Annotated in this window: 53 protein-coding genes (1 of these 53 cut by a window edge); 17 read left to right on the top strand and 36 right to left on the bottom strand. The window is 71.9% G+C overall.

The features are described from left to right. On the bottom strand, positions 1 to 869 hold the 5' portion of the coding sequence (locus ABD259_RS18600; protein WP_344164191.1) for a threonine ammonia-lyase. 169 nt of this gene lie to the left of the window's left edge; only the first 869 of its 1,038 coding nucleotides appear in the window; it begins with the start codon at positions 867 to 869; its stop codon lies off the left edge, out of view. 62 nt (positions 870 to 931) lie between these two features. Between ABD259_RS18600 and ABD259_RS18595 the strand changes: the two genes are divergently transcribed. Beyond that, on the top strand, positions 932 to 1,537 hold the full coding sequence (locus ABD259_RS18595) for a flavin reductase family protein (RefSeq protein WP_344106031.1): 606 nt from the start codon (positions 932 to 934) through the stop codon (positions 1,535 to 1,537). Positions 1,538 to 1,858: 321 nt separating this feature from the next. Here ABD259_RS18595 and amaB read toward each other — a convergent pair whose 3' ends face one another. Together amaB and ABD259_RS18585 are read right to left on the bottom strand one after the other, a co-directional pair. Beyond that, positions 1,859 to 3,397, bottom strand: a complete 1,539-nt coding sequence (gene amaB, locus ABD259_RS18590; protein ID WP_344106033.1) for an L-piperidine-6-carboxylate dehydrogenase — start codon at positions 3,395 to 3,397, stop codon at positions 1,859 to 1,861. Between the two features lie 89 nt (positions 3,398 to 3,486). After that, the gene (locus tag ABD259_RS18585; protein ID WP_344106035.1) at positions 3,487 to 4,308 is read right to left on the bottom strand and encodes a DUF4184 family protein; all 822 of its coding nucleotides are present in this window, start codon (positions 4,306 to 4,308) and stop codon (positions 3,487 to 3,489) included. 254 nt (positions 4,309 to 4,562) lie between these two features. Between ABD259_RS18585 and ABD259_RS18580 the strand changes: the two genes are divergently transcribed. Beyond that, on the top strand, positions 4,563 to 5,732 hold the full coding sequence (locus tag ABD259_RS18580; RefSeq protein ID WP_344106036.1) for a pyroglutamyl peptidase: 1,170 nt from the start codon (positions 4,563 to 4,565) through the stop codon (positions 5,730 to 5,732). Between the two features lie 35 nt (positions 5,733 to 5,767). Here ABD259_RS18580 and ABD259_RS18575 read toward each other — a convergent pair whose 3' ends face one another. The 9 genes from ABD259_RS18575 to ABD259_RS18535 form a co-directional block, all read right to left on the bottom strand. Further along, positions 5,768 to 6,466 (bottom strand): response regulator, encoded by a 699-nt coding sequence (locus tag ABD259_RS18575; protein ID WP_344106040.1) that lies wholly within the window; start codon positions 6,464 to 6,466, stop codon positions 5,768 to 5,770. Beyond that, a complete protein-coding gene (locus tag ABD259_RS18570; RefSeq protein ID WP_344106042.1) occupies positions 6,463 to 7,758 on the bottom strand; it encodes a sensor histidine kinase in 1,296 nt (431 codons plus the stop codon). Before ABD259_RS18570 ends, ABD259_RS18575 begins: the two co-directional genes overlap by 4 nt. A 124-nt stretch (positions 7,759 to 7,882) precedes the next feature. Beyond that, positions 7,883 to 8,161, bottom strand: coding sequence for a hypothetical protein (locus ABD259_RS18565; protein WP_344106044.1), 279 nt, complete (start codon positions 8,159 to 8,161; stop codon positions 7,883 to 7,885). A gap of 198 nt (positions 8,162 to 8,359) precedes the next feature. Next, positions 8,360 to 9,043, bottom strand: a complete 684-nt coding sequence (locus tag ABD259_RS18560) for a CatB-related O-acetyltransferase (protein ID WP_344106046.1) — start codon at positions 9,041 to 9,043, stop codon at positions 8,360 to 8,362. An 80-nt stretch (positions 9,044 to 9,123) separates the two neighbouring features. Then, on the bottom strand, positions 9,124 to 10,797 hold the full coding sequence (locus tag ABD259_RS18555; protein WP_344106048.1) for an ABC-F family ATP-binding cassette domain-containing protein: 1,674 nt from the start codon (positions 10,795 to 10,797) through the stop codon (positions 9,124 to 9,126). A gap of 357 nt (positions 10,798 to 11,154) precedes the next feature. Then, on the bottom strand, positions 11,155 to 11,970 hold the full coding sequence (locus tag ABD259_RS18550) for an energy-coupling factor ABC transporter ATP-binding protein (RefSeq protein ID WP_344106051.1): 816 nt from the start codon (positions 11,968 to 11,970) through the stop codon (positions 11,155 to 11,157). Then, positions 11,967 to 12,824 (bottom strand): energy-coupling factor ABC transporter ATP-binding protein, encoded by an 858-nt coding sequence (locus tag ABD259_RS18545; RefSeq protein ID WP_344164188.1) that lies wholly within the window; start codon positions 12,822 to 12,824, stop codon positions 11,967 to 11,969. Before ABD259_RS18545 ends, ABD259_RS18550 begins: the two co-directional genes overlap by 4 nt. Before the next feature lie 4 nt (positions 12,825 to 12,828). After that, on the bottom strand, positions 12,829 to 13,611 hold the full coding sequence (locus ABD259_RS18540; RefSeq protein ID WP_344164185.1) for an energy-coupling factor transporter transmembrane component T family protein: 783 nt from the start codon (positions 13,609 to 13,611) through the stop codon (positions 12,829 to 12,831). Then, the gene (locus ABD259_RS18535) at positions 13,608 to 14,579 is read right to left on the bottom strand and encodes a histidine kinase (protein ID WP_344164182.1); all 972 of its coding nucleotides are present in this window, start codon (positions 14,577 to 14,579) and stop codon (positions 13,608 to 13,610) included. Before ABD259_RS18535 ends, ABD259_RS18540 begins: the two co-directional genes overlap by 4 nt. Before the next feature lie 334 nt (positions 14,580 to 14,913). Here ABD259_RS18535 and ABD259_RS18530 point away from each other — a divergent pair, with 334 nt between their 5' ends. The 3 genes from ABD259_RS18530 (at position 14,914) to ABD259_RS18520 (ending at position 18,605) form a co-directional block, all read left to right on the top strand. Continuing rightward, positions 14,914 to 16,416 carry a polysaccharide deacetylase family protein gene (locus tag ABD259_RS18530; protein ID WP_344164179.1) on the top strand — a complete coding sequence of 501 codons (1,503 nt, stop codon included), beginning with the start codon at positions 14,914 to 14,916 and terminating at the stop codon, positions 16,414 to 16,416. 150 nt (positions 16,417 to 16,566) lie between these two features. Then, positions 16,567 to 17,325, top strand: coding sequence for an alpha/beta fold hydrolase (locus ABD259_RS18525; RefSeq protein WP_344164176.1), 759 nt, complete (start codon positions 16,567 to 16,569; stop codon positions 17,323 to 17,325). Beyond that, the gene (locus ABD259_RS18520; protein WP_344164173.1) at positions 17,322 to 18,605 is read left to right on the top strand and encodes a cytochrome P450; all 1,284 of its coding nucleotides are present in this window, start codon (positions 17,322 to 17,324) and stop codon (positions 18,603 to 18,605) included. The genes ABD259_RS18525 and ABD259_RS18520 overlap by 4 nt, the downstream gene beginning before the upstream one ends. 68 nt (positions 18,606 to 18,673) lie before the next feature. Here the strand turns inward: ABD259_RS18520 and ABD259_RS18515 are convergent, their stop codons facing one another. The 5 genes from ABD259_RS18515 to ABD259_RS18495 form a co-directional block, all read right to left on the bottom strand. Then, positions 18,674 to 19,489, bottom strand: a complete 816-nt coding sequence (locus tag ABD259_RS18515; RefSeq protein ID WP_344106067.1) for a GvpL/GvpF family gas vesicle protein — start codon at positions 19,487 to 19,489, stop codon at positions 18,674 to 18,676. A gap of 241 nt (positions 19,490 to 19,730) precedes the next feature. After that, on the bottom strand, positions 19,731 to 20,147 hold the full coding sequence (locus tag ABD259_RS18510; RefSeq protein WP_344106069.1) for an ABATE domain-containing protein: 417 nt from the start codon (positions 20,145 to 20,147) through the stop codon (positions 19,731 to 19,733). Between the two features lie 252 nt (positions 20,148 to 20,399). After that, entirely contained in the window at positions 20,400 to 21,629 is a 1,230-nt protein-coding gene (gene mshC, locus ABD259_RS18505; RefSeq protein WP_344106071.1) for a cysteine--1-D-myo-inosityl 2-amino-2-deoxy-alpha-D-glucopyranoside ligase, read from the bottom strand. 176 nt (positions 21,630 to 21,805) lie between these two features. Continuing rightward, on the bottom strand, positions 21,806 to 22,048 hold the full coding sequence (locus ABD259_RS18500) for a hypothetical protein (protein WP_344106146.1): 243 nt from the start codon (positions 22,046 to 22,048) through the stop codon (positions 21,806 to 21,808). A 190-nt stretch (positions 22,049 to 22,238) separates the two neighbouring features. After that, the gene (locus ABD259_RS18495) at positions 22,239 to 23,060 is read right to left on the bottom strand and encodes an NRDE family protein (RefSeq protein ID WP_344106074.1); all 822 of its coding nucleotides are present in this window, start codon (positions 23,058 to 23,060) and stop codon (positions 22,239 to 22,241) included. A 242-nt stretch (positions 23,061 to 23,302) separates the two neighbouring features. On the opposite strand from ABD259_RS18495, the gene ABD259_RS18490 reads away from it, so the two are divergent. After that, complete coding sequence (locus tag ABD259_RS18490) at positions 23,303 to 25,795, top strand: HAD-IC family P-type ATPase (protein WP_344164170.1); 2,493 nt, start codon at positions 23,303 to 23,305, stop codon at positions 25,793 to 25,795. Between the two features lie 24 nt (positions 25,796 to 25,819). Here the strand turns inward: ABD259_RS18490 and ABD259_RS18485 are convergent, their stop codons facing one another. The 4 genes from ABD259_RS18485 to ABD259_RS18470 are packed head-to-tail and all read right to left on the bottom strand — an operon-like array spanning position 25,820 to position 29,171. Next, positions 25,820 to 26,563 (bottom strand): SCO1664 family protein, encoded by a 744-nt coding sequence (locus tag ABD259_RS18485; RefSeq protein ID WP_344106079.1) that lies wholly within the window; start codon positions 26,561 to 26,563, stop codon positions 25,820 to 25,822. Positions 26,564 to 26,581: 18 nt separating this feature from the next. Then, the gene (locus ABD259_RS18480) at positions 26,582 to 27,166 is read right to left on the bottom strand and encodes a DUF3090 domain-containing protein (RefSeq protein WP_344106082.1); all 585 of its coding nucleotides are present in this window, start codon (positions 27,164 to 27,166) and stop codon (positions 26,582 to 26,584) included. A 25-nt stretch (positions 27,167 to 27,191) separates the two neighbouring features. Next, positions 27,192 to 27,950, bottom strand: a complete 759-nt coding sequence (locus ABD259_RS18475) for a histidine phosphatase family protein (RefSeq protein ID WP_344106084.1) — start codon at positions 27,948 to 27,950, stop codon at positions 27,192 to 27,194. Positions 27,951 to 28,007: 57 nt separating this feature from the next. Then, entirely contained in the window at positions 28,008 to 29,171 is a 1,164-nt protein-coding gene (locus ABD259_RS18470) for an undecaprenyl-diphosphate phosphatase (RefSeq protein ID WP_344164167.1), read from the bottom strand. A 609-nt stretch (positions 29,172 to 29,780) separates the two neighbouring features. Between ABD259_RS18470 and ABD259_RS18465 the strand changes: the two genes are divergently transcribed. Further along, on the top strand, positions 29,781 to 30,740 hold the full coding sequence (locus tag ABD259_RS18465) for an aldo/keto reductase (RefSeq protein WP_344106088.1): 960 nt from the start codon (positions 29,781 to 29,783) through the stop codon (positions 30,738 to 30,740). A gap of 291 nt (positions 30,741 to 31,031) precedes the next feature. After that, on the top strand, positions 31,032 to 32,837 hold the full coding sequence (locus ABD259_RS18460) for a helix-hairpin-helix domain-containing protein (RefSeq protein WP_344164164.1): 1,806 nt from the start codon (positions 31,032 to 31,034) through the stop codon (positions 32,835 to 32,837). Positions 32,838 to 32,859: 22 nt separating this feature from the next. Here the strand turns inward: ABD259_RS18460 and ABD259_RS18455 are convergent, their stop codons facing one another. After that, entirely contained in the window at positions 32,860 to 33,615 is a 756-nt protein-coding gene (locus tag ABD259_RS18455) for a DUF4389 domain-containing protein (protein ID WP_344106092.1), read from the bottom strand. Between the two features lie 176 nt (positions 33,616 to 33,791). Beyond that, the gene (locus tag ABD259_RS18450) at positions 33,792 to 34,655 is read right to left on the bottom strand and encodes a helix-turn-helix transcriptional regulator (RefSeq protein WP_344164161.1); all 864 of its coding nucleotides are present in this window, start codon (positions 34,653 to 34,655) and stop codon (positions 33,792 to 33,794) included. A gap of 137 nt (positions 34,656 to 34,792) precedes the next feature. Here ABD259_RS18450 and ABD259_RS18445 point away from each other — a divergent pair, with 137 nt between their 5' ends. Then, positions 34,793 to 36,424, top strand: coding sequence for an AMP-binding protein (locus ABD259_RS18445; protein ID WP_344164158.1), 1,632 nt, complete (start codon positions 34,793 to 34,795; stop codon positions 36,422 to 36,424). Positions 36,425 to 36,541: 117 nt separating this feature from the next. Here the strand turns inward: ABD259_RS18445 and ABD259_RS18440 are convergent, their stop codons facing one another. The 3 genes from ABD259_RS18440 to fabG form a co-directional block, all read right to left on the bottom strand. After that, entirely contained in the window at positions 36,542 to 37,303 is a 762-nt protein-coding gene (locus ABD259_RS18440) for an SDR family NAD(P)-dependent oxidoreductase (protein ID WP_344106098.1), read from the bottom strand. A 112-nt stretch (positions 37,304 to 37,415) separates the two neighbouring features. Continuing rightward, the gene (gene fabI / locus ABD259_RS18435) at positions 37,416 to 38,180 is read right to left on the bottom strand and encodes an enoyl-ACP reductase FabI (protein WP_344106100.1); all 765 of its coding nucleotides are present in this window, start codon (positions 38,178 to 38,180) and stop codon (positions 37,416 to 37,418) included. Between the two features lie 97 nt (positions 38,181 to 38,277). Continuing rightward, the gene (gene fabG / locus ABD259_RS18430) at positions 38,278 to 38,982 is read right to left on the bottom strand and encodes a 3-oxoacyl-[acyl-carrier-protein] reductase (protein WP_344106102.1); all 705 of its coding nucleotides are present in this window, start codon (positions 38,980 to 38,982) and stop codon (positions 38,278 to 38,280) included. Positions 38,983 to 39,254: 272 nt separating this feature from the next. Here fabG and ABD259_RS18425 point away from each other — a divergent pair, with 272 nt between their 5' ends. Next, entirely contained in the window at positions 39,255 to 40,292 is a 1,038-nt protein-coding gene (locus ABD259_RS18425) for a glutathione S-transferase family protein (RefSeq protein WP_344106104.1), read from the top strand. On the opposite strand, the gene ABD259_RS18420 is transcribed toward ABD259_RS18425, so the two are convergent. Next, positions 40,270 to 41,298, bottom strand: a complete 1,029-nt coding sequence (locus ABD259_RS18420) for a phosphotransferase family protein (protein ID WP_344106106.1) — start codon at positions 41,296 to 41,298, stop codon at positions 40,270 to 40,272. The two genes, ABD259_RS18425 and ABD259_RS18420, sit on opposite strands and share 23 nt — an antisense overlap. Positions 41,299 to 41,590: 292 nt before the next feature. Here ABD259_RS18420 and ABD259_RS18415 point away from each other — a divergent pair, with 292 nt between their 5' ends. Next, the gene (locus ABD259_RS18415) at positions 41,591 to 42,007 is read left to right on the top strand and encodes a hypothetical protein (RefSeq protein WP_344164155.1); all 417 of its coding nucleotides are present in this window, start codon (positions 41,591 to 41,593) and stop codon (positions 42,005 to 42,007) included. 75 nt (positions 42,008 to 42,082) lie between these two features. Here ABD259_RS18415 and ABD259_RS18410 read toward each other — a convergent pair whose 3' ends face one another. From ABD259_RS18410 to ABD259_RS18390, 5 genes are all read right to left on the bottom strand, one after another. Continuing rightward, positions 42,083 to 42,295 (bottom strand): hypothetical protein, encoded by a 213-nt coding sequence (locus tag ABD259_RS18410; RefSeq protein ID WP_344106110.1) that lies wholly within the window; start codon positions 42,293 to 42,295, stop codon positions 42,083 to 42,085. A gap of 231 nt (positions 42,296 to 42,526) precedes the next feature. Beyond that, on the bottom strand, positions 42,527 to 43,066 hold the full coding sequence (locus tag ABD259_RS18405) for an NUDIX hydrolase family protein (RefSeq protein ID WP_344106112.1): 540 nt from the start codon (positions 43,064 to 43,066) through the stop codon (positions 42,527 to 42,529). A 79-nt stretch (positions 43,067 to 43,145) separates the two neighbouring features. Further along, a complete protein-coding gene (locus ABD259_RS18400; RefSeq protein ID WP_344106114.1) occupies positions 43,146 to 43,976 on the bottom strand; it encodes an SAM-dependent methyltransferase in 831 nt (276 codons plus the stop codon). Between the two features lie 128 nt (positions 43,977 to 44,104). Then, the gene (locus ABD259_RS18395; protein WP_344106144.1) at positions 44,105 to 44,668 is read right to left on the bottom strand and encodes a TetR/AcrR family transcriptional regulator; all 564 of its coding nucleotides are present in this window, start codon (positions 44,666 to 44,668) and stop codon (positions 44,105 to 44,107) included. A 258-nt stretch (positions 44,669 to 44,926) separates the two neighbouring features. Further along, positions 44,927 to 45,406 carry an Lrp/AsnC family transcriptional regulator gene (locus tag ABD259_RS18390; protein ID WP_344106116.1) on the bottom strand — a complete coding sequence of 160 codons (480 nt, stop codon included), beginning with the start codon at positions 45,404 to 45,406 and terminating at the stop codon, positions 44,927 to 44,929. A gap of 154 nt (positions 45,407 to 45,560) precedes the next feature. On the opposite strand from ABD259_RS18390, the gene ABD259_RS18385 reads away from it, so the two are divergent. Beyond that, positions 45,561 to 46,226, top strand: coding sequence for a LysE family translocator (locus tag ABD259_RS18385; RefSeq protein WP_344106118.1), 666 nt, complete (start codon positions 45,561 to 45,563; stop codon positions 46,224 to 46,226). A 226-nt stretch (positions 46,227 to 46,452) separates the two neighbouring features. On the opposite strand, the gene ABD259_RS18380 is transcribed toward ABD259_RS18385, so the two are convergent. After that, entirely contained in the window at positions 46,453 to 47,190 is a 738-nt protein-coding gene (locus ABD259_RS18380) for a 4'-phosphopantetheinyl transferase family protein (protein WP_344106121.1), read from the bottom strand. Between the two features lie 117 nt (positions 47,191 to 47,307). Between ABD259_RS18380 and ABD259_RS18375 the strand changes: the two genes are divergently transcribed. The 5 genes from ABD259_RS18375 (at position 47,308) to ABD259_RS18355 (ending at position 50,827) form a co-directional block, all read left to right on the top strand. Further along, positions 47,308 to 48,066 (top strand): DeoR/GlpR family DNA-binding transcription regulator, encoded by a 759-nt coding sequence (locus tag ABD259_RS18375; RefSeq protein WP_344106124.1) that lies wholly within the window; start codon positions 47,308 to 47,310, stop codon positions 48,064 to 48,066. A 140-nt stretch (positions 48,067 to 48,206) separates the two neighbouring features. Beyond that, positions 48,207 to 48,377, top strand: coding sequence for a hypothetical protein (locus tag ABD259_RS18370; RefSeq protein WP_344106126.1), 171 nt, complete (start codon positions 48,207 to 48,209; stop codon positions 48,375 to 48,377). Between the two features lie 67 nt (positions 48,378 to 48,444). Beyond that, positions 48,445 to 49,251: a DeoR/GlpR family DNA-binding transcription regulator gene (locus tag ABD259_RS18365; protein WP_344106128.1), complete on the top strand. Its 807-nt coding sequence runs from the start codon at positions 48,445 to 48,447 to the stop codon at positions 49,249 to 49,251. A gap of 243 nt (positions 49,252 to 49,494) precedes the next feature. Continuing rightward, on the top strand, positions 49,495 to 50,283 hold the full coding sequence (locus ABD259_RS18360; RefSeq protein ID WP_344106130.1) for a polyprenol monophosphomannose synthase: 789 nt from the start codon (positions 49,495 to 49,497) through the stop codon (positions 50,281 to 50,283). 154 nt (positions 50,284 to 50,437) lie between these two features. Further along, on the top strand, positions 50,438 to 50,827 hold the full coding sequence (locus ABD259_RS18355) for a VOC family protein (RefSeq protein WP_344106132.1): 390 nt from the start codon (positions 50,438 to 50,440) through the stop codon (positions 50,825 to 50,827). A gap of 2 nt (positions 50,828 to 50,829) precedes the next feature. On the opposite strand, the gene ABD259_RS18350 is transcribed toward ABD259_RS18355, so the two are convergent. The 3 genes from ABD259_RS18350 to ABD259_RS18340 form a co-directional block, all read right to left on the bottom strand. Then, entirely contained in the window at positions 50,830 to 51,639 is an 810-nt protein-coding gene (locus ABD259_RS18350) for an FAD/NAD(P)-binding protein (protein ID WP_344106134.1), read from the bottom strand. Positions 51,640 to 51,732: 93 nt separating this feature from the next. Next, a complete protein-coding gene (locus ABD259_RS18345) occupies positions 51,733 to 53,259 on the bottom strand; it encodes an MFS transporter (RefSeq protein WP_344106136.1) in 1,527 nt (508 codons plus the stop codon). 119 nt (positions 53,260 to 53,378) lie between these two features. Beyond that, the gene (locus ABD259_RS18340; RefSeq protein WP_344106138.1) at positions 53,379 to 55,916 is read right to left on the bottom strand and encodes an ABC transporter permease; all 2,538 of its coding nucleotides are present in this window, start codon (positions 55,914 to 55,916) and stop codon (positions 53,379 to 53,381) included. Positions 55,917 to 55,981 lie beyond the last annotated feature (65 nt).

Here is a 55,981-nt window from a genome sequence, read left to right as displayed (position 1 = left end):
ATGGTCCCCATCGCGGCGCGGATCTCGTGCTCGGTGACGGTGAGGACGCCGTCCAGGCGGGCGCGGAGGTGCGCGAACGTCAGATCCGACAGGCCGACGCGCACGCCGTCGGCGATCGTGCGGTCGGCGCGCTCCGGCGGCCAGGCGACCCGCTGCCCGGCGTCGAGGCTCTCGGCCGCGTCCGCCGCCAGCTCGGGCTCGACCCCGAGGACGGTCGTCCCGGGGTCCAGCTCCTTGATGGCGGTGGCGACCCCCGAAGCGAGACCGCCGCCACCGACCGGGACGAGCACGGTGTCGACGGCAGGCAGGTCCTCCAGGATCTCCAGCCCGATCGTGCCCTGCCCGGCGATGACCCGGGCGTCGTCGAACGGGGGGATCAGGGTCAGGCCGCGTTCGTCGGAGACCCGCTGCGCCGTGGCCAGGCGGTCGCCGGGTTCCACCATGACCAGTTCGGCGCCCAGTGCCCGCATCGCGTCCGTCTTCACCTTTGGCGCCCCTTCGGGGACGACGACGATGCAGCGCACCTTGGCGGCGCGCGCCGCGTAGGCGAGCGCCCGCCCGTGGTTGCCGGAGGAATGCGTCACTACCCCGGCCGCACGGGCCTCGGCGTCCAGTAGGGCGAGCGCGTTGGTGGCGCCCCGGATCTTGAAGGCCCCCACGGGTTGCAGGTTTTCCGCCTTCAGCCAGAGAGGGCCGTCGAGGCGCGGGACGGGCAGCGAGAGCAGCGGGGTGCGCAGGACGTTCCCCGCCCCTGACCGCACGCCGCCGCCCTCGGTGGGAGCGGCGCGCGCCACGCCCCCGGCTTTGATGCGGTCGGCGGCGGCGCGGATGTCGGCCAATGAGATGAGCTGGGTCTCGGGTCGTTCCATGGGGTCGGTATTCCCACACCGCGCGCCTTCGCTCGCCGCGCGCGTGGCATGATCGTGATCTGATGCGTACTGATCTGACTCCCGAGGACCTGCCCGGCCGCGCCTTCTACCAGCTGCTGACGGCGGTGGTCGTGCCGCGCCCCATCGCGTGGGTCTCCACGACCTCGGCGGCCGGGGTGGACAATCTGGCCCCGCACTCGTTCTTCACCGTTTCCTGCGTAGAACCGCCCATCGTCCAGTTCACCTCCGTCGGCCGCAAGGACCACCTGCGCAACGTCGAGGAGACCGGGGAGTTCGTGGTGAACTTCGCCCCGGAGCGGCTGCAGGAGGAGATCAACGCGACCGCCACCGACTATCCTCCGGAGGTCAGCGAGTTCGACGCGGTGGGCGTGGCGCGCGAGCCCAGCAGCGTGGTCAAACCGCCGCGGGTGGCGTCGTCGCCGGTGGCCCTGGAGTGCCGCCTGCACTCCACCCTGCTGCTCGGGGACTCCACCGTGGTCTTCGGGCGGGTCGTGCACGCGGCCGTCGACGAGGAGGTCCTCCTCGGCGGTCACCCGGAGATCTCCCGCCTGCGGCCGGTCGCCCGGCTCGGAAAGGACGAGTGGGGCGCCATGGGGGAGATCACCTCGATGCCGCGCGTCCGCTACGCGGATCTCCCTCGGGACTGACGCCCAGGCACGGACGCGGGCCTTCCCCCTACTCGGGACCCGACCGCGGCCTACTCCACCTACTCCACGGCGGCACCGCCCCGGCATGTCCCATTTTCGCCCGCGATTGGTTAATATTCCTTTCAGTTCCCCTTGGTCAGGGTACCCAGGGGTTCCCGCCGCCCCTGGGGCAGCGGTAGCGTTCCCGCCGGGTGGTGCCGCGGTTCCCCCTCCCCGCGGCACCACCCCTTTGGGTTACGGCCGCCGGTAGCCGCGGGCCCCTCGGCGTCGGACCGACATGGACGCGGCGCCGCTTTCCCCTCGGACCGGCGGCAGCGGCGACTACAGGAAGTTGACCCCCTGGGCCAGCGGCAGCTCATCGGAGTAGTTCACCGTGTTGGTCGCCCGCCGCATGTAGGCGCGCCATGCGTCCGAACCGGATTCGCGCCCGCCGCCCGTGTCCTTCTCACCGCCGAACGCGCCACCGATCTCCGCACCGGAGGTGCCGATGTTGACGTTCACGATGCCGCAGTCCGACGCGGCCAGGAAACGCTCGGCCTCCCGCTGGTCCTGGGTGAAGATGGCGCTCGACAACCCCTGCGTCACCCCGTTGTGCAGCTCGATGGCCTCGTCGAGGGTGCGGTACGTCAGCACGTACAGAATCGGCGCGAAGGTCTCCTCACACACGATCTCGGTCTGCGACGGCATCCGCACCACCGCCGGTTCGACGTAGTACGCGTCCGGGGCCTCTTTCTCCAGGCACCGATCTCCGCCGGTGAGGACCCGACCGCCGTCGGCGGCAACACGGTCCAGCGCACCGCGCAGCGCCGTGTGCGCACGCTCCCCGATGAGCGGACCGACCAGCGTGTCAGCGTCGAACGGGTCGCCGATCCTCGGGCGCAGCTGCCCGTAGGCACCCACGATCCGATCCGTGAGCTGGTCGGCGATATCTTCGTGCACGATGATCCGGCGCAGGGTGGTACAGCGCTGCCCCGCCGTCCCGGCCGCCGCGAACACGGTGCCGCGAACGGCCAGGTCCAGATCGGCCGACGGTGCGACGACCGCCGCGTTGTTGCCGCCGAGTTCGAGCAGGCACCGGCCCATGCGGGCGGCGACGCGCGGGCCGACCTGCTTGCCCATGCCGACCGATCCCGTCGCCGACACCAGGGCGACGCGCGGGTCGTCGACGATCCGCTCGCCGGTCTCGCGGTCGCCCAGCACGACCTGGTGCACACCCGCCGGGGCGCCGACGTCCTCGCACGCGCGCATCAGCAGGCCGTGACAGGCGAGCGCGGTCAGCGGACTGAGCTCGGAAGGCTTCCACACGATGGTGTCGCCGCAAACGAGCGCGACCGCCGTGTTCCACGACCACACCGCGACGGGGAAGTTGAAGGCGGTGATAATGCCGACGACGCCGAGCGGGTGCCAGGTCTCCATCAGGCGGTGGCCCGGCCGCTCGGAGGGCATGGTGCGCCCGTAAAGCTGGCGGGAGAGGCCCACGGCGAAGTCGCAGATGTCGATCATCTCCTGGACCTCGCCCGCCGCCTCGGACCTGATCTTTCCGGCCTCGATGGTGACGAGGTCGGCGAGATCGTCCTTGTGCTCACGGAGGAGCTCGCCCAGGCGGCGCACGAGGTTCCCGCGCTGCGGGGCGGGGGTGTCCCGCCAGACGGTGCGGAACGTCTCGTGGGCGGTGCCGATCGCCTGGCCGGTCTCGGCGCTGGTGGAGTAAGCGATGTCGAAAAGGGGCTCACCGGTGATGGGTGTGCGCGCGCTCTGCCCGGTCGGAGCCGGCGCGTCGAACCCCGAGGCGCCGCAGCGCTCCAGAGCGGTCCTCGCGCGTTCGGTGAGCTGGGCGGTGGTGGGGAGAGTCGTCATCATCGTCTCTCTTCGTTGAGAGGATCAGGTCAGGATGCGGGAGTTCACCTTCCCTGCCCCACGCCCGGCTAACCGTTCGGCCGCGCGCGGCGTCACGTCCGCGACAAGCCGGGGGTAGGAAGACCGTTGCGGCGCTGGCGCAGGGCCACGGTCAGCTGGAGGGCGGTGTAGGCCAGCGCGTAGACGGCCACGGCGATCGTCAGTGCCACCGCCGTCCCCACGATGAGCATCGCCAGCTTGGCCCACAGCAGTTCGGTCGCGGTCTGCCACTGGTTGATCCGGAACGCTTCGGCGGGCACGCGGGCCGTGTCGAGGGCGGTCAGACCGACGATGAGGGCCATACCGCTCCACACCGGCACCCGCCACCAGCGGAGCGGTCCCACCGCCGGCTCCTCCGCGGCGGGAACAGCGCGCAGCATCCACCACACGATCCAGCCGGCCATCGCCAGCCCCAGGACGATGCTCAGGCCGTCCTGCACCACCTGCTGCCGGGACACGCTGCCCGCCACGGCATCGGTCGTCAGCCACGGCAGGACCTCGCCGTGGGTGATGCCGTCCAGAAGGAGGTGCGTGATCGCGCCGAGGACCACCGAGAGCGCTGCCCAGCCCAGCGTCCGCGCGCTCCAGCCAAAGCCCCGCGCCGGCCCCGTGAGCCTGCGGCGGGCCCATCCCGGCGCGAGCGCCACCAGCGGCTGCTTGAGCAGCGCCTGGAAGACGAGGAAGACACCCATCCCCATCAGGGACCCCAGGAGGAGGTCGGACAGCTGGTAGCCGAGGCCATCGACCTCCGGCACCGCCATCGGCGCAAACTTCACGAAGTCCGGCGACATCGCGCCGATCGCCAGCGCCGAGGGCACCAGCCGGTCCCGGGACATCGGGATCGCCACAGCGGCGTGGCAGAGCGTGAATGGCACCGTACGTCTCCTTTATCTCCCACCAGTGCTCAGCGGCGCCGCCCCGCCATCCCCTCCGTCGACGCGAACGGCTCCGCCCTGAACACCACCCCTATCGCCGCTCACCAGCGGGAGGGTTCGGGAATCGAACGCGATCCACGTCATATTCCGCGGCGGGCGCGGCCGGGTGGAGGGGGCGCGAGCCGTGACCGGTAAACTCCGCACCGGTTCCACCGCCCATCCCCCTCGCATCGCCAACCCGGACTGGACACCGCGTGAACGCCACCGACCCAACCGTGGAGGAAAGCCGCGTCGAGCTGGAGGTGCCGCAGCAGCTCCTGCGCCGCTCCGGATTCGCAGCCGCGGCCCCCCTGTTCTCCGCCGATCTGGCCAGTGCCGGGAGTCTGGACGAGGCCGAGCAGGTGGTCGCGTCGCACGGACGCCGCCTGTGGTCGGAGGCCGTGCGCAAGGACGGGGCGATCATCGACGACCGTCCGCTGTACTGGGCGCGGCTGACGCTCAGCGCCCGGCTGCACGCCTGGCGCCCGGACTTCGCGGTCGACGACCAGGACCGCGCGGCGCTCCTCACCCGGCTCGAACACGCCTCGCGCGGCCACGACGACCTCGTCTTCCCGCCCGGCGACCGGAAGCTGCGCGTCATCGTCACCGGATTCGACCCCTTCGGGTTGGACACCGACATCCGCGCGTCTAACCCCTCCGGGGTCGCGGCCCTCAGCCTGCACGACGCGACCTTCGAGGCCGCCGACCACACCGCGGTCGTGCGCACCGCGCTCTTCCCGGTGCGCTGGCGGGATCTCACCCACGGCATGGTGGAGCGCGTCCTGCTCCCCCACTACACCGCCGACCCCGGCAGCTCAGCGGCGGCCGACGCCGTCATCACGGTCAGCCAGGGCCGCGAGGGCCGGTTCGACCTGGAGGCCCACAACGGCGCCTGGCGCGGTGGACGCGCCGACAATGAGGGCCGCACCGCGCCCGGTCTGATCCCGCTCGGTGCCGAAGCGCCCCGCTTGGACCCGCAGCCGCAGTGGAGCCCCTCGTCCCTGCCTCGGCAGGCCATCGTCGCGCACGCCGCGGGCCGCTTCCCCGTGTACGACAACACCGAGGTCACCGAGATCCCGGCCGACGCGGGCGCGGAGGGGGAGCCTGTGCGCCGACCGAACGGCCCCACGCCCGCCTCCGCGGCCCGAGCCGGGGCGGGCGGCGACTACGTCTCCAACGAGATCGCCTACCGCAACACGGTGCTCCGGGACGCCACCGGCCGCTCCATCCCCGCCGGGCACGTGCACACCCCGGTCCTCCGCCTGGGCGGCACCGACCCCGGAGCGCTCACCGACGCCGACTTCGAGCGCGACCGCGCCGACATCGTCGAGCAGCTGCGCGCCATCATCACCGCCGCCGTGCGACCGGCCGCCCCGGACGAGTGAGAACAGGGGGAATCGGGCCGGTTCCCCCTGGCGGATCACCGCCGCTCGGGCCGCCTCTCACCCTCGGTGTCCGCGTCCATGAGGCCGGTGCGGTAGGCCCACACCGCGATCTCCACGCGGTTGCGGGCACGCAGCTTGCCCTGGACGCTCGCGAGGTGCGTCTTGACCGTGCTCAGCGAGACGAACAGCCGCTCGGCGACCTCCGCGTTGGTCAGTCCCTGGGCGACGGCGCGCACGATGTCCACCTCGCGCTCGGTCAGCCCCTGTTCGCGGGGGTCGGCGGCGCGGCGCGCGCCCGCACCGCCCGATCGGGCGAAGTGGCGCAGTAGCCGGACGGTGATCCGCGGCGAGACGAGCGCGTCGCCGCGGGACGCCGCATGTACCGCCTCGATCAGCAGTGCTGGCCCCGCGTCCTTCAGAAGGAAGCCGACCGCCCCGCCCTCCAGCGCCGCGTGCACGTAGTCATCGAGGTCGAACGTGGTCACCACGACGACCTTCAGCGGGTCGGCCGCCCCGGGACCGGCCAGCCGCCGGGTGACCTCCAGGCCGTCGAGGCCGGGCATCCGGATATCCATGAGGCACACGTCGGGACGGAGCTCCCGGGCCAGCCGCAGCGCCTCGATGCCGTCCGCGGCCTCGCCCACCACCTCGATGTCGTCTTCGGCGTCGAGCATGTAGCGGAAGCCCGTCCGGACCATGCTCTGGTCGTCGGCGAGCAGGACACTGATCGTCATCTCTCCCCTTGCATCCCCTCCGCCGCGTCGGCATCCGGGGGGTCGGCCGTGCCCGCGGGCAGGTCGGCCCGCACCCTCCACCCCGGGCCATGGGCGACGGGCCCGGCCGTACAGGTACCGCCGAGCAGCTTGGCCCGCTCAGCCATGCCGATCAGACCGTATCCCCCGCCCTCGCCGAACGGCGACCCGCCGCCCCGGCCGTCGTCGCGCACCTCCAGCCGGACGCGGCCCTCGGCTGCGTCAACCCGGATCCGGATGCACGTGGCGTCGCGGGCATAGCGGCGGGCGTTGGTGACACCCTCCTGGGCCATCCTGGCGATGGCCGCACCCACGTCGGGCGCCACCGCCGTCAGGTCCCCGGACAGCCGCACCTCCACCGGCGGCCCGCTGTCGTCGCCGGATCCCAGCGCGCGCAGCGCGGCCGGGAGGTCGAGGGCCTCCAGCGGCACCTCGTCGCCCTCGCGCAGTGCTCCCACAAGGCGGCGCATCGCCGTCAGCGCCCGCGCCCCAGCGGCTTCGATCTCGGGCAGGGCCGTAACCACCAGCTGCGGATCGCGCGCCCCCACGTGCTGGAGCGCCTGCGCCTGCACGACGATGCCGGTGACCTGATGGGCCACGACGTCGTGCAGGTCGCGGGCGAGGGAGAGGCGCTCCTCCCGGCGGGCCTGGGCGACGTGGCTCGCGCGCTGGGCCGCCCGCCACCGCAGGTAGAGGCCGGGGCCGAGCATGATCAAGACGAGGGTCGACGCGACGGTGGGATCGAAGTCCACGGCATCCCCGCCCCGCAGTGCCGCCGCGAGCTGTCCGCTGCGCAGAGTGTCGGAAGCCAGGCACAGCATCGCCAGGAGGCTGATTCCGGCGATGGCCCAGGGACGGCAGCGCAGCGCCACCAGGGTCACCGCCAGGGCCAGCGCCATCCCCTCGCTGGCCGCGAAGGCGTAACCGAACAGGCCCTTGGGCCCCGGTATCAGGGCGGCGGACGTCGCGAGCATCACCCCGACGGCGGCTAGCGCGCTCAGCCCCGTACGGCGCGGACCGGCGACGTGCGGGACGGCGCTCACCGCGATGAGGCTCATCACCCCGCCCGAGGCGAGGGGCAGATAGTCCCGGTAGGAAGGCGGCGGCCCAAGCCAATCGGTCTGGTCGCCGGGCCGCCCCAGGGCGAGCCCGAGGTCGACGGCCCACGTCGCCCCCAAGACACCGAGGGCGCCGATGACCAGCACGACGTCCAGAGCCCGCGACTGCTCGCCGCGCACCACGCGCCGCAGCGCGCCCATCACTGTGCTGTGCATAGCGCAAGGTTAGAGGCGTCGGCGCTGGTGGAGTCCCGGCCGTTCGGCCGCGACCTCCACCGCGGACGGGCCGTGGTCTCCCACGCGCGGGGGCCGGCTCATTTCTGCGCCTTCGGGAAATCGACTATGACAAGGACACGGACCACAGGAGCATGCCGACCCAGATCACCGTTCCGACGCCGAACATGATCCACCCCGCCGAGGTGCAGCCACGCGAGGTGCCCGGACTGCTGTTCGCGGTCGCCAGGCCGATGATCGCGAGAATGATTCCGATAAGGGCGAACGGCGTGCACAGGAAAATCCCGACAATGTTGGCGACCAGAGCGCCGATCGCGGACCCGATACTCGCCGGAGGTTCGCCCATGGGCATGCCGCCGGGCCCGTAGCCGGGCGGCGGGGGCATTCTCGGCCCGCCTGGCGGCGGCTGCCAGCCGCCGTGGGGTGGTCCTCCCTGTCCAGGACCATAGGTCATCGTGTGTTCCCCTGCTTTCCATTCCGACCGGCCGATCGCTTGTGGACGGCCGGGAACGAACCAGGCCGCGCCGGTTCGGAGCCGACGCGGCCAGAGCCTTCAGGAGAATCGCAGACAATCAGGAGATTGTCATCTTGTCGCCGATTCCAGATCCGGGGCCTCATCAGCGCGGACCCGTTCGCCGATCGCGACGATCTCGTCCACCGTGCCGCCCATGAGCGTGGCCGCGTGTTCGGTGACGGCGTCGATCGGCCAGTTCCACCAGGCCGCCTCCACCAGCCGCGCGGCGTCCTGTTCGCTGTAGCGCCGCTTGACCACGCGGGCGGGGCTGCCGCCGGCGATGGTGTAGGGCGGGACGTCTTGGCTCACCACGGCTCCCGCCGCGATGATCGCGCCGTCGCCGATGGTCACGCCGGGCATGATCATCGCGTCGCGCCCGATCCACACATCGTTGCCCACCACTGTGTCGCCCTTGGAGGGGTGGTTGGCCATGAACGTCGCCAGGGTGGCGTCCTGCCACGCGCCCGGGAAGATGCTGAACGGGTAGGCGGAGGGGCCGCTGCACATATGGTCGGCGTCGAGCAGGAAGCGGCTGCCCGCGGCGATCGCGCAGAACCGGCCGATGACCAGGCGCGCCGACCCGAACGCGTAGAGCATCCGGTCCTCCTCGAAGGTTCCGGGGTCCTCCGATGCGTCGTAGTAGGTGTACTCCCCCACCTCCAGCAGTTCGGAGGTGACGGTCGGCCGGATGAAGACGCACCGGCGCTCGCCCTCGGCGAGCGGGAAGGTGGCGGCCGGGTTCGGTGCGGTCATGGAGCTCCTTGTCGCTGGTTCCTCGTGCTTCGTGATGGGTCTGTGCAGCCGCGACGCGGCCCGCGTCGCGGCGTCCGCGGTCAGATCGGGGCAATCCGCTCGCGCACCCGTCCGCCTTCGAGCCGCAGCTCCGGGCCGTCCCAGCCGCGGCGCAGCCAGCGGTCGTGCGTCGCCACCACCACCGCCCCGGGAGCGGTGCCCATCGCTTCCTCCAGCTCCTCGGCGAGGGTGAGCGAGATGTGGTTGGTGGGCTCGTCGAGCAGCAGGACATGAGGGGCGTTGCCCACCAGCAGGGCCAGGGCCAGGCGGCGGCGCTGGCCCACACTCAGCTCTCCGACAGGGCGGTCGGTGTCGCGCGGCGCGACCAGGCCGAGCTCGGCGAGGGCCGGGGCATCGGCGCGGCCGGCGGTCATGGCCGCGTAGCACCGGCGCGGCGTCAGGTCGGGACGCGGGAAGCGCACGTCCTGTTCGAGCAGGGCCACCGTCGCGCCGCGCCGCCACCGCACGGTTCCCGGTCCCGGGCCGACGCGGTGGGCCAGCACGTAGAGCAGCGTGGATTTGCCCGCGCCGTTGGGGCCGGTCACCAGGAGCCGCGCGTCGGCGGGCAGGTCGAGGTGGTCCAGGGTGAGCCGCCCCGGCACCGCGATGTCCCGCGCGGTGAGCGCGGTCCCGCCGGGGACGGTGTCGCCGGTGAGCGCCGTGTCGAACCGGAGGGGCGTCGGCGGTTTGGCGACCTGCGCGCGCTCCAGCTCGTCCAGCCGCCGCTGGGCGTTGCGGACGCGCCGGGAGATCTGCCTCTGGACCGCATCCCCCCGCGCGTCGTAGGGCATCTTGTTGTTGTCCTTCATCGGGCGGGAGTACCCGACCTGGCGCGCCGTGGTCCGCACCGCCCGGCGCAGGGAGCGCAGTTCCTCCTGCTCCGCCCGGTGCCGGTGGCCCCAGCGCTCCCGCTCGACGCGCTTCTCGCGCAGGTAGGTGCTGTAGGCGCCGCCGTAGTAGGTCGGGCCGCTGATCGACGGATCGAGGTCGAGGATGCCGGTGCACACCTCGTCCAGGAACATCCGGTCGTGGCTGGTCACCACCACGACGCCGGGCAGCCCGCGCAGGTGCGCCTCCAGGAACTCCACCGCCGCGTCGTCGAGGTGGTTGGTGGGCTCGTCCAGCAGCAGCGCCCGCGGACGCCGGAGGAGCAGGGCGGCCAGGCCGAGCCTGCCGCGCTGCCCACCGGACATCGCGTCGACGCGCCGCCCGGGTTCGACCGTGTCCAGCCCCAGCCCGGCCAGGACGAGGTCGGCCCGCCGGTCGGCGTCCCAGACGTCCTGGGCCTCGGCCCGTTCCAGTGCGGCGGCGTAGGCGGTGAACACGGTGGGGTCACCAGGACGGTCGTTCATGGCGTCGGCCAGCCGGGTCAACCGCTCCTCGATGGCGCGGCTGGGGGCCAGCGCCTCCTCGACGACGTCGGCCAGCGTCGTATGGCCGGGGTAGGGCACCTCCTGGTGCAGGAACCCCGTGTCGGTGGGGCGGGTGACCTCGCCGCCGTCGGGATCCTCGATTCCGGCCAGCAGGCGCAGCAGCGTGGACTTGCCGACGCCGTTCTCACCGACGAGGCCGAGGCGGTGACCGGGCGCGACGTCCAGGGAGACGCCGTCGAGCACCGGCACCGCGCCGTAGGCCTTGGCGAGGTCGCGGGCGCGCAGCAGCGGCGCGGGTCCGGCATGGGCTGGGGTCGACCGGTGGGTCTGCGTGGTCTGCAAGGACGACCACCTCCTGTTCGCGTCGGAGGTGGGCCTCGGTCGGGGACGCGCGTGGCGCCGCCCGGCGGGGGCAGGCGGAACGCGCGACACAGAAAAAGACACCGAGGCCGCACCGAAGGATCTTCGGATCACCCGCCGGGCACTGGCTCCAGCCCGAGAACGCTGGGGTTCGGGCGAGCCGCCGCGGACGCGGGCGTGGTCTCGATGTCAGCAACGCACGAAGAGGATCTTAGGAGGGGAGCGCCGAGCCTGCAAGTTCTTTTCCGCTGAGGCGCGGGCGCGCACGCCGCTGCCCCCGGCTCGGATGAGCCGGGGGCAGCGGCCGTCGCGTCGCAGCGCGCGGTGTGGCCAGGGGCGCTAGGCGTCGGGGACGTGCTCTCGGAGTTCACCGAGGAAACCGTCGACCGTCGTCACCGGGTTGTCCCAGCCGAGGTCGGCCGCCAGCCGCAGCATCTGCGGCGGCTCCACCCGGGCCTGGGCGAGCTTCTCCGCCTGGGTGAAGACCACGTCGGCGGTTCCGTCGGCGATCACCCGGCCCTGCGCCATGACCACGACCCGGTCGAAGTTCTCCGCGACGAAGTCCATGTCGTGGCTGACCGCGAGCACGGTCGTGCCCCGCTCGTGCAGTTCGCCGATGATCCGCGCGATCTGGGTGACGGCGGCGTGGTCCTGGCCGGTCGTCGGCTCGTCCAGAACGATCACCGGGGTGTCCATGGCCAGCACGGACGCCAGGGCGACGCGCTTCCGCTCGGCCGGAGAGAGGTGGTAGGGGTGGTGCTCGGCGTGTTCGGCGATGCCGGTGGCCGCCATGGCGGTGTCCGCGAGCCGGTGCGCCTCCTCCTCGCTCTTGCCGAGGTTGCGCGGGCCGAACTCCACGTCGGCGCGGACCGTCTTGGCGAACAGTTGGTCGGCCGGGTTTTGGAAGACGTAGCCGACATGCGCCGAGAGCTGGGCGATGCCGCGCCCGGCGGTGTCCTCGCCGCCGATGCGGATCGTGCCGCTGGAGGGCGTGTAGATGCCGTTGAGGTGCCGGGACAGCGTGGTCTTTCCCGCCCCGTTCTGTCCGATGATCGCGACGCGCTCGCCGCTCGCGATCTCCAGGTTCACTCCGTTGAGCGCGGTGACCCCGCTGGGGTAGGTGTACACGAGGTCGGCGATGCTGATGGCGGTCATTCCTGCTCCCCCTTGATCGCCGCGCGGAACCCGTCGGCGGCGCCGTCCAGCGTCACGGGCAGCGCCCGCTCCCGCGACCACATGCCGTCGCGCCGCGCCTCGGTGGCGGCGACGGTGAAGCGGGTGCGGCCGATGCCCCACTCCTCCATGCGCGGGTCGGTGAGGATGTCGGCGGGCGCGCCCTCGGCGGCGATCCGACCGTCCGCCACCACGTGCAGCTCGTCGGCGTGCTCGGCGAGCAGCTCCAGCTTGTGCTCGACCAGCAGCACCGTCATTCCGGTGGCGCGGATCGCGGCCAGCGCCTCGACGACCATGCGGGAGCCGCCCGGGTCGAGCTGGGAGGTGGGCTCGTCGAGGATCAGCACGTCGGGGCGCATCACCAGCATCGACGCGACCGCGACAACCTGCTGCTGGCCGCCGGAGAGCTCATAGGGCGAGCGGTCGGCCAGGTGGCCGATGCGCAGCCGCTCCAGGACCTCTTCGACCCGTTCGAGCATCGCGTCCCGATCGATGCCGAGGTTCTCGCACCCGAAGGCGATCTCCTCGCGGACGCTGAACCGCGCGCCGGAGATCTGGTTGAAGGGGTCCTGCTGGACCAGGCCGACGCGGGTGACCAGCTCGGGTAGCGGGGTGTCGGCCACCACGAGGTCGCCGACGGTGACGCTGCCGGTGTGCTCGCCGCCTTGGGCGTGCGGGATGAACCCGGCCGCGGCCATGGCGAGCGTCGACTTGCCCGACCCGCTGGCGCCGATGAGGCCGTGGAAGCGGCCGGGGCGCACCTCCAGCGAGATGTCCCGCAGGACGGGGGCCTCGCTGGTCGGGTAGGCGTAGGTGAAGTCGCGGAAGGTGATCACTGACTTAGACCCCCAACGTGTGCAGGGCGATCGCGAGGACCGCAAGCAGGATCATCGCCCACCGCGCCAGGCGCTGCCCGGCGCTGTCGGGGACGATGGTGAAGGCGGTGGGGCGCTGCGGCGACCCGAAGGCGCGCGACTCCATGGCGATGGAGCGGTTCTCCACGTCGGTGAGCGCCCCGAGGAGCAGCGGGCCCATGAGGGGAACGAGCCTGCGGGCGCGCTTCAGCGCGCCGCCGGAGCCCAGGTCGAGCCCGCGCGCCTGCTGGGCCTGCATGATGGCCCCGGCCCGCGCCTGGAAGGACGGAATGATCTGCATGGTCGCCGAGATCACGTAGGCGATCTTGGGCGGCAGGCCGGCCTGCTGCATCGCCGACATCAGGGTGCCGGGGTGGGTGGTGAGCAGCAGGACGATGAACGCGCTCACCATGACGAGGAGCCGCAGCGCGGTGGTCCCGGCGAAGACGAGGCCCTCGGTCTTGACCGCGAGCGGGCCCAGCTCGATGAGCACGGTACCGGGGTCGGGGTAGGTCAGACCCTGCAGCAGGAAGAGGATGACCAGGAACGGGGCGAAGAAGCCGAGCACGAGCTTGATGAAGCGGGTGGTCACCCCGGCCATGACCGCGGCGGGGACTTCCAGCAGGAGGAAGAGGACAGCGGGCCACCACAGGTTGTCCACACCGAAGGCGGCGATGGTGACGGCGGCGACGAACGCCAGCTTGGTGACCGGGTTGAGCCGGTGGATCCAGGTCGCGCCGTCCTGGTAGAAGTTGAGCGTCTGGCTCACGACCGGCCTCCTTCCTCGTCCTGGGCGGTGGCGGTCGGCGCCGCGCCGCTCCCGCCGTCCCTGCTATTCGGGGCGGCTGACGCGGCGGTCGGGGCGGTGGCGGTGAGCGACGCCGAGACGGAGGCGCGGTCGGCCTCGCCGAGCACCTCGACGCCGCGGGCCCTGGCCAGCACGGAGGCGCTGCGCGGCGCGAACACCGAGTGCTCGCGGGCGAAGGGGAACCTCTGGGAGAACCGGCTGGGCAGTGCGCGCAGGATGATCACCGCGACCAGGAACGCGATCGACTTGTCCAGCGGATCGACCGTGAGGCCCTGGGCGATGGACGCGCCGAGCGTGTCGAGCCCCAGCGTCTGGAAGACCGCGACGATGGCCGAGCGCCCGGCCGAGGCATTGGCCCCGCCGAAGATGAACGCGGAGATGGGGCCGGAGACGAACGCGGCCACGACCCCCGTGACGACACCGGCGCCGACGGCCGTGGGCACCCGGCGGGTCCATCCCCAGCGGGCGAACACACCGGCGAGCAGGCCGATCATGACCTGGGTGGTGGAGTACGGGAGCGAGGCCGGGCTGATGCTGATGCCCCAGATGACGTTGCTCAGCGCGCCGGTGGCGGCACCGGCCGCCGGTCCCGCCAAAAGGCCCACCAGGACGGTGCCGATGGAGTCGAGGTAGAGCGGCAGCCCGACCATGTTGTTGATCTGGCCGGCCACGATGTTGATCGCGATGGCGATCGGCAGCAGCGTCACGGTGGACGTGGGCATGCGCGCCATGGCCCCGGCGATGATGAGCGCCGAGCCGATCAGGTACCCGCCGAGCGCGATGAGCGCCGCCGGGCCGACGCCGGCACCACCCACCAGGCTCTCCGGCTGCCACACCACCAGATAGAGATAGGTGGCGGCGATGATGGCCGATCCCGCCGTGATCAGCAGCCACGGCGGATAGCGCCGCGTCGTCGGCTTGTTCCTCATGGTTCCCCTGGTCTGTTCCCCTGGTGTGGCGCGAAATGCGGCCGGATCGTGGCGTCGGCGGTGGCCGCACCCCGACCTCGCTGGAACGCCGCGTAACAAACTTCGCTTTAATCGCTGGTTGTCACAAATGACAACATTTCGCCGGATCGACCTTACCGGGCAAACAGGGGTCCCCCGACCACGAATGGCACGGCGACGCGCGTCGTCACCGCTTCGTTGCACTTACGTGGCCTGCGTCGTATTTTCACTGTACGGGGACCGACGGTGACATTCCGTATCTGGGCTCCGTGCCACCTTCACCCACCATTCCGCCATCCGATCCCTAGTCAGGACCATGGCCGTGCACCTGTCGACCCGTATCCGGCGCCTGCTCTCCGCGGGCATCGTCCTGTGGCTGCTCCCGACTTCCGGGTGCGCGTTCGGCGGCAGCGCCGAGGGCGCACCCCGCTTGCGCACGGTGGAGCCGACGTGGATCGACGGGCTGAAGGTCCAGGAGCGGTCGATGGACGAGGACGGGCTGCGGATCAGCACCGTCCACCCGGTGGTCCCGGGCGCTCGGCCCTTCAGCACCGAGATCCACACGACCATGGCCGAGGAACAGACCGCGTTCATGACCGCGCGGGACGGTAAAGGCGCGGCGAGCCTGGAGCAGAAGGCCGAGTTCCTGGTGGCGAACGACGATGTGCTGGGCGCCCGCATCACCACGCGGCGCGACAACGGCGGCTCCGAGGCATCGGCCTCGGCCACCACCCGCTGGTACGACGCCGCCCGTGGGGAGGTCCTGCCGTGGACCGCGCTCTTCCGGGACAGGGACGCGATCCGGGCGACGGCCGCGGAGGTCGCCCGGGTACTGCACGAGGAGGAAGGCGTCGAGTTCGACGAGCAGCCCGAGGGGCTGGGCCAGGCCGCCGTCTCCGCCGCGCCCTCGGATGCCGTGGAGGATGCTCCGTCCGGCCCGGTCGAGGTCGCGGCGGACGACGCCTGGAAGCTGGCGGCCGAACTGGAGGGCTCGCCTCTGGAGGACGTCGGCTTCGGTACGAGCGGCGGCCTCGTCGTCAGCTTCCCGGGCCTGCCGGGGGAGGACGGCGGGGGCGAGCGTTCGGTGGCGATCGACGCGGACGCCACCCGGCCGCTGCTCTCCGCGTTCGGCGAGCGCGCCCTGGCCGCCGCGGCCAGCGAGGACAAGACGGTCGACCTCGGCGACGCGCGCACCAGCGGACCCATCACCACCCTCGACTGCGCCCGGGTGCCCTGCGTCGCCCTGACCTTCGACGACGGACCCGGCGAACATACCGAGCGGCTCCTCGACGACCTCGCCGACTACTCCGCGAAGGCCACCTTCTACGTTCTGGGCTCCATGGTCGAGGAGGCACCCGACGTGGTCGCCCGCGCCGCGCGCGAGGGACACGAGATCGCCAACCACACCTGGAAGCACGACGACCTCACCGCCAAGTCCGGCAAGGGGGTCGCCGCCGACCTCGCCCGCACGGCCAAGGCCATCGAGAAGGCCACAGGCGCGCCGCCGCGCACCATGCGGCCGCCCTACGGCGCCTACGACGACACCTCCCTGAAGCACACCGACTATCCGGTGATCATGTGGGACGTCGACACCCGTGACTGGATGAACCGCGATACCCGCAAGATCGTAAAGACCGCCACCACCGAGACCGCTCCCGGCAGCATCGTGCTCTTCCACGACATCCACGCCCCCACCGTCGACGCCATCCCGACGGTGCTGCGCGCCCTGCACGACCGGGGCTTCCACTTCGTCACCGTCACCGAGCTGTTCGGCGGCACCGGCCTGGAACCGGGCACCGTCTACCAGCGCCGCGACTAGGAACCCGCCCCCGCGGCGACGGTCGCCACGCCCCGGACGCGGCCGCGAATGGCGGGCTTCCGCCACCCCGGCGTCGCCCGTTGACTTTCGCGGTGATCTGATTCACTCTGCCGTTCGTCGAACCAGCCGCGATGGAGCAAGGAGACACGGATGACGGACGGCTACCGCACCTTCGGCCACGGTGACCACAAGGTGCTGGCTCTCAACGGCTGGTTCGGGTCGGCGGAGGCGTGGCGCCCGCTGCTTCCGCACCTGGACCCCACGGCCTTCTCCTACGTGTGCCTGGACTATCGCGGCTACGGCGCGCGCAAGGGGATCTCGGGGGAGTATTCGCTGGCGGAGGCGGCGCGCGATGCGCTGGACTTCGCCGACGAGCTCGGCTGGGAGCGCTTCTCGGTGATCGGGCACTCCATGGGCGGCAGCGTGATGCAGCGGATCCTCGCCGACGCGCCGGAGCGGGTCCGCGCGCTGGTGGGGATCTCGCCCGTTCCGGCGAGCGGTGTCCCCTTCGACGAGCAGTCCTGGCAGCTGTTCCACGGGGCGGTCGAGGAGCCAGCGAAGCGGCGCGCCATCATTGACCTGACCACGGGGCACCGGCTGACCGGCGTGTGGCTGGACATCATGGTCGAGTACTCGTTCGCCAACTCCGACAAGGCGGCCTTCGCCGCCTACCTGGACGCCTGGGCGCGCACCGACTTCCACACCGAGGTCATCGGGAGCACGGTGCCGATCAAGGCGATCGTGGGCGAGCATGACCCCGCGATGAGCGTCGATGTCATGCGCTCCACCTTCGAGAAGTGGTACCCCAACCTGGAGATCGACGTGCTGGCCAACGCGGGCCACTACGCGATGGACGAGACGCCGATCGCGCTGGCCACCAGTATCGAGCGGTTCCTGGTGCGGGTATGACGGCCGGGGCGGCCGGTACGCGGGCGGAGCCGCCCGATGTCTTCGATCCGCGTGTCTTCGCCCGCGGGCTCCCCCACGCCGCCTTCCGAGCGCTGCGCGACTCCGCGCCGGTCTGCTGGCAGGAGGAGCACGAGGTGGCGGGCTGGCCGGCCGGCCCCGGGTACTGGGCGGTCACCCGGCACGCCGACGTCAAGCACGTGCTGCGCACCCCCGAGGTGTTCTCCTCCCGCCTGGGCGCCACCCAGATCCGCGACCCCGACCCCGACGACCTGCCGTTCCTCCAGCGGATGATCCTCAACATGGACCCGCCGGAGCACGTCCGGCTGCGCCGCCTGGTCACCTCGGTGTTCACCCGGCGCCGCCTGGAGCGGTTCACCGCCGCCATCACCGACCGGGCGCGGCGCCTGATCGACGCGGTCGCCCCGCGGGGGCGCTGCGACCTGCCGGTGGACGTCACCGACGACTTCCCGCTGAGCAACCTCGCCGACCTGATCGGGGTCCCGGCCGCCGACCGCCGCCTGATGCTGGAGTGGACCAACCGGGTCATCGGCTACCAGGACGACGAGCACGCCGAGGTCGTCGTCGACGCCCAGGGCCGCCCCGTCAACCCCCGCTCGCCGCGGATGCTGCGGGACATGTTCGACTACGCCGGGGAGCTGGCCGACGACAAGCGGGCGCGTCCGGCCGACGACCTGATGACGGCCCTGGTCCACGCCGAGGTCGACGGACGCGCGCTCACCGACGCCGAGCTGCGGATGTTCTTCTTCCTGGTGGTCATCGCGGGCAACGACACGGTGCGCAGCGCCCTGCCCGGGGGGATCCTCGCGCTCATCGACCACCCGGAGGAGTATCGCCGGCTGCGGGAGAGCCCCGGGCTGCTGTCGAGCGCGATCGAGGAGGTGCTGCGCTGGCATCCCCCGGTGCTGAGCTTCCGTCGCACCGCCACCCGCGACACCCAGCTGGCCGGACAGCCCATCCGCGCCGGTGACAAGGTCGTGGTCTACCACGCGTCGGCCCACTTCGACGAGCGGGTGTTCCCCGATCCCCTGCGCTTCGACATCGCCCGCGCTCCCAACGACCACCTCGCCTTCGGCCAGGGGCCGCACCTGTGCATCGGAGCCCACTTCGCCCGGTTGCAGATGCGGATCTTCTTCACCGAGGTGCTCACCCGGCTGCCCCGTATCGAGCTGGAGGCGCCGGTGACCCGGCTGACCTCGAACTTCATCAACGGCATCACCCACATGCCCGTTCGCTGGGCGACGCCGGTGCGGGCCACCTGACCGCGGGGGCGGCGGTCAGGTGCGGGCGGCGCGTTCGGGGCGGATCCGGGCGCCGGTACGGGCGGCGCCTACAACCGCACCGTGGCCGCGGGGCACATGTGGCGGGTGTCCGCGGTACCGAGGGCGGTCATCGCGAACGAGTAGGGCGCCCACGGCCCGGACACCACGATCCGCGTGCCGCGGGGAGCGCTGGCCCGGAGCCGCTCGGCGATGCGCACGAGCTGCGGCGTGCGGTCAGCGGGAACCAGGTAGGAGGCGTGCATGGCGGTCTCTCCTCCCGTTCCCGTACGGCGGGTGAGCAGGGGACGGTGGTCCTCGCGCGCCTCGGCGAGCCCGCCGACCAGGTCGTCGACGCGCCGGGCCAGCGCCGCGGCGTCGCGCCAGCGGTCCTCGGCGGATTCGGGGGGCGGGCGGCGCTCGTCCCGGTAGGTTCGGCCGGGCGTGCGACGGGCGCGCTGGGTGGCGCCGCCCGGTGCCGTCGGCGGGCGGGTGAGAACCTTGACGCCCCACTCGACGCGTCCGCTCAGCCGCCGCAGTACTGACTCGAACGCCCCGCCCTCATCGCGCAGCAGCGCGCGCACCTGCTCCTCGCCGTTGTACACGCTCGCCATCCGCAGCGGGATCACCGCGCTGTTCTGGGAGATCTCGTCGACCACGCGATGGTGGGCGCGCGCCGCGGCCTCCAGCCACTCGATGTCCCCCAGGTGCACCCGGAATCCACGCTCGTCATAGGAGTTCACGGGAATAGGGCTGACAGCGGCCGCGAGATTCTGTTGTGCCACCAGGTACACCGGATATCCGCCGACACCGCGCGCGTCACCCAGTCTGTGCCGTGGAAACGGCCGCGCGACCGCGTAGACGTAGACCGCGTTCCTTTCCTCCACCGGTCCATTCCTCTCCCTCGGGACGGGGGTGTTCGTCTGCCTATGTCCGATGCCGTCCGATCGTGCTGTGTTCGCCCGAGGAGTGGCCGCACCGCGCCACTTCGTAATGCGCACTGCTCAACCCGGTAGTTTCATTCCGACCGATTCAACAACACATCATCATGTGATGGGATGTATTTCCTCGCGCTAACGGGGGTCCACCGGAGCTTTTCCCACCCCGATGAATCCCCGCGGGGGTGGGTCAGACTTTGATCTTGCGCCACTCACCGGTGGCCAGGATCGTCGCCCAGGCGCCCGCGATGCGGGCGAGCCCACGGCGCACCTCGTCGACGACGGCGGGCGCCAGGGCGGAGACCGCGCCGTCGGAGGGCTCCATGCGGACGGTGACCCGCAGCCCGTCGAGGACGCGCTGCGCCTTGTTGATCACTTCGGTGTCGGCGGGATGGCCAGCGGCGCGGCGGAGCTGCGCGTACATGCCATCGCGCAGCGTGATGGCCTCGTCGAAGTCGGCGAGTGTGATCGGAATGGCTCCGTCGGTCGTCAGCCGATGCTCACGTAGGAACCGCGCGAGGTCCGCACGGTCACCCAGGGTGTCGCCGGTGACAACGAAGGAGCGTACGAGATCTGCCGCGGTCGAGAGTTGGATGGGGGTCGTCATGCTCCCATCTCACCACGGCCGGGGTCGGCCTGGAGCCGGTCGTGCCCGTCTCGGCCGCATCGGGCCATGATCGACCGGGAAAGCCGACGGAGCACGGGATCCGGGCGAGATTCGGCCGGTCCTCTTTGAGCGAATCGGACCGGGTCGGACAGGGGCGCGCACCGCCGCGTCCGTCCGCGTTCGGCGGGAGGACGGCCAATGCACAGCGGCCGCTTCCCCGGCACGGGGAAGCGGCCGCCGGGTGCCGCGCGTCTAGAGCCGGACGCCGAGCAGGGTATCGGCGATGTCAGCGGCCAGGGCCGGGGCGGCGGGATCGCCCGCCGGGGACACCGCCAGGGCGGCTTCGGCCCAGGAGTCCATGGCCATCAGGGCCGTGCCGGTGTCGAGGTCGTTGGCGAGGGCCGCGCGCACCTGGGCCAGCAGGGGCATGGCGTCGGGACCATCGGGGCGGGCGGTGGCGGCGCGCCAGCGGGCGAGGCGGTCGGTGGCCCGCGCGAGCTCGTCGGCCGTCCAGTCCCAGGTGCCGCGGTAGTGGTGGGCGAGCATGGCCAGACGGACGGCCATCGGGTCGGCGCCCTGCTCACGCAGGCCGGAGACGAACACGAGGTTGCCGAGCGACTTCGACATCTTCTCGCCGTCCAGGCCGACCATGCCGACGTGCATGTAGTTGTGCGCGTGGGGTCCGGTGCCCGTCGCACATCGCGCCTCGGCGGCGCCCATCTCGTGGTGCGGGAAGACCAGGTCGCTGCCGCCGCCGTTGAGGTCGAAGCCCATGCCCAGCTCGTGCAGGGAGATCGCGCTGCACTCGACATGCCACCCCGGGCGGCCGCGGCCCAGCGGCGTGTCCCAGGCGGGTTCCCCCGGGCGCTCGGCGCGCCACAGCAGCCAATCCAGCGGGTCCTTCTTGCCGGGGCGGTCGGGGTCGCCGCCCCGTTCGGCGAACAGCCGCAGCATCTCCTCCCGCTCCAGCCGGCTCACCTCGCCGAAGTGCGGTGCGGACTCGGCGGCGAAGTAGATGTCGCCGTCGAGTTCGTAGGCGGCACCGCGTTCGCGGATCTTGGCCACGAACTCGGCGATGAGGTCGACAGACTCCACGACCCCGACATAGGCGCGCGGCGGCAGGACGCGCAGCGCCGCCATGTCCTCGCGGAACACCTCGATCTCGCGCTCGGCCAGCGCCCGCCAGTCCTCGCCGTTCGCCTCGGCGCGCTCCAGCAGTGGGTCGTCCACGTCGGTGGTGTTCTGTACGTAGTCGACCTCATGCCCGGCGTCCCGCCAAACACGGCCGACCAGGTCGAACGTGAGGTAGGTGAAGGCGTGGCCGATGTGGGCGGCGTCGTAGGGGGTGATCCCACAGACATACATCCGCGCGGTTGGGCCCGGATCCGTGGTGCGCAGGGTGCCGGTCACGGTGTCGTGGACGCGGAGCGGCCCACCGTTGCCGGGCAGGCGGACGATGTCAGGCGCAGACCAAGAACGCATACATCCGAGACTATCCGCCGGTGTGGGCGGGAATGCCCGGACTCAGTCCGCGGAAAAGAGGCGATCCTCCCAGTGTCGCGGGGAATAGCGCGGTTATCGCGGCGCGGCCGACCGCCGCCGACCGTGCGCGCGCCCGGTGCCCACCCCCAGGAGCGGTCGCCGCCCCGGACACGGCCTCACAGGGTGCGGCCGTGCCGGTAGACGCGGGCAATGGCGGAGGCGCTGATCAACACGGCGACAACGCACAGCGCGGCGAGCAGCTCGTTGCCCAGCCGCCAGTGCATCACCGCGGCGGCGAAGGACACCACATAGAGCAGCCAGTAGGCAGCGGATTCCAGATAGTAGCCGGGCGGGCGGGGCCGGACGATCCGACCGTCCTCACCCCTCTGCCTCCCGTTGTACGTTCTTCGAGCTATCACGTGATGTCGCAATCCCGGACCGTCCCCGACGACAGGGGGCGCCTGTAGGTGGGTTGGCGTGGTTGGAGCCGGTCGTGGCGAGACACCACCCGGCCGGGATCCGATCGCGGTCCGATCCCGCCGTAAGGAGACGCCACACCCGGCGCCGAGGTTTACCACCCACGTCCCCCTCCTCGGGGAGATCACCAGGTCAGAGAAGCATTCGCCAGGCGGTGGGATCCCCCGGGGCGCCGGTGAAGGCGTAGCGCGCCTCCCGCTCGGAACAGGCGACCAAGGAGACCGACCCCGATGCCCACACCCCGTGTTCGCCGAGATCCGCCCGAGCGATCAGGGAGGAGGGGTCGTCCGGCGCGCGGCCGAGCCCGCCGGTGCGCGCGGGGCCGCGTGCCGCTTCGTCGACCAGGCGCGGCCAGGCACCCCACACCTCGCCGGGCTCGGTCGCCGTGTGCAGCACATCGGCACCGGGGCGCGGCCGGGTCTCCTCGAACAGTGGGGTGTAGCGCTTGGCGCGCGGCTCGTCGGGGTCGAGACCGCTGTTGACCAGGACACTCACGCCCGGCGGCAGGGACTGTACGGCGAGGTCGCGGCCGTCCCAGCTGTAGAGCACGGCCGACTCGGCGTCCGCGCCGAGCAGGTGGAAGGGTTCGTAGCGGTGCAGCTCCTCCGTGCCGAGTCCGAGCCTGCCGTACTGGGCCATGAGCAGCGGCAGGCGGCCCCGGCTGAGCCGGTCGACGTCGGCCGGGACGGTCGGCTCCAGGGTCGGCGTGCGGTCGCCGCGCGGCCACCCGTTGAGGAGGGCGCCGACGCGCGGACCGCTGCCGCGGCCCCCGCTCGTGCGCACGGCCAGCCAGGTCCCGCCCTCGCGGGGGTCGCGGCCACCGAGCAGCTCCGGGTACCGGGGCCAGTGCCGGTCCGGCCCCTCCCAGCCGCGTTCGACCATCTCGTCGCGTACCGCCACGAGCAGCAACGGGACCGCGGCCTCGGGATCGAAGCCGACGATAGCCGTGCACATCCGCGTTCTCCTCGCTCTTCGCGCGGTGGCGCCGTGCGGCGCCCTGACGTCCGTCGGCCGCCGCACCGCCCGGGAGAAACGGGGAGGCGGCAGCACCAGGGGCAGAACGGGTCCTAGCACGACCGCCGGGGACCACGGCTTCACATAGGCTTCTGATCGGTCGGGTGCGAAGCGTGGCCCCCTCGTCTGCCGGTTCCCGATTCTCCTTTTCATTGTGACCGCAGCAACTTACTGGAGTGTGGATGGGCCCCCAAGGCGGACGAACGGAGCAGGTGGCGGACGCCGCCGAGGACGTGCGCGGGCTCTCCGCCGATCAGGTCGCCGAACGCGTCGCCCAGGGACGGACCAACGACGTCCCGGTGCGCGCCAGCCGCACCTTGGGCCAGATCATCCGCGGCAACCTCTTCACCCGCATCAACGCGATGATCGCCGTCCTGTTCGCCATCATCGCGGTGATCGGTCCGGTGCAGGACGGCCTGTTCGCCCTGGTCATCGTCATCAACACGCTGATCGGCATCGTCCAGGAGCTGCGGGCCAAGCGCACCCTCGACCGGCTGGCGATCGTCAACGCCGCGCACCCCCGGGTGCTGCGCGACGGCGCGATCGTCGCGGTCCGGCCGCAGGAGGTGGTGCTCGACGACGTGATCGAGCTGGGTCAGGGCGACCAGGTGCCGGTGGACGGCGACGTCGTTTCCGCCGCCGGGCTGGAGGTCGACGAATCGCTGCTGACCGGCGAGGCCGACCCGGTGCTCAAGGCCCCGGGTGACAGGGTCATGTCGGGAAGCTTCGTCGTCGCTGGCGCCGGCCGGTTCCGCGCCGCCAAGGTCGGCCGCCACGCCTATGCGTCCCGGCTGGCTGAGGAGGCCAGCCGGTTCAGCCTGGTCCACTCCGAGCTGCGCTCGGGCATCAACCGCATCCTGAAGTTCATCACCTGGGCGCTGTTCCCCATCGGCGGGCTGCTCATCTACAGCCAGCTGGCCCTCGGCGGTGAGGTCGGCATCCGCAAGAGCATCGGCGACGGCCAGGTCTCCGGGCCGCTCGCCGAGGCGCTGCGCGGCATGGTGGCCGCCCTGGTGTCGATGGTCCCCGAGGGCCTGGTCCTGCTGATCAGCATCGCCTTCGCGGTGGGCGTCGTCCGGCTGGGCCGCCGCCAGTGCCTGGTGCAGGAGCTGCCCGCGATCGAGGGCCTGGCCCGCGTCGACATCGTGTGCACCGACAAGACCGGCACGATCACCGAGGCCGGCATGCGCGTGGCGGAGCTGCGCGATCTGGGCGGCGGGCCCAACGGGGAGCGCACCGTCCCGCGCGAGGTGCTGGCGGCGCTGGCCGCGGCCGACCCCCGGCCCAACCCGAGCCTGGCGGCGATCGCGGAGGCCTGCGGCGACGCACCCGGCTGGCCGGTCACGGCGACGGCCGCGTTCTCCTCGGCGCGCAAGTGGAGCGGCGCGAGCTTCGCCGCCCCGGCCGGGGAGCGGCACTGGGTCCTCGGCGCGCCCGATGTACTCGCCGCCCCGAACAGCCCGGAGGCGGCCGAGGCCGAGCGCATCGCCGCCCAGGGGATGCGGGTCCTGCTTCTGGCCCGCTCCAGCGTGCCGGTCGACTCCGTCGAGGCTCCGGGGAACCTCACGCCCCTCGCACTGGTCGTGCTGGACCAGCGCGTGCGCGACGACGCCGCGCCCACCCTGCGCTACTTCGCCGACCAGGACGTCGAGGTCAAGGTCGTCTCCGGCGACAACGCCGCCTCCGTCGGGGCCGTCGCCCGGGAGCTGGACCTGCCCGGCGCCGCCGACCCCGTCGACGCCCGTGACCTGCCCAGCGAACGCCGCGGCTTCGACGAGGTGGTGGAACGGACCGCCGTGTTCGGGCGGGTCACGCCCGAACAGAAGCGCGACATGGTGCGCGGCCTGCAGCAGCGGGAGCACACGGTCGCGATGACCGGTGACGGCGTCAACGACGTCCTGGCGCTCAAGGAGGCCGACATCGGCGTGGCGATGGGCTCGGGCAGCCCGGCGTCGCGGTCGGTGGCGCAGATCGTGCTGCTGGATAACCGGTTCGCCACCCTCCCGGCGGTGGTGGCCGAGGGGCGGCGGGTCATCGGCAACATCGAGCGGGTCGCCAACCTGTTCCTCACCAAGACCGTGTACTCGATGACGATGGCCACCATCGTCGGTCTGCTCGCCGTCTCCTATCCCTTCTTCCCGCGGCACGCGACCCTGATCAACGCGGTGACCTTCGGCATCCCGGCGTTCTTCCTGGCCCTGGCGCCCAACAACGAGCGCGCCCGTCCCGGGTTCGTGGCACGGACGCTCCGGCTGGCCGTCCCCGCGGGCATCATCAGCGGCTTGGCGGCCGTGACCACCTACCTGATCGTCCTGCGCGGGGCCGCCACGCCCGAGCTGACCGACCGCACGGCCGTGGTGATCACCCTGTGTGCGACCACCCTGTGGGTGCTGCTGCTCGTGGCCAAGCCGTATGTGTGGTGGAAGGTGGTGCTGGTCGGCGCGATGGTGGGGCTCCTGTGCACCGTGCTGGCCACACCGTATGGACGGGAGTTCTTCGCCCTGGACATCAGCGACCCCGGCGAGATCATCACCGCTCTGGCCGTCGCGGCGGTGGCGGCCAGCCTGATCACGCTCGTGCGCGTCGTCGACGACCGGTTCATCCGCCGCGCCCAGGAGCGCGAGGACCACGCGCGTGTCGCCGGCGCCGCGGAGCGGCGGGGCGCGGGGGTCTGAGCGGCGGCCGACCGCGCCGCCGCGTCAGACCGGCGGCCAGGGAACCGAGGGCCACTCCGGTGAGGGGTAGGGGTGGATGCGGTGCTCGCGCAGCAGCTCGACGCGGCGGCGCACCGCGTATCCCTCGGGACGGGTGAGGTGCCGCGCGAGTTCGGTCGAGACGGCGCTGTCCCGCGCTGTCAACTGGGCGTGCAGGGACTCCAGGGCGGCGAGGGCCTCCTCGGTCAACGGCTCGCCCTGCCACTGCCACAGCACCGTGCGCAGCTTGTAGTCCTCGGCGAACGAGACGCCGTGGTCGCAGCCGTACAGGCGGCCGTCGCGTGTGGGCAGCAGGTGGCCGATCTTGCGGTCGGAGTTGTTGATGACCGCGTCGAACACGGCCATCCGGCGCAGCCCCGGGTTCCGCACGTCGCGGGCGAGGCCGATGAGGTCGGCCTCGGGGTCGGCGTCGACCCACAGCTGCACCATGCCCTCGCCGAACGGGCCATCACGGTACACGGTGGGCGGAACGATGTCCCAGCCCAGCGCCTCGGAGACGGCGAACGCGGCGACCTCCCGCCCGGCGAGCGTCCCTTCGGGGAAGTCCCACAGCGGGCGCTCCCCGGCGACGGGTTTGTAGACGCAGGGGGCGCTGCGTCCGCGCGCGGTGATGGTGCAGTAGAGGGTGGCGTTGGAGGCGGTGGTGAGCCGCCCCTCGGCGACCAGCTCCCCCGTTCGCAGCAGATCCAGGGCGTCGGTCACCGGCAGCCCCTGGAACGACGCGGTCATACGTGCTCGTCCCGCCCGTCAGCGCCCGGAGGGCTTGTACCCGTTCTGCCGCGGGCAGATGTGGCCCCCCGGGTCGAGCGGTCCGCCGCACAACGGGCAGTTGGGCCGCCCGGCGGCCACGACGCGCATCGCACGTCCGGCGAAGGCCCGCGCGGCAGTGGGGGTGAGGTGAACACGCAGCACGTCGCGGGTGGCGGGCGCCTCCTCGGCGAAGACCTCGATCTGCTCGGCGACGGGGTCCTCCACGCCCTCCTCCGCCTCCTCGACCTCTTGGGCCTCGACGATGACGCGGCCGGCGTCAGCGTCCCAGGCCAGCGCGAGTGTCCCCACCCGGAAGTCCTCCTCGATGGGCTGCTCCAGAGGGCCGTCGTCGATGTCCTCGGGGGCGGGTGGGGTGTCGCCCGGCAGCTCCCCGAAACGCCGCCGTACCTCTTCGAGCAGCTCCTCGATGCGTTCGGCCAGGGCCGATACCTGGGCCTTCTCCAGCACCACGCTGGTGATCCGGCCGCCGCCGGTGGCCTGCAAAAAGAAGGTGCGCTCCCCCGGTCGGCCGACCGTTCCGGCCACGAAGCGCTCAGGGGGATCGTAAGAGTAGACGGGCATGGTCATTAACCCTAGAGGATGGCGGTCACCGGCATGTTCCGCGACTCGGGTCAGCGGACCGGCCACATGCGGCCTGCCCTGCGCCGCCGCCCACGGCCGCGTCGCCGGAGGCGTCCGAGGGGCGCGGCATCAGGCCCTCGACCGATCCGCCGACGTCGTTCAGACGGACCAGGAAGGGCCGGGTCGGCGTGTAGCGGATGACGGTCAGCGAGCAGGGGTCGGGGACGATGCGCTGGAAGTGGTCGAGGTGAAGGCCGAGAGCGTCGGCGACGATCGCCTTGATGATGTCGCCGTGGGTGCACACGAGGTAGACGGAAGCGCCATGGGCCGCGATGAGCCGGTCGTTCCAATCGCGCACGGCCGCGACCGCCCGCGAGGCCATCCCCGCCAGGGTCTCCCCACCGGGGAAGCGGGCGGCGCTGGGGTGGCTCTGCACGACCCGCCACTGCGGCTCGCGCGCCAGGTCGTCGAACTCGCGTCCGGTCCACTGCCCGTAGTCGCACTCCAGGAACCGTTCGTCCGGGGTGACGGGGGTGCCCACGGCGTCGGCGATCGCCCCGGCGGTCTCATGGCAGCGCTCCAGCGGGCTGGAGACGACGGCGTCCAGGCGGAGCGGTGCGAGCCGGTCGGCGACGTCTTTGGCCTGGGCACGCCCGCGCTCGTCGAGGTGCAGGCCGGGCGCGCGGCCCGCGAGGCGGCTGCCGGTCACCTCGGTCAGCCCGTGGCGGACGAGCAGCAGGGTGGCGACGGTTTCGGGCGGCGATGGCTGCGCTGGGGACCCCATGGTGGGCCAGCATAGGGCCCCGCTCGTCGATTCGCCCGCGGCCCGCCTCCCGACCGGTCATCCCGCCGGGGCGGGCTGCCCCTCCTGCGCAGTGCCCTGCCGCCCCTCCTGCTGCCCGTGGACGACCTTGGGGTCGTAGGGCTGGCCGGTGTAGGGGTCGATGGGCAGGCCGCTGTTCGGGTCGATCTGCACGAGTTCGCCGGTGACGGGGTCCTTGTGCTGTCCTGTCTCCGGGTCGCGCGCCAGGCCGGTCTCGGGGTCGACGGGCCAGCCGGTCTCCGGGTCGACGGACGCAGAGGGCGAGGGGGAGGGGGAGGGCTCCGGTGTCGGGTCGGCGCTGGGCTCGGGTGCCTGCTCCTCGGCGACGACCTCCTTCTTCGGGTTCTCCGAGGCGGCACCGCCGTGCGGTTCGAGCACGCCGAAGCTGACCAGCGTGAGGACGAGGATGCCCAGACCCACGCGGTAGTAGACGAAGGGCATGAAGCTGTGGGTGGAGATGAACCGCATCAGCCAGGCGATGACGGCGAAGCCCACGACGCCCGCCACGACCGTGCCGATGATGGTGGCCAGCACGCCCGCGTACTCGCCGCCGCCGATGTCGGTCAGCTTGTACAGCCCCGAGGCGAACACGGCCGGGATGGCGAGCAGGAAGGAGTACTCGGCGGCGTCCTTGCGCTTGAAGCCCAGCAGCATCCCACCGGTGATCGTGCCACCCGAGCGGGAGACGCCGGGGATGAGCGCGAGCGCCTGGAAGAAGCCGAAGGTGATGCCCCGCTGGACGTTGAGGTCGGTGAGCTCGCGGTGCTTGCGGGTGTAGCGGTCGGTCATGCCCAGGATCACACCGAAGATGATCAGGGTCAGCGCGATGAGCCGCAGGTCGCGGAAGACGCTGTCGATCTGGTCTTCGAGCAGCAGCCCCAGGACGGCGATGGGGATCGTCCCGAGGATCACGTACCAGCCCATGCGTGCGTTGATGTCGCGCCGCAGGTCCTTGTTGACCAGGGCGCGGAACCAGGTGGAGATGATCGTCCAGATCCGCTTCCGGAAGTAGATGACGACCGCGAGCTCGGTGCCCAGCTGACTCACGGCGGTGAAGGCGGCACCGGGATCGGGCCATCCGAACAGCGCGGAGGCCACCCGCAGGTGGCCGCTGGACGAGATCGGCAGGAATTCGGTCAGTCCCTGGACCAGCCCAAGGATGATGGCCTCAAGAATGCTCACGGCGGACTCGTCTCCAACAACATGCTGACTCCACGGCGCCGCTCGGGCAGGGCCCGTGGACCTGAAGGGGCGGTGCGCCGACTCAGATGGCGGCGCGGGCAGACGTGAGCAGCTTAGCCAGCTTCTCGGTACTGCAAGGACCGAGCTTGCAAAGCGAACGCCGCCACCGGGTGCTGGGGGAACCCCGCGTCCAGGCGGCCGGAAGCCCGCCAACCACGGAGGGCCGCCGCCCCGCGCACCGGCAATCGCACCCGGCGGACCTTCACGCTCCGGCGCCCCGGCGCGGCCGTCCCCTCGCCCAGCGAGGCGGGTGTGGAGGGCGCGCGCGGGAACCGCACGTTACCACGCCACTACGGGGCGATTCCCCCGAACCCGAAGACCCCGGGCTCCTCTCCGCAGGGGGCCTGAACGCCGCGTGCACCGATCGACGGCGGAGAAAACGGACCGTGCCCCGGTTTTCGGTCCGCCGACCGCCCGCCGCGCGGCCGGGTCCGCGGCGGGTCGGAAGGGGCGATCGAGCCCCGGGAGGCGCTGTGACGTGCGGCCACCATCGGCCCTTCCCGGAGCGGATCACCGCCGATCGGGACGTGACGCGGTACTCTCCGCGCCATGGAACAGCGACAGGCGGGCGGGTCGGGACTCTGGGTGTCACGCACTGCTCTAGGCACTATGACCTGGGGAAAGGACACCTCGGAGGAGGAGGCCGGCGACCAGCTCACCTCCTTTGTGGATGCCGGGGGAACGTTGGTCGACACGGCCGATATCTACACCGGCGGGCACAGCGAACGCATGATCGGGCGGCTGCTCACCGGGGTCATCCGGCGCGACGACGTGATCATCGCCACCAAGGCCGGGCACACCCCCGAGGGCTACCGCCCGTGCGACACCTCGCGGCGCCACCTGCTGGCGTCGCTGGACGCTTCCCTGCGCCGCCTGCGCACCGACTACATCGACCTGTGGCAGCTGCACGTCCACGACCCCGATACGCCGCCGGCCGAGACCCTCGCGGCGATGGACACCGCCGTGGCCTCGGGCAAGGTGCGCTACATCGGCGTCGGCGGGCTGGCGGCCTGGCAGTTCGCCACCTACGCCACCTGGCAGCAGGCCGCCCCCGGCGGTGGGCGCGCGCCCGTGATCACCACCGGTACGGAGTACTCGCTGCTCAACCGGGGGGCCGAGCACGACCTGCTGCCCGCCGCGGTCGACCGCGGAGCGGGGGTGATCGCCTGGTCGGCGCTGGGACGCGGGGTGCTGAGCGCCAAGTACCGCAACGGCGTCCCCGAGGGATCGCGCGCCGCGCTGCCGCACATGGCCGCGTATGTCGAGCCCTACCTGGACGAGCGCAGCCGCCGCATCGTCGAGTCCGTGTGCACGGCCGCCGACGGGCTCGGGGTCTCGCCCCTGGCCGTCGCCCTGAGCTGGGTGCGCGACCGGCCGGGCGTGACCTCGGCGGTCGTCGGGCCGCGCACCGCCGCCCAGCTCGACGACGTGCTCGCCGCCGAGGATGTCGAGTTGCCCCGGGAGATCCGGGAAGCGCTCGACGACGCCTCCTCGGCCCCGATGCGGTGACGGCGCGCCCGCCGCGCGACGCTGGGCGGCGCGGCTCGGAGCGCCCGGCGCTGGGGCGCGAACTGTTCACCGGTTCTTCACCGAAGGTCCATCGAAGCTTCCGCGGGGATTCGGTCGCCGTCCGGGGATTAGGGGCGCGGATTGACACGGCCCCGCCGTTCGTCCCCGTGTGACCCCGGTGGGACGGGTCCGGTTGTCCACAGCGCCCGTCGCCGCGGCCGAACCGCCGGGGTGTTCTCGCTAAGCTCCCAGGGACGAGTGACCACCGTCCCGCAGAGAGGAACATCCCCGATGTCCGAGGCGCCGATCGCGGCGGGATCCGGGGGCGGCGGCCCCGCGGAGCGCACCCGCGCCGTACTGGCGCGCATGGGCGCGCCTGAGGCGCTGGCGGAGCCGTTGGTGGCCGCTCTGGGGCCGGGCGCCCCCACCGAGCTCACCGCGGACCCGTGGCGGCTGCTGGAGCTCCCCCACGTCACCCTGGAGCAGGCCGACTACTGTGCCCGCCGGGCGCTCGGCGACGCCACCGCCTCCCCCGACGACCCGAGGCGCGGTCGGGCCGTCGTCGCCCGTCTGCTGCACCGCGCCTCGCGCGAGGGGCACACCGCCATCGAGGAGCGGCGTCTGGCCCGGGCGATGCGGTCGATGGGGATCGCCTCCCCCGAACCCGCCATGACGGCCGCCCTCGACGGCGGCGAGGTCATGGCCTTCGAGGTCGTCCCGGACGACGACCCCTTCGGCGAGGGCGGGGAGGTCGCGGAGATGCCCGATCCCGAGCGCTTCTACGGGCTGGCACGGGTCGGACTGGCCGAACAGGACCTGGGTGAGGGGCTGGCGCGGCTGTCGGGCACCAGCGAGCCCCTCATGGACTCCGCGACCGCCGCCGAGACGGTCGAGGCCACAGCGGAGCGGCTGGGGGTCGAGGTCGCCCCGGAGACCGCGGCCGCGCTCGTCACGGTGGCGCTGCGCGGCGTGTGCGTGCTGCCGCACGGCGCGGGGGCGCGCGGGGCCGGGGTCGTGGCGCGCGTCCTGGCGTGCGCCGCCGACATCGCGGCCGGAAGCGAGGTCGGCGTCGCCCTCGCCGCGCCCACCGCGCAGTCCGCGGCGGGGCTCAACGCGCAGCTGGCCGCTCTGGGCACGGGTGCCGCCACCGCTGAAGTCGTGCCGCTGGGCAGATTGCTGGAGTGCCGCGGTCCGGGCGTGTTCGGGCGCGGGACCGAGCGGCCGATCGAGGCCGGTCTGGTGATCGTCACCGACGCCATGGCGCTCGACGTGGAGCACGCCGCGGCACTGGTCGAGGCCTGCGCCGACGCAACCCACCTGGTGCTGCTCGCCGACCCCGCCGAGGCGCCCTCGGCCGGGCCGGGACAGGTGGTCGCCGACCTGGTCGCGTCCGGCACCGTGGCCGTGGCGCAGCTGCCGGCCGGGGCGGAGCCCGACCCGCTCGCCGAGCTGGCCGCGCGAGTAGCGGTCGGCGAGCTGGGCGAGGTGTCCGCCCCTGGGCGGGAGGTCGTGGCCATCCCCGCGGGTTCCGGCAGTGAGGCGGCGCACCGGGCGCTCCAGCTCATCACCGACTCCATCCCGCGCGCCCTGGGCGTCCCGGCCGAGGAGACCCAGATCGTCGCGGCCACGCGCGGCGGCGAGGCGGGCACCGACGCGCTCAACGCCGCCTGCAAGGCCCGGTTCAACGCCGGCCCGGGGGCCCACAACGGCGTGGACCCGGGCGACCGGGTGCTGCTCGCGGCCGACGGCCCGGGCTACACGGCGGGCGATATCGGCTACCTGCGCGAGGTCGGGGACGGCGGGCTGGCCGTGGAGCTCCCGGACGGCACGTCGGCCCCGGTCGCCGACCCCGCGCACCTGCGCCCGGGATGGGCTGTCACCGTTGCGGCGGCGCACGGCGGGCACTGGCCCGCGGTCATCGCAGTGTTCGGCCCGGAGACCCGCGGGTCGCGGCCGCAGGTCTACACGGCCGCCACCCGCGCGCTGCGGCACCTGTCGATCGTGCACGCGGCCGGTCCCGCCCTCGCCCAGGCCGTCCGGGAGACTCCGTCCATCTCCCGGCACACCCGCCTGGTCCCGATCCTGCGGGAGGGGTGAGGGGGCGGCCGCGTGCCGCTTCTCAGGCCGTTCCGCCGCCGGCCACGGGCATGTCGTCGCCGCTGGACGGAGCGGTGGGCGGCGGGGCCGACGGGTGCGGGTCGCGGCCGCCCAGATCGATGCGGAACGGCGGGTAGCGGTCGGTCATCAGGGAGCGGTAGGCGATCACACGCAGCACCCACCGGTTCATGCCCAGGACGAAGTCGAAGATCCCGCGCGGGTAGCCGCCGGTGAACAGCAGGACGATGGCGGCGAAGACGACCAGGACGAACAGCAGGCCCGGGACGGCCACGTAGGTGTTGTGCTCGTCGGTCCACACCCCGGGCATGTCCTCTTGGCGCGTCATCCAGGCCGTGATGCCGGTGAAGAAGCCCACCACGATCAGGTGCGGGATGACCAGCAGCCACCACTTGATCAGGACGAGCCCGCGGGACAGCCGTTGGGGGTAGTCGACCTCGAACCGCGCCGGATAGTCCTCGACGGCCGCCAGGGTGAACGGCGGATACCGGTCGGTGCCCAGCGCCCAGTACGTGTAGAAGTTGACGCGCCAGCGCCAGCGCAGCACCCCGACATTGAACCTGAAGATGGGCTCGGGATAGCGGGCGGTGATGAGGATCGCGAAAAACGCAATCACCGTCAGAATCGCGAACGCGATCCGCAGGAAGAACAGGATGATCCAATGTGGGATGGCCAGGATCCACTTGACCAGCCACAGCCATCGCGATACCGCATCGATATGCCCCTCGACCCGCACCGGATAATTCACCGCATCCGCCATTATGCCCACCCCCCGAAACACGATCCACAGTCTTCAGGAACGGATACCCGGAAGGGCAATCACGTATTCACACAGACAACAAAGAGCATCCATCGCGTTCGACAATTCACACTAAATCAGGCCAATCGAGAAATGCACGGTCCGCGCCGAGGCGGGTCAACGGCAGCGCCAAAGAATCAGGGCAGCATCCCCTGGCGGCGCGCTTCGCTGACCGCCTCCAGACGCGTGTGCGCGCCCAGGCGGCGCATGGCTGAGCGCAGGTAGCTCTTCACCGTCTCCGGCCGCAGCCCCAGCTGCGTGGCGATCCCGGCGTTGGTGCAGCCCAGCGCGGCACACGCGAGCACGTCCAGCTCGCGCGGCGCCAGCGCGGGCGTGTCCCGCCGCGCGCCCTGCTCGTCGGCGGCGGAGGCCATCCGCGAGCTGACGTCCAGCAGCCGCGCCTGGAGGTCGGGGTCGACCACCCGTCCGGCCAGCGAACGCAGTTCGGCGTTGAGCACCCGGATCTCCTCCCACTTGGAGGCTGAGGGGGCGGCCCCCGTCTGGCCGGCGCGTACCCGCTGGAGGTCGAGCAGGCGCCGCTGCGCCTCATCGCGCACCACGATCTCCTGCTCGACACCGCGCGCGGCGGCGTGGACGGCCGCGATGGCGCGGTCGCCGATGGGCAGGGTCTGGCGCAGGCCTCCGAGCAGCAGGCCGCGCGGCTGGTCGCGCACCACCACGGGGACCGCGATGATCGCCCCGAGCTTCTCGGCGCGGACGGCCGCGTCGTACTCGTGGCTGATGGCGTCGGCCGTGATGTAGTCGCGCACCCAGACCGGACGGCGGGTCGCGAGGCTCTTGCCGCCCAGCCCGCGCCCCGGTTCGACGACCAGACCGCGGATCGCGTCGGTGCGGGTTCCGGTGAGTTCGCTGTAGCGGACCCGGCCCCCGGAGCCGGCGGCGCCGCCGAAGACCACCGGCAACCCGCTGTCGCGGCGCAGGCGGGGCAGTGCGGCGCGGATCTCCGCGAGGTCGTCGCCGTGGGACGCGCGGGCGTGCATACCGATCCCCGTTCGGGTGCGGCCGGTGGCGTCCCGTTACCCCCATTCGGGGGTAGGGAGACGCGGGTCACATCGCTCACGATCGTACTGCGTCCCCCGACGCCGAGCGAACGCGACCGAAGCGAAGGACGACGACCATGACCAAGTCCTATACCAGCGGTGCCTCCCCCCAACCGCTGCTGGGCGACACCATCGGGGAGAACCTGGACCGGACCGTGGAGGCGTTACCAGGCCGAGAGGCGCTCGTGGACGTTCCCTCGGGTCGGCGGTGGACGTACGCGCAGTTCGCGGCGGCCGTCGACGACGTGGCGCTCGGCCTGCTCGCCATGGGGATCGAGCGCGGCGACCGGGTGGGGATCTGGTCTCCCAACCGGCCCGAGTGGGCGCTAGTGCAGTACGCCACCGCCAAGGTCGGCGCGATCATGGTGAACATCAACCCCGCCTACCGCTCGCACGAGCTGGAGTTCGTGCTCAACCAGTCGGGTGTGCGACTGCTGGTGGCGGCCCAGCGGCACAAGACCGGCGACTACCGCCGGATAGCCGAACAGAGCCGGGAGCGCTGCCCCGAGTTGCGCGACGTCGTCTACCTCGACGACCCGAGCTGGGACCTGCTGGTGGACCTGGGCGCCGGCATGCAGCAGGAGCGGCTCGCCGAGCGCGCCGCCGGGCTGTCCTGCGACGACCCGATCAACATCCAGTACACGTCGGGGACGACCGGTTTCCCCAAGGGCGCCACGCTGTCGCACCACAACATCCTCAACAACGGCTACTTCGTGGGCGAGCTGCTGGGCTACACCGAGCACGACCGCGTCTGCCTGCCGGTGCCCTTTTTCCACTGCTTCGGCATGGTCATGGGTAACCTCGCGGCCACCAGCCACGGCGCCTGCGTGGTCATCCCCGCGCCGTCCTTCGAACCGGCCGCCACCCTGCACGCCGCCGCCACCGAGCGGGCCACCTCGCTGTACGGGGTACCGACGATGTTCATCGCCGAGCTGGGGCTCGCGGACTTCGCCGACTACGACCTCTCCAGCCTGCGTACCGGCATCATGGCGGGCTCACCCTGCCCTGAGGAGATCATGAAGCGGGTGATGTCGGAGATGCACATGCCCGAGGTCGCCATCTGCTACGGGATGACCGAGACTTCTCCGGTGTCCACGATGACCCGGGTCAACGACGACCTGGAGCGCCGAACCGCGACGGTGGGCCGGGTGATGCCGCACGTGGAGATCAAGGTCGTCGATCCGGCCACCGGGGTGACCGTGCCCCGGGGCGTGCCGGGAGAGCTGTGCACGCGCGGGTACTCGGTGATGGCCGGCTACTGGGAGGAACCGGAGAAGACCGCCGAGGCCGTTGACGCCGGGCGGTGGATGCACACCGGCGACCTGGCGGTCATGCGCGACGACGGCTACGCGGCCATCGTCGGCCGGATCAAGGACATGATCATCCGGGGCGGGGAGAACATCTATCCTCGCGAGATCGAGGAGTTCCTCTACGCCCACCCCAAGGTGTCCGACGTGCAGGTCATCGGGGTTCCCGACGCGAAGTACGGCGAGGAGATCCTGGCCTGCGTCATTCCCCGCGACCCCGCCGACCCGCCGACCCGCGACGAGGTCGCCGAATTCTGCCGCGACCGGCTCGCGCACTACAAGATCCCCCGCTACGTGCGCGTGGTGGAGTCCTTCCCGATGACGGTGAGCGGCAAGGTCCGCAAGGTGGAACTGCGCGCCCAGGCCGCCGACGAACTGGGGCTGGTGGCCGCAGCCGAATGACCCCTTCCCCCTTCCCCCATCCGTCGCGCCCGCGCACCGCCGTCGGGAGGAGGGAGGCGGCGCGGCGCCGGTCCGTAGCGCTCTGCCCCACGGACCGGCGCCGCTCTGACGCGCGTGTCAGACGCGGTCGAGGAACGCGCCGTCGACCACCAGGTTGGTACCGGTGATGAAGCTCGCCGCCGGGCTGCCCAGGTAGGCAACGGCGCGGGCGACCTCGTCGGGGCGCCCCAGGCGCCCGTAGGGGATTCTGGCCCGAACGCTCTCGTAGAAGTCCGGGTCGCTGTGCTTGCGGCGCTCCCAGCCGCCGCCCGGGAACTCGATGGGGCCGGGCGAGACCGTGTTCACCCGCACGCCCTCGGCGGCCAGCGTGCGGGCGAGGGCGGACGCGTGGTGGTTGAGCGCCGCCTTGATCGCCCCGTAGGCCGTGGGGCCGGAGGGGGCGGTGACGTGGAGCGCGGAGGTGGTGGAAATGAGCACCACGGACCCGCCGCGCTCGGAGGCGGCCAGGTGCGGCCCGGCGTACTCGGCCATCCGCACGAACGGCAGGATGTCGGTGGTCAGGCCGCGCTCCCACTGGTCGGGGGTGGCGGCGCTGCCGCCGGAGACGTTGGACACCAGCACGTCGATGCCGCCGAGATCGTCGGCCGCCTGGGCGATGAAGCCGCGCAGCGCCTCCGCGTCGGTGACGTCGACCGCCTGCTCCACGACGGTGCCGCCGGTCCGCCGCAGCTCCTCGGCGGCTCGCTTCAGCGGATCGGCCGACCGGGCGCAGATGGCCAGGTCGGCCCCCTCATCGGCGAAGGTCTGGGCGATGGCGCGGCCGATGCCCCGGCTCGCCCCGGTGACGACGACCCTGGCTCCCTGGAGTCCGAGATCCATTGCGCTGTGTCCTCTCTGATGTGGCTGCTGCCCGTCCCCCCGAACGCGGTCGCGGGCGCCCCCTGGAGGCCAGGGGGCGCCCGCGGTGATCACGAAAGGGGGGAAGTCCAGCCTATGCTCCCGTGGAGTGGAACCCGCCGTCGACGTGGACGATCTCGCCGGTGGTGGCCGGGAACCAGTCGGACAGCAGCGCCACGACGGCGCGCGCGGCCGGCTCGGGGTCGGCGGTGTCCCAGCCGAGCGGGGCGCGCTCGGGCCAGTGCCCGGCGAGCTCGTCGAAGCCGGGGATGCTGCGCGCGGCCATGGTGCGCAGCGGCCCGGCGGAGACGAGGTTGACCCGGATCTTCTGGTCGCCGAGGTAGCGGGCCAGGTAGCGGGCGGTGGAGGTGAGCCCGGACTTGGCGACGCCCATCCAGTCGTAGACCGGGTAGGAGACGCTGTTGTCGAAGTCCATGGCGACCACGGAGCCGCCGTCCCGCATCAGCGGCAGCACCGCGGTGGTCAGCGACTTCAGCGAGAACGTGGAGGTGTGCATCGCGGTGGCGACGTCCTCCCACGCGGTGTCGAGGAAGTTGCCCCCCAGGGCGCCCTGCGGGGTGAAGCCGATGGAGTGGACGATGCCGTCGATACCGTCGACATGCTTGCGGATCCGGTCGGCGAGGCTGTTGAGGTGGTCCTCGTCGGTGACGTCGAGTTCGAGCACCGGCGCGGCCTCGGGGAGGCGCTGCGCGATGCGCTCGACGAGGCTCAGGCGGCCGTAGCCGGTGAGCACGACCGTGGCGCCCTGCTCCTGGCAGAGGCGGGCGACGTGGAAGGCGATCGAGGAGTCGGTGATCACCCCGGTGACGAGGATGCGCTTGCCCTCAAGAATTCCCATTGGAGTCTTCAATCCTGTTCTGCGTTCGCGCGGGTGACCGGGGGGACCGCGGCGCGAGGGCGCCGCCCGGTGCTGGTCAGGTCAGCTGACGGTCAGGTCAGTGGCCCATACCGAGGCCGCCGTCGACGGGGATGACGGCACCGGTGATGTAGGCGGCGTCCTCGCTGCTGAGGAACCGCACCGTCTTGGCGATCTCGCCGACGGATCCGTACCGGCCCAGCGGCACGCTCTTCTTGATCTCGGCCTGCCGTTCCTCGGGCAGCTCCGCGGTCATGTCGGTCTCAATGAAGCCCGGGGCCACGATGTTCACGGTGATGTTGCGGGAACCGAGCTCGCGGGCGAGGGAGCGGCCGAAGCCGACGAGCCCGGCCTTGGAGGCCGCGTAGTTGGCCTGTCCGCCGGAGCCGAGGAGGCCGACCACGGAGGAGATGAGGACGATCCGGCCGCCGCGCTTGCGCATCATGCCGCGCACGGCGCGCTTGGCGACGCGGAACGCCCCGGTGAGGTTGGTGTCCAGGACCGAGGAGAAGTCCTCCTCACTCATCAGGGCCAGCAGCTGGTCCTTGGTGATGCCGGCGTTGGCCACCAGGACCTCGACCGGGCCGTACGCCTCCTCGACCTGCTTGAACGCGGCGTCGACCGCGGCGGTGTCGGTGATATCGCAGTGGACGCCGAACAGGCCCTCCGGTGGCTCGCCCGAGCGGTAGGTGACGGCGACATCGTCACCGGCCGTGGCGAGCTCACGGGCGATGGCCAGGCCGATCCCCCGGCTGCCGCCGGTGACCAGTGCCGTGCGTGACATAACGTGAACTACCTCCGAATGCGCTGATGAGCGCGGCGACAACCATGTCAGAACGGACAGCAGCGTATCCACCTACCCGGCGGTAGGGGAATCGGGCGGCAGAACCGAGGGCCGGCCCCCCTCGCGGCGCCCCGTCGCGTCCCGACGGCAAAACCGCGGGTCAAGATCGATTTCGATCGCGTCAGGAGGCGGCTGGGCGGGTACAGAGCAGACGTGCCGGTCTGCGGCAGACGCACCCGGGTTACCCGCCGCCCGCAGCATGGGGAGGACCCATGAAGACCATCACCACCGCATCACCCGTCGACTTCGACACCTACGGCGACTACGGCACGTCCATGACCAGCCCGGGGGCCGCAGCCTTCGAGCGCCCTCCCTACACCTTCCGGGGCCGGATCGGCTCCCAGCGGTTCCCCGCTGAGTCCCGCCGGTACCACCTCTACGCCTCCTACGCCTGCCCCTGGGCGCAGCGCGCGCTCATCGTCCGCAAACTCAAGGGCCTGGAGGACGTGATTTCGGTCGGCATCGTGGACCCGATCCGCGACGGCCGGGGCTGGGCGTTTCGCGAGGGTCCCGGGCACGGGCCCGACACCGTCGGCCACTTCGCCCTGCTGCGCGACGTCTACACCTCCTCCCGGCCCGGCTACGACGGCCACGTGTCGGTCCCGGTGCTGTGGGACACCTTCACCCGCCGCATCGTGAGCAACAACTTCCCCGACATCACGACGGACCTCAACGCCTGCTTCAACGCCTGGGCGCGCAACCGCGTCGAGCTGTACCCGCCCGGGATGCGCTCCGATATCGACACGCTCAACCGCCGGGTCTACTCGACCGTCAACAACGGGGTCTACCGGTGCGGCTTCGCACCGAGCCAGGCCGCCTACGACACCGCGGTCAGCGAGCTCTTCGCGACCCTCGACGACCTGGAGGAGCGGCTGTCCAGCCGCCGCTACCTGTTCGGCGACCACATCACCGAGGCCGACGTGCGGCTGTGGGTGACCCTGGTGCGGTTCGACGTCGTCTACGTGACGCACTTCAAGACCAATGTGCGGCGGCTGGTCGACTACCCGAACCTGTGGGGCTACACCCGCGACCTCTACTCCGAGCCCGCGTTCCGCGAAACCACCAACTTCGACCACATCAAGCGGCACTACTTCGTCACGCACAGCGCGCTCAACCCGCGGCGGATCGTCCCGGCCGGGCCGCTCCTGGACTTCAGCGCTCCGCACGACCGCGCGCACCTGAGCGAGCGCGACCCGCACGCACAGCTCATCCGCCCGGGCGACATCGTCAGTCCGCGCCAAGGCGTGTGAGGCCGACCTCGATGAGACGGGGGACGGCGTCGCCGATCCGGTCGAAGTCCTCCCCCACGGTCTGCCCCTGGCCGAAGCGGTAGTGGATCCCTTCAAGGATGACGGCGAGCTTGAAGTAGGCGAACCCGACGTACCAGTCGAGGCGGGAAACGTCGCGCCCGGAGCGTCGGGCGTAGCGCTCGGTGATCTCGTCGCCGCCGGGGTAGCCCGCGGCCCGGTGGGCGTCGCTCACGCCGGGGACAGCGGGGAGGTCGGGGTCGCTGTAGGCGATGAGCAGTGCCAGGTCGGTGAGGGGGTCGCCGAGGGTGGACATCTCCCAGTCGAGCACGGCGGTAATGCCGTCAGCGGCGTCGACGAGGAGGTTGTCGAGCCGGTAGTCGCCGTGGACGATGGTCGGCGCGGGCGAGGCGGGTACGGCGGCGGTGAGCTTGGCCTGCAGCTCGTCGATGCCGGGGAGGTCGCGGCTCCGGGAGGAGGCCAGCTGCGTGGCCCACCGGCGCAGCTGCCGCTCGATGAATCCCTCCGGGCGGCCGAAGTCGGCGAGGCCGACCTCGGCGGGGTCGACGGCGTGCAGGTCGACCAGGGTGTCGATCATCGCCAGGGCGATGGAGCGGGTGCGCCGCGCTCCCAGCCGGGCGAGGTGGTCGGCCGCGCGGTAGGGCGTGCCCTCGACGTGGTCCATGACGTAGAAGCGCGCCCCGATCACCTCGGGGTCGTCGCAGTACAGGACGGTGCCGGGCACCGGGACGGGGGTGGGGGCCAGCGCGGTGATCACGCGGTGCTCGCGGGCCATGTCGTGGGCGGTCGGCAGCACGTGGCCCAGCGGCGGGCGGCGTACCACCCAGCGCCGGTGCCCGTCGGTGACGTCATAGGTGAGATTCGAGCGGCCTCCGGCGATCAGGGTGGCGCTCAGGTCGCCGCCGACCAGACCGGGCCGCTCCGCGTCAAGGTAGGAGCGCAGCCGCGCCGGGTCGAGCCCCGGAGGATTCGTCGTATCCGTGACCACTGTCGGCCCTCCCACTGTTCGACACCACAGAGAGCGACCAACATACCATCCGGTCGGTATCTCACTCCGAGGCGCCGCTGATCCGCGCCGCCATCCGGCCCCTGGGCCGCGACAGCGGCCTGTGGTTCGGCAACCACTGGATCGACGGCGCCACCCCGGCGCCCAGCCCCCGGCGCCGAATGTCGCGCCCCGCCGTGAAGCGACCGGCCGGGGCTCCGCTTGGCCCCACCGGGGCCGACTGCGCTTGGTACGGGCCTGGTTACTCAGGGATGGCGTGGGCTACAGTCCGATCATGCACTTCCACGGGTACTACTGGCGCGGCCTGCGGGCACGTCGGCAGAAGGAAATCGACGATTCCCACCCGGACGGCCCCCGCTTCGCGGTATCCGACATCCCTCCGCTGAAGATCTGTCATTGGCTGCGGAAGAGTCCCCCCATGCACCGCGGCACCTGGGAGACGGCCGCGGCGGGGGTGGCATGGATGGTGCGGTGCCATGACGGGATCGCCGACCTGGTGGTCGAACCATCGCCGTGGAATACGACCGAGGATCTCCGAGGGGCGACCACGGCGGCATTGGGGGCGGGGCGGGACGCCTGTTGGAACTACCGCCTCCACGGCGGCGAGCAGGTGTTCACCGCGGTGGTCTGCTGCCCCAACCTGTGGGAGGACCTGGCATGTCCCCTCAAGAAGCATCCCCCGGGCCGGTGACACGACGACGCGCGGGGCCGCCGCGGGCGCGTGCCTGCGGCACCGCCACGCGCGCCCGTGCGGCCGGGCGGCGGATCACAGCAGGCGCGACGGGTCATGGTGGCGGCCGGTGGCGGCACACATGCGGCACTCTTCGACGACCCGCTCCCACCCGATGCTTCCCGACGCCTCACGCGCGGGCTTCTCCGCGCTCCAGACGCCGGTTCCGCGGCAGTGGACACAGGGCTCGAACGGTCCGGCGCAGTACGTGCACTCACTCAGGGCGCACTGGCGGTAAGGGGGAACCATGGATCTTCTCTACCAGAATCCCGGCTCCCCACCCGTTCGTTTCTTTTCGGACACTTCAATCTCGGGTTATGTCGCAAGCGGTCCGAATGCCGCGGTGCGTCACGCTCCGCGCATGGGGCCGCCACCGCTCCTTTGCCCCGCTGTCGAGGAGCCCGCTCAACCGTCCCGGACCGAGGTCCGGGGCGTCGGCGGAGGTGCCCCGGCGCCGGGGACGTTCCGGCCGCGGGCGGGTCAGACCAAGCGGTTGACGTGGCCCAGCGCCTGGCGCAGCAGGACCCCCTGGCCCCCGCTCATCTCTTCCTGGACGGCCGGGCCCGCGGCCTCCTCCGGGGTGAACCAGACGAGGTCGAGCGCGTCCTGTCGGGGCTGGCAGTCCCCGGTCACCGGGACGACGTAGGCCAGCGAGACCGCGTGCTGGCGCGGGTCGTGGAACGGCGTGATGCCCGGTGTCGGAAAGTACTCGGCGACGGTGAACGGCTGCGGCGAGGCCGGAATGTGCGGCAGCGCCATCGGGCCGAGGTCCTTTTCCAGGTGGCGGACGAGCGCGTCGCGGATGCGCTCGTGGTAGAGAACCCGACCGGAGACCAGGGCGCGGCTGATGGTGCCGTCCGGGGCGGCACGCAGGAGCAGGCCGACGTGGGTCACCATTCCGGTGTCGTCGGCGCGCACCGGAACGGCGTTGACATAGAGGATGGGCAGCCGACGGCGCACAGCGTCCAGTTCCTCGGGCGAGAACCATCCGGGCGCGCTGTCACTCATGCTTTCCGTCATGCCGACGTTCTACCTCATGCGGGGACCGTGAGCGCGATCGACCCACCCGGTCCCCGTGGTCCAGTGTCCGCGGAGATGTTCAGGGCGTGCGGCCGACGGCGCAGAACTGCGCGACCGGGGTGGTGTCGGCGCCGGCACCGGGGCGCCAGGCCGGGCAGGTGACGACGCCGGGGTCCACCAGCACCAGTCCGTCGAACAGGGCGGCGAGCTCGTCCTTGGTCCGCAGCACGAGCGGCGTGGAGCCGCCCGCGTTCCACAGCCGCGCGGCCTCCTCCATGGCCTCGGTCTCCACCTCGGTGGTGGACAGCGAGACGGACAGGTGGCTGCCGGAGGGCACGGCGTCCATCAGGGTGCGGATGATGGACGCGGCCTCGTCGGTGTCGGTGATGAACTCCAGGACGCCGAGCAGCATGACCGCGATCGGCCGGTCGAAGTCCAGGGTGCGGGCGGCCTCCTTCAGGATGGCGGCAGGGTTCCGCAGGTCCGCGTGGAGGTAGTCGGTGGTGCCGCGCTCATCGCCGACCAGCAGGGCGCGGGCGTGCGCCAGCACGATGGGGTCGTTATCGACGTAGACGACGCGGCTGTCCGGGGCGACCGACTGGGCGACCTCGTGGGTGTTGTCGGCGGTGGGGATACCGGTGCCGATGTCGAGGAACTGTCGGATGCCGACCTCCCCCGCCAGGTAGCGCACGGCCCGGCCGAGGAACGCGCGGTCGGCGCGGGCGTTGGCGCCCATCTGCGGCATAGCGCGCAGGATCTGGTCGCCGGTCGCGCGGTCGGCCGCGAAATTGTCCTTCCCACCCAGCCAGTAGTCCCAGATACGGGCCGGGTGGGCGGTGCTGGTGTCGATCTCGGCCGGTGGTGCCGGGGCGTCGAAGCGGGGTTTCATCCAGTCGGGACGCTCGGTCATGCGGTCCCCCCATGTTCTGCGCTGGGCGTCGGTGCTCGTCGCCCGAATCCTAAGCGCGGCAGGGGTTGTGCGCGTTCCCGGGGCGGGTGTTCCAGTGCCGTCGGCGCGGGTGGCGGGCGCGGACGGGCTCAGGGGTGCGCGGGTGCGGGGCGGAGGGCGTCCAGGAGGAGGCGGGCGTAGTGCGCCCCGATCTCGTCGGGGGTCAGGGCGCCGTCGGCGCGGTACCACGTGCTGAGGTGGTGCACCGAGCCGAAGTAGAAGTCCACGACGAGGTCGGCGGGCACGCGGGCGGCGAAGACGCCCTCGCGCTGGCCCTCGGTGATCAGGGAGCGGAACAGCTCGTGGTAGCGGCGGCGATCGGCGCGGACCTCGCGCTGCTTGGCGGCGCTGAGCTGGTGCATCGAGCGGAAGAAGATGGTGGCGTCGTCGAGGTTGGCGATGGTGCTGACGACGACGTCGGCCGCGGCCCGGCCGAGGCGGTCGGCGACCGGCCCCTCGGAGGCGGCGATCTCCTCCAGCCGGGTCATCTGCATGCGCAGGATCCGCTCGTAGACCTCGGCGAGCAGGTCGTCCTTGGAGGCGAAGTAGTGGTACATCGCGCCCTTGGTGACGCCGGCGGCGTCCACGATCTCCTGCACCGAGGTGCGGTCGAAGCCCTTCTCGGCGAAGAGCCGGGTGGCCGCGCTGAGCAGCCGCCGCGGAACCGTCTCCGCATCGGCCGCGGGGCCGTCAGCCCGATCGGCGGGGGTCGCCGGCGATAATGGCGCGGATCTCGCTGTGCTGCCACTGCCTCCGCGGGTTCCGACGGCCACGGCACGGCCTTTCTCTTGCTGCGACGGTCGACCCCGTGGGGTCGCGCTTCCACCAGCCCCGGCGGGGGCCACGTGCACACAATAGACCGGCGGGCGGCCCGAGCGGGGGTGACCCCGATCACCCCGACCGTTCTCCCGCTACCGCGGCCCATCGGGCGGGAGCAGCGGGCCGCCCTCCCACTCCTGGAACACCAGGGTCGTCTGCACCTGGTTGATCTCGGGACGGCCGGTGAGTTCGTCGATGACGAGCCGCTGCAGGTCGGCGACGCTCTCGGCGGCCACGAGGACCAGGAAGTCGTCGCGTCCGGCCAGGTGGTAGAGCGCACGGGTCTCGGGTTGGGCGCGGATGTGCTCGGCCAGCGCAGTGAGCAGCTCGCGGCGGTGCTGGGCGCGGATGGTGAGGAACGCCTGGATGGGCCGCCCGAGGGCCTCCGGTGCGACCTGGAGGCGGTAGCCGAGGATGACGCCGTTCTCGCGCATCCGGTTGACGCGGTCGAGGCAGGTGGAGGCCGCGATCCCCACCGTGGCGGCGAGTTCGCGGTTGGTGATCCGTGCATTGTTCTGCAAGACCCGCAGAATCTCCAGGTCTGTCGAATCAAGTCGCATATTTTCGGTCATGGACCGAATTTATCACGGCAGTTTGCCAAACTCTCCGAAGACTCTTCATAATTATGCTGTTGTTTCCGTGAAACGACCGGGCTCAAGCCCCGGTCGTTTCGTCGTGTTGCGGGCCACGGCGGTGACGCGGCTCGCTCGATGGGAGGGATCGGATATGCCGCAGCCAGAGCACCTGCTCCTCTTCACGCTCACCACGGTGTTGATCGTGGTCCTCCCAGGGCCCGACTTCGTCCTGGTCACCCGCAACACCCTGACCGGAGGGCGGCGCACCGGATTCGCGACTGCCGCGGGATGCGCCCTGGGCATGGCGGCCTGGGCCGCGCTGGCCGTGGCCGGGCTGATGGTGCTCGTCGCGTCGAACCCCACCATCCTGCTCGTGCTCCGCCTCGCGGGCGCCGCCTACCTCGTCTATTTGGGGGCCAGCGCCCTGGTGCGGCTCTGGCGGCGATGGCGTTCGGGGACGCTGGCCGAGGTCGCCGGCGACCCGTCCGAGATCGGCCACGGGGACGGTGCGGCGGCGGGCCGCGGAGGCGCGCCGTTCTGGCAGGGGCTGCTCAACAACGTGCTGAACCCGAAGCCGCTCGCGTTCTTCCTCACCGCCCTGCCGCAGTTCATCGACTCCCAGGCCAACGCCACCGCGCAGACAGCGGTCCTCGGCTCCATCGTGGTGGCGCTGACGGCGGTGTGGTGGCTCATCTACATCACGTCGATCACGCGGCTGAGCGCGTTCCTGCGCCGCCGCCGTGTCCGCCAGGGCATCGAACTGGGCAGCGGCGTCGCCCTCACCGCCTTCGGCGTCGCACTGGCGCTGGCCGCCTGACCGCATCCGGCCAGCACGCCGCCCTCGGGCCGTGTTCCTCGCGTCATTCCGGGCTCGTGGCCGCGCCCCTACCGTGCACGCTCCACGATGGTCGCGCAGCGAGGCCCGGGCAGCACTCGCCGCGCCGCTCCACTCGCCATGCCGACCTGAATCGACGTCGGGCAGCCGCTTGCGTGCCGCGCCCTGGGGGGCCGCCCACGGCCCCGAAGCATGCGAAAAGCACGGTTCAGCAGGCGCACAGCAGTGGGGCGGCCTCGCGGATGGTGAGGTCGAGGGGGCCGGGGACGAGCGCGGCCAGCGCGGCGCGGTAGTCCGCTCCGGCGTCCAGGTCCGTCAGCCACACGTCCGCGGGGGCGTCGGGTGCGTCCCAGGAGACGACGCGCGCCCCGGCGTCCGGACCGGTGACACCGACCGTGCCCAAGCCCCCGGAGAGGCCGTCCCCGGTCGCCTTGAGCAGCGCCTCCTTCCGCGCCCAGTAGCGGAAGAAGCCGGGGGTCCGCCGCGCGGCCGGCAGCCCGCGCCACAGCGCGAGTTCCTCGGCGGTGAGCGTGTAGGAGGCCAGGCCGTCGATGTCGCGTTCCTCCGCGACCGCCTCGACGTCGACGCCCACCTCGACGCCGTCGGTCACGGCGAGCACGACGCGGTCGCCGGAGTGGCTGATCGAGATCTCCAGACCGAGCGCCGCTCCCGCGGGCCGCGGTTTGCCGTGCGGATCGGTGCGGGGCTCGCGGCGCAGCTCGCAGTTTCTGCAGTGCAGGGTGAACCGCACCTGCTCCGGCGCGCAGTCGGCCCGCTGCGCGCACACGAGTCGCGCCAGGGCGTGGGCCACGACGAAGCGGTCGCGGTCGGCCGCCAGCCGGAAGCGTGCGTGCCGGGCGCGTTCGCGCTCGTCCAGGAGGTCGAACAGGCCGGGGTGCGCCTGGGCCGGGTCCGCCCACCACACGTCACAGGTCGCTTGCGTCACGCCCCCATTCTGGCGGGTCGCCCACCCGCCTGACGCACGCGGGGTCAGTGTTTGTTCAAACACCGATGACGGACCTTCTTCGGCAGTTCGAACATCACGCGTGTTTGAATGGCCGGTATGGACAGCGCCGCCAGAACCGATCTGATCGTCGCCCGGATCCGGGAGGCGGGCGAGGTGAACGTGGTGGAACTCGCCGAACTCACCGGGCACTCCGAGATGACCATCCGTCGCGACCTCGACCAGCTCGCCGCCCACGGCGTGCTGCGGCGGATCCGCGGCGGGGCCGTCAGCCTGGTCCCACGCGGCCAGGAACCGCCCTACGCGCTGCGCGAGCGTCAATCGGCCGGGGCGAAGAAGCGCATCGCCGCGGCCGTCGGCGAACTGATCCGCCCCGGCCACGCGGTGGCCATCGACGGCGGCACCACCGCAGCGGAGGTCGCCCGCGTCCTGGCCGGGCGACCCATCACCGCCATGCCCCTGAGCCTGCAAGCCGCCCACGTACTCAGCGCCGACCGCGAGACCAAGGTCCTGCTGGCCGGAGGCGAGCTCCGCCCCGGCGAACTCACGCTGCACGGCCCACTGACCGAGGCCTCCCTCCAGGCGGTGCGGTTCGACGTCACCGTCCTGGGCAGCTGCGGCCTCACCGTCACCGACGGGATCACCGCCTATGACCTGGGCGACGCCGCGGTCAAACGTGCCGCCATGCGCTCGGCCCAGCGCACCGTCGTGGCGGCCGACGCCACCAAGCTCGGCCAGGTGGCCATGGGCCACGTCGCGCCCGTCACCGCCATCGACACTCTGGTCACCGACACCGACGCCCCCGAGCAAATCGTGGCCGAGATCCGAGCGGCCGGGGTGACGGTCATCCGCGCCTGATCCCCGCGCCCGCGGTCGGGCGGGATGTGTAACCGCGCACCCGGCTGGGAATCCGTTCTCCAGGCCCCGGCGCGCGGTGACGCGGCTCACGTCACCGGGAGTCGGGGCGCCGGTTGGTCCGTCCCCCTAAAGGAGGCCCCGTGTCCATCATGCTGATGTTCGGAATCGGGTCTCTCGCCATGTTCGCTCTCCTCGTCGGACTGTTCATGACGGCTCTGCTGGCCGCGTCGGGCGACGTGAGCGATGACGACCAGGCCGATGACGAGGAGATCAACCGGTCGTTCGACGCCCACGGAGTGCACATCGGCTGAAGGCGCCCCGCCTGATCCCGCCCTATGATCGAGCCGACGACCCGGCGCGATCAGGGGGGATACACGGATGACCGAGGAGACCAAGCCCGCGTTCGCGGCGGAACGCCGGGAGCGGATCCTGGAGCTGGTGCGCGCCAACGGGGCCATGGCCCTGCGTGATATCGCGGCCCATGTCCGCGCCTCCGAGGTCACCGTGCGCCGCGATATCCGCGTGCTGGAGGCCGAGGGGCTGATCGACCGGCGGCGCGGTGGGGCCGCGCTGCCCGGACGGCTCGGCCACGAGCCGAGCTACACACAGCGGTCGGGCACGTCCACCCCCGAGAAGCTCGCCATCGCGTCGGCCGCCGCGCGGCTGGTGCAGGACGACGACGCGATCGTGCTCGGCCCCGGGAGCACCACCGAAGCCCTGGCCCGCGAGATCGTCGGGCGGCGGAACCTGACCGTGGTGACCAACTCGCTGCCCGTCGCCGAGGTGCTGGCCGCGGCCCCGGGGGTGGAGGTGGTGATGACCGGCGGCACCCTGCGCGGCACGACACTCGCGCTCGTGGGTACCGCCGCCGAGCAGTCGCTGGCCGGGCTGCGGGTCCACCGCGCGTTCGTCTCCGGCAACGGCGTCACCGCCCAACGGGGGCTCAGCACCCCCAACCCGGCCGTGGGCAGCACCGACCGGGCACTGGCGGCCTGCGCGGAGGAGGTGATCGTGCTGGCCGACCACACCAAGGTCGGCGCCGACACCATGGTGCAGACGGTGGCGCCGGAGAACATCGCCCACCTGATCACCGACAACCACGCCGACCCCGAGGTCCTGATGACGCTGGAGGACATGGGCACACTGGTGCACGTCGCGGTGCTGGACGTCGACCGGGGCGAGTAGGCCCCGGTGTTCCGGCGGTCCGCATCCCGGCGGGCGGAAGGATTCCGGTACTGCGGGGGCCGACGCGCTCGGCGAGCGTGACCCCAGGTCGCTGGCGGCCCGGGGCCGAACGGCCGATACTGGTCAGTGAGGGTGGGCACGGGCAGCGCCGGGGCCGTCCGAGGGCGTACGCTACCGCCTACCCGCGCGTGGGCTGCTTCCCCACGCCGGCCCGCCCGATCGTCATCCCCTGGAGCGCGCTGTATGCCGATTCCCGTGACACTCCCGGAGCCGTGGTCGCAGGCCCGGGTGACCGTTGTCGTCCCCACCTACAACGAGGCCGACAACCTCCCCGTCCTGGTCGAGCGGCTCTTCGCGCTCGACCTTCCGGAACTGCGGCTGGTGATCGTGGACGACAACTCCCCGGACGGCACCGGGGAGATCGCCGACAAGCTGGCCGCCGACCATGGGGAACTGGGCGGGGGCACGCCGCGCATCACGGTCGTGCACCGCACCGCCAAGGACGGTCTCGGGCGCGCGTATATCGCCGGGATGACCAGGGCGCTGGACGACGGCGCCGACTTCGTCGCCCAGATGGACGCCGACCTGAGCCACCCGCCTGGCTACCTCCCGCAGCTGCTGGGCACCCTGCTGTCCACCGGCGCCGGGGTCGTCATCGGCAGCCGCTACGTTCCCGGTGGGAGCCTCTCCGAACACTGGGACCTGCGCCGCCGCCTGCTCAGCGGGTGGGCCAACGCCTACGTCAAGACGATCCTGGCGATGCCGATCCGCGACGTCACGGCCGGGTTCAAGCTCTGGCGCCGCGAGGCATTGGAGGCTCTCGACCTGCCGAGCATCCACAGCAGCGGCTACAGCTTTCAGGTGGAGATGCACTTCCGCGCCTACCGGCGCGGGCAGAAGATGGTGGAGATCCCCATCCACTTCGAGGATCGGCAGGAGGGGTCCAGCAAGATGGACTTGGCCGTCCAGGTCGAGTCCGCGCTGCGCCCGTTCCGGCTGCGCAGGTACGAGCGCGACGCCCGAGGGAAGTAGCCGCCAGCACGGTCCCGGGCCGAGCGTGCCGCCGGACCGCCGGTGGGACGGCGATCCGGACCCGGTGCGTGTCCGTCCGCCGGTCGTGTCACCGGGAGGTGCCAGACTCAGGCCCAGTCCGCGCGCCCACACCCGCCCCAAAAAGAGGCCTCCCATGATCAAGATCGCTTTGACCAGCGTCTACGTCACCGACCAGGAGAAGGCGCTCGCCTTCTACACCAACGTGCTGCGTTTGAAGAAGAAGGTCGACTTTCCCGTCGACGGCGACCGGTGGCTGACCGTCGTATCGCCCGCCGACCCCGATGGCGTGCAGCTCCTCCTAGAACCCGGGGGCAGCCGGATCGCCCAGGAGTACCAGCGCGCGATGATGGAGGCGGGCATCCCCATGACGTCGTTGGGCACCGACGACATCCACGCCGAGTACGAGCGCATGCGCGACTTGGGCGTGCACTTCATCATGGAGCCCACCAGGGAGGGCCCGGTGACCCAGGCCGTGTTCGACGACACCTGCGGCAACCTCATCGGCCTCCACCAGGAGGACTGACCCTACCCGTGCCCGCCGTCCCTCGCAGAGCCCCGCACGCGGGCGCGGCCCTCGCGCAGCACCGTGTCCGTGATCAGGTCGGCGAGACGTTCCGCCTGATCGCGGATGTGCGGGAGAGCATCGGCCCGGTGCCCGCGCCGGGCTGGACCAACCACGAACATGCAGCGGGACGGGCCGCCCGCGACGGTGATCAGAGCGCCGCGCGGACAGCTGGCCAGTCCCGGCTCGGCCGACGGCGCGGGTACGCCGCTGATCGGCGGCGGCGCGTCGAGCCCCGGGTCACCGGTGGCCACCACGACGGAGCCCGCGCGCAGCCGCTCCTGGTCGGCGGACCGCGACTCGGCTCCGGCGGGCGGCTGTCGGCCTGGGGCGAGGTGCAGCACGACCCCCTCCGCGTCGGCCTCGACCGCGGCGACGCGGGCCGTGCGCTGGTGGACACCGACGTGCGGCCACGCCCAATCAGCGGTCCGCGCGAGGGTCGCCGCGAGGTAATCGCCGTAGACCCGGCGGGGCAGGTGGGTTTTGGGGCCGCATGCCAACCCGGTGCCCCGGGCCCATTCCAGCAGGTGGGCAGGGCGGTCGGGGAACGCGGACAGGGCGCCGACCGGGGCGTCGAGCCGCTGGCCGTCGCCTGCCGAGCAGCAGGTCCCGCGCGCGTGGCGACCGTGTTCGTCGAGCAGCACGACCTCATATCCCAGCCGCAGCCAGGTGGTAGCGCGCAGCAGGGCGATCACCGCCAGGGTGGCGCTGGGTCCCCCGCCCGCGAAGGCGATGACCGGTTCGGCGGCAACAGCCCCGTGTCCCACACCCATATGTCGAGGGTGCCATCCTCCCGGTCCGGCTAGGAGAGTTTCGCACGGGGAGCGACACCGCCAACGCGGATCGTGACGCCCATGTCGCCGTGGTCAGCCGCGCGCCGATGAGCCGCTGCCCGCAGTCGACCCCGGGCAGCGGCTCATCGGCGGCCCGGACACGTCGCAGAAGCTGCGTTCAAACGCCGGGGCCTGCGGTTTCGGGCGCAGCAGCAGGAGGGAGAACAGGGCAGCGAGCACGCTCAGCCCGGCCAGGATCAGCATCGCCGAGCCGAACCCGCCCGCGATGCCGCGCCCACCGGTGACCCCGGCCAGCACGGGCACCGCCGCCACGCCGATCAGCTGGGCGCCGCGGGCCAGCGTGTTGTTGACCCCGGAGGCCACCCCGGCATGCCGTTCGGGCGCCGCGGCCAGCACCGTCGCCGTCAGCGGCGCCACCGCCGCGGACAGCCCCAGCCCGATCAGCAGCACCCCGGGCAGCACGCCCGTGGCGTAGTCAGCCAGCGTCGCCGTACTCCCGGGCTCAGGTTCGCCGAGCCGCGCCAGCACGAGCACCCCGGCGGCCACCAGCAGCGGGCCAACCGTCAGCTGCGGACGCGGCCCGATGCGCTCGGCCAGTTTCCCCGAGCGACCGGAGAGCAGGAGCATCAGCACCGTGATCGGCAGCGCGGACGCACCCGCGGCGACCGCGGAGTAGGCACGCACCTCCTGCAGGTAGATCACCAGCAGGAAGAACAGCGGGCCCAGTGTTCCGTAGACCAGCACGGTCACCGCGTTGGTCACGCTGAACCGCACTGAGGAGAAGATCCCCAGCGGCAGCATCGGGTGGGCGCTGCGCAGCTCGGCCCCGAGGAAGGCCGCCAGTGCCGCGGCACCGACCACGGCACTGGCCGCGACCGCCGCCACCGGGACCTCCGCTGCCCCCGACTCGATCAGCGCGTAGGTGATCCCCGCCAGCCCGGCCACGCCCAGCACCGCCCCGGGGTAGTCCAGCCGTTCCGGTGCGGCCTCGTCGCGCGACTCGGGGAGGAAGCGCCAGGCGATCACCAGTACCACCACGGCCAGCGGCAGGTTGATCAGGAAGATCAGCCGCCATGAGCCGGCGTCCACCAGCCAGCCGCCGACGAACGGTCCGACCGCCGCGGCCACCCCCGTCAGCCCCGACCACGCGCCGATGGCCCGTGCCCGGTCCTCACGGCGAAACCCCGCCTGGATGATGGCCAGGCTGCCGGGCGTCAGCATGGCGCCGCCCACCCCCTGCAGCACCCGCCCCGCGACCAGCCAGGACAGATCCGGCGCCGCGGTGCACAGCGCCGAGGCGACCGCGAACCAGGCCACGCCCAGCGAGAACAGCCGGACCCGGCCGAACCGGTCGCCCAGCGAGCCGCTGAGCAGGATCAGCGCCGAGAGCGTGATCATGTAGCCGTTGGCGGTCCACTGCAGCCCCGACATGCCCGCGTCCAGGTCGGCGGCGATGTCGGGGAGTGCGACGTTGACGACCGTGGAGTCGAGGAACGCCATCCCCGAGCCCAGGATCGTCGCGGCCAGGATCCACCGCGCCGCCGGTGTTCCCCAGGCGACGCCGCCCGCTTCGGCCCGGCCGGCCCCCGCCTTGCCCATGCGGCTCACCCCCGGCACACACTACGGCGCGGACGGCCCCCGAGACAGGGAACCGTCCGCGCCTCCGGTGTGTCGCGCAGGCCGCCCGGTGGAAGCGCCCCGCGTCGCACCGGGTGCGGCTACTCGCTGGCGAGAGCCCCGGTGATCGAAGTCTGCGCGGCCTTGCGGCCCGGCAGCACCGACGCCAGTAGCCCGGCGACCACCGCGACCGCGATGAACACCGCGATCTGCCCGGCGGGGAGGGCGAACAGCATCCCCCGGAAAGAGGAGGCGCCCGCGGCCCACCCGAAGAGCACACCGAGCCCGATGCCCACGCCCGCGCCGATCAGGCACAGCAGGACCGCCTCCAGGCTGAGCATCCGCCGCAGCTGCCCCCGGGACAGCCCCAGCGCGCGCAGCAGCGCCGACTCGCGGGTGCGCTCCAGCACCGACAGCGCCATGGTGTTGGCGATGCCGAACACCGCGATCACGATCGCGAGGCCGAGCATGGCCGCGATCGCCAGGAACGCCGTGTCAAGCATGTCATCGAACTGCTTCTTCATCTGGGACAACGACGTGACCTGCAGCGTCGGGTCGTCGTCGACCGCGGCGTAGACCGCGTTGCGCACCTCGTCCGATTCGGCATCGTCGGCGCCCTTCACCGAGACCCGCTGGTTGTCCTTGATCTTCGGGAAGTCCGCGGCGAAGTCCTCCTTGTCCAGGATCGCGCCGAACATCTGGGCGGACTCCTTGGTGACCGCGACGATCTCGAAGGAACGCTCGCCCTTCTCGGTCTCCAGCGTGTAGGTGTCGCCCACCCCGAGCCCGCCGGACACCATGTCCTCCGAGAGCACGACCTTGCCGGGGCCGAGGTCGGCCAGGTCGCCGGACGTCGTCTCGGCGGTGACGTCGGTGCCGACCTCGCCATTGAAGTAGGCGGTGACCCGGGTGGGCTCGCCCCCGTTCTCCTGAAAGGTGGAGCGCTCAGCGATGACCGTGGCGATCTTCGAGGACTTCTCCAAGCGGTCGGCGACGTCGTCCGGGACGCCCTCGACTTCACCCGAATCCATGCCGACCTGCCGGGAGATCTGGTAGTCGACCGGGAACTGCTTGTCCATCATGTCGGTCATCGTCTTGGAGACCGAGGCACTGACGACGGAGTAGCCGGTGATGAGGGTGGCGCCGACGGTGAGGGCGATCATGGCGGTGGCGGCGCGCTTGGGGCTGCGCCGCGCGTTGTCGGCTGCCAGCATGCTGGGCACGCCGACCTTGCGCATGGGGATCCCCACGACGCTCACGACGGCGCGGACCAGCAGTGGGCCGGTGATCACCACACCGATGAAGGCGAGGATGCCCGCCACCGCTGTCAGGACCAGGCCCATCTGGCCCTGCGCCCCCCGCAGCGCCATAGCGAGCAGTCCGGCGGAGGCCAGGAAGAACACCGAGCCACCGGCGATGCGCTTCCACCCGACGCCCTTGTCGAGGCCATGCGCCACCGCGCTGGTGCGCAGGGCGGCCAGCGGCGGTACCCGGGTGGCCCGCAGGGCGGGGACCAGCGCGGCGAACAGCGTCATCAGGGTGCCCACGAGCATTCCGACGATCACCGCCGCCGGGCTGACGACCAGGGGCGTGGAGGCGCCACCGGCACCGAAGGCCTCGCCGCCCACCACGTAGGCGCCGTACCCGATGCCGATGCCGGCGAGCACTCCCAGGGCGGAGGCCACCAGGCCGACGATCAGTGCCTCGATCAGCACGCTGCGGAACACCTGCCCGCGTTGGGCGCCGACGCACCGCAGCAGGGCCATTTCGCGCTGGCGCTGGGCGATGAGGATGGCGAAGGTGTTGTAGATGACGATGCCGGCCACGAACACCGAGATCAGGGCGAAGAGCATGAGGGCGGTGGCCATCACGTCGGCCTGGGCTCCGGCGCTCTTGGCCAGCTCCTCTCCCTTCTTCTGCCCGGTCATGACCTCGGCGCCGCTGCCCGCCACCTTCTCGACGGCCGATGCGACAGCGGTGTCCTCGGTGCCGTCGGCGCCGACGACGTCGATCTCGGTGAAGTCCGAGACGCCGGTCATCTCCGCCGCGGTCGTGGGGGCGAACGCGACGACGCCCATGAAGGCCAGCTCCTGGTCGATACCGAAGTCGATCAGGCCGGTCACGGTGAACGTGTGCTTCTTCCCGTCAGGGTCGAGCACCGTGACCTTGTCGCCGACCTCGTAGCCGGTCTCGGAGGCGGTGTTGGTGGCCAGCGCGACCTCGTCGGCGGCCTCGGGCAGGCGCCCCTCGGTGGCCGAGTAGCGGGTCGCGTCGCTGACCGACAGGCCCACTGTCGGGAAGGCACCGACGGCACGCCCCTCCTTGTCGAGGAGCGGGGCGTCGGCCTTGATGACGCCGTCGGCCTTGGCGACCTCGGGCAGGTCCCGGATTTCGTCCAGGGTCGAGCTCGGCAGCAGTTCGGGGTCGGCATCGGGGGCGGCGGGGCCGTTGTCCTCCGGCTGCACGATCGCGGCGAACTTGTCGGCGGACCCCATGACCTGGGAGCTGAAGCCCTCCTTGAGGGTCCCGGTGAAGACGAGGGTGCCGGAGACGAACATGACGCCGAGGACGATGGCTAGGGCAGTGGTGATCAGCCGGCTCTTGTGCATCCGCAGGCCGGCCAGTGTGGTGCGCAGCATGGTGGGCTCAGGCCTCCAGCTTCACAAGCCGGTCCAGCACGGTCTCGGCGCTGGGGCCATACACC

This window comes from Nocardiopsis rhodophaea, assembly GCF_039530945.1.
GTDB classification, from domain to species: domain Bacteria; phylum Actinomycetota; class Actinomycetes; order Streptosporangiales; family Streptosporangiaceae; genus Nocardiopsis_C; species Nocardiopsis_C rhodophaea.
This window is presented reverse-complemented; position numbering and strand designations above follow the sequence as displayed.

Coding starts and splice junctions, on each gene's coding strand:
- ABD259_RS18340 (WP_344106138.1), bottom strand. CDS start 55,916: ATGCTGCGCACCACACTGGCCGGCCTGCGGATGCACAAGAGCCGGCTG.
- ABD259_RS18365 (WP_344106128.1), top strand. CDS start 48,445: ATGACCGAGGAGACCAAGCCCGCGTTCGCGGCGGAACGCCGGGAGCGG.
- ABD259_RS18415 (WP_344164155.1), top strand. CDS start 41,591: ATGCACTTCCACGGGTACTACTGGCGCGGCCTGCGGGCACGTCGGCAG.
- ABD259_RS18445 (WP_344164158.1), top strand. CDS start 34,793: ATGACCAAGTCCTATACCAGCGGTGCCTCCCCCCAACCGCTGCTGGGC.
- ABD259_RS18390 (WP_344106116.1), bottom strand. CDS start 45,406: ATGACCGAAAATATGCGACTTGATTCGACAGACCTGGAGATTCTGCGG.
- ABD259_RS18570 (WP_344106042.1), bottom strand. CDS start 7,758: ATGCACAGCACAGTGATGGGCGCGCTGCGGCGCGTGGTGCGCGGCGAG.
- ABD259_RS18575 (WP_344106040.1), bottom strand. CDS start 6,466: ATGACGATCAGTGTCCTGCTCGCCGACGACCAGAGCATGGTCCGGACG.
- ABD259_RS18565 (WP_344106044.1), bottom strand. CDS start 8,161: ATGCCCCCGCCGCCCGGCTACGGGCCCGGCGGCATGCCCATGGGCGAA.
- ABD259_RS18510 (WP_344106069.1), bottom strand. CDS start 20,147: ATGACGACCCCCATCCAACTCTCGACCGCGGCAGATCTCGTACGCTCC.
- ABD259_RS18385 (WP_344106118.1), top strand. CDS start 45,561: ATGCCGCAGCCAGAGCACCTGCTCCTCTTCACGCTCACCACGGTGTTG.
- ABD259_RS18485 (WP_344106079.1), bottom strand. CDS start 26,563: ATGACCGCGTCGTTCCAGGGGCTGCCGGTGACCGACGCCCTGGATCTG.
- ABD259_RS18460 (WP_344164164.1), top strand. CDS start 31,032: ATGTCCGAGGCGCCGATCGCGGCGGGATCCGGGGGCGGCGGCCCCGCG.
- ABD259_RS18520 (WP_344164173.1), top strand. CDS start 17,322: ATGACGGCCGGGGCGGCCGGTACGCGGGCGGAGCCGCCCGATGTCTTC.
- ABD259_RS18465 (WP_344106088.1), top strand. CDS start 29,781: ATGGAACAGCGACAGGCGGGCGGGTCGGGACTCTGGGTGTCACGCACT.
- ABD259_RS18440 (WP_344106098.1), bottom strand. CDS start 37,303: ATGGATCTCGGACTCCAGGGAGCCAGGGTCGTCGTCACCGGGGCGAGC.
- ABD259_RS18480 (WP_344106082.1), bottom strand. CDS start 27,166: ATGCCCGTCTACTCTTACGATCCCCCTGAGCGCTTCGTGGCCGGAACG.
- ABD259_RS18400 (WP_344106114.1), bottom strand. CDS start 43,976: ATGACCGAGCGTCCCGACTGGATGAAACCCCGCTTCGACGCCCCGGCA.
- amaB (WP_344106033.1), bottom strand. CDS start 3,397: ATGATGACGACTCTCCCCACCACCGCCCAGCTCACCGAACGCGCGAGG.
- fabG (WP_344106102.1), bottom strand. CDS start 38,982: ATGTCACGCACGGCACTGGTCACCGGCGGCAGCCGGGGGATCGGCCTG.
- ABD259_RS18595 (WP_344106031.1), top strand. CDS start 932: ATGCGTACTGATCTGACTCCCGAGGACCTGCCCGGCCGCGCCTTCTAC.
- ABD259_RS18425 (WP_344106104.1), top strand. CDS start 39,255: ATGAAGACCATCACCACCGCATCACCCGTCGACTTCGACACCTACGGC.
- ABD259_RS18475 (WP_344106084.1), bottom strand. CDS start 27,950: ATGGGGTCCCCAGCGCAGCCATCGCCGCCCGAAACCGTCGCCACCCTG.
- ABD259_RS18360 (WP_344106130.1), top strand. CDS start 49,495: ATGCCGATTCCCGTGACACTCCCGGAGCCGTGGTCGCAGGCCCGGGTG.
- ABD259_RS18535 (WP_344164182.1), bottom strand. CDS start 14,579: ATGAGGAACAAGCCGACGACGCGGCGCTATCCGCCGTGGCTGCTGATC.
- ABD259_RS18450 (WP_344164161.1), bottom strand. CDS start 34,655: ATGCACGCCCGCGCGTCCCACGGCGACGACCTCGCGGAGATCCGCGCC.
- ABD259_RS18530 (WP_344164179.1), top strand. CDS start 14,914: ATGGCCGTGCACCTGTCGACCCGTATCCGGCGCCTGCTCTCCGCGGGC.
- ABD259_RS18410 (WP_344106110.1), bottom strand. CDS start 42,295: ATGGTTCCCCCTTACCGCCAGTGCGCCCTGAGTGAGTGCACGTACTGC.
- ABD259_RS18525 (WP_344164176.1), top strand. CDS start 16,567: ATGACGGACGGCTACCGCACCTTCGGCCACGGTGACCACAAGGTGCTG.
- ABD259_RS18560 (WP_344106046.1), bottom strand. CDS start 9,043: ATGACCGCACCGAACCCGGCCGCCACCTTCCCGCTCGCCGAGGGCGAG.
- fabI (WP_344106100.1), bottom strand. CDS start 38,180: ATGGGAATTCTTGAGGGCAAGCGCATCCTCGTCACCGGGGTGATCACC.
- ABD259_RS18375 (WP_344106124.1), top strand. CDS start 47,308: ATGGACAGCGCCGCCAGAACCGATCTGATCGTCGCCCGGATCCGGGAG.
- ABD259_RS18350 (WP_344106134.1), bottom strand. CDS start 51,639: ATGGGTGTGGGACACGGGGCTGTTGCCGCCGAACCGGTCATCGCCTTC.
- ABD259_RS18490 (WP_344164170.1), top strand. CDS start 23,303: ATGGGCCCCCAAGGCGGACGAACGGAGCAGGTGGCGGACGCCGCCGAG.
- ABD259_RS18345 (WP_344106136.1), bottom strand. CDS start 53,259: ATGGGCAAGGCGGGGGCCGGCCGGGCCGAAGCGGGCGGCGTCGCCTGG.
- ABD259_RS18355 (WP_344106132.1), top strand. CDS start 50,438: ATGATCAAGATCGCTTTGACCAGCGTCTACGTCACCGACCAGGAGAAG.
- ABD259_RS18550 (WP_344106051.1), bottom strand. CDS start 11,970: ATGACCGCCATCAGCATCGCCGACCTCGTGTACACCTACCCCAGCGGG.
- ABD259_RS18495 (WP_344106074.1), bottom strand. CDS start 23,060: ATGTGCACGGCTATCGTCGGCTTCGATCCCGAGGCCGCGGTCCCGTTG.
- ABD259_RS18455 (WP_344106092.1), bottom strand. CDS start 33,615: ATGGCGGATGCGGTGAATTATCCGGTGCGGGTCGAGGGGCATATCGAT.
- mshC (WP_344106071.1), bottom strand. CDS start 21,629: ATGCGTTCTTGGTCTGCGCCTGACATCGTCCGCCTGCCCGGCAACGGT.
- ABD259_RS18405 (WP_344106112.1), bottom strand. CDS start 43,066: ATGACGGAAAGCATGAGTGACAGCGCGCCCGGATGGTTCTCGCCCGAG.